Source organism: Gillisella vitis (assembly GCF_001541345.2).
Taxonomy (GTDB): Bacteria; Pseudomonadota; Alphaproteobacteria; order Rhizobiales; family Rhizobiaceae; genus Allorhizobium; species Allorhizobium vitis.
The window spans coordinates 399,994-457,664 of the sequence record NZ_LMVL02000004.1 but is presented as its reverse complement, the minus strand read 5'-3'; the positions used below and the strand labels follow the sequence as shown (position 1 = coordinate 457,664).

The following is a 57,671-nucleotide window of genomic DNA, read 5'->3' as shown; positions in this document are numbered from 1 at the left end:
GTTGACGGTGCTCGATCTGTCGGATGTTTATATGACGATCTATCTTCCGTCTGCGGACGCTGCGAAAACCGCAATCGGGGCCGAGGGCCGTATCCTGCTTGATATTCTGCCGGACCGGGCCATTCCCGGAACGGTGTCCTTCGTCTCGCCGCAAGCGCAATATACGCCGAAACAGGTGGAGATCCGCAGCGAGCGCGACAGGTTGATGTTCCGCGTCAAGATCAGCGCACCGAAGGAACTGGTGAAGCAATATCTGCCGCTGGTCAAAACCGGGATCACCGGTCTCGGCTATGTGAAGACCGATGCGTCCGCGGTTTGGCCGGATCGGCTGCAATCCGATCTGACGACAGCGCCTCTCGACCCCTCGGCTTCGAATACCCAACCTTCCGCCAGTAAGCCGTAAGCGGGGCAGCTATGGAAAACGCTGTCGAACTGGCAGGCCTGTCCCATTTCTATGGCAAGCGCCAGGCCTTGAGCGCCATCGACCTCACCATCGAGGCGGGATCGCGGGTCGCCCTGGTCGGGCCGGACGGAGTGGGAAAATCCACGCTTCTGGCACTGCTGGCCGGCGCAAAGAAAATCCAGCAAGGCCGGATCACGGCGCTTGGGGCGGATATGGCAAGCGCCGGTGCGCGCACGGATGTGCAGCCGCGCATTGCCTATATGCCGCAGGGCCTGGGCCGCAATCTATATCCCAACCTGACGGTCTGTGAGAACATCGATTTCTTCGGTCGGCTGTTCGGGCAGGGCGCGACGGAACGGGCCGGGCGTATCGACCGGCTGCTCAAGTCGACCGGGCTCGATCCGTTCGGTGACCGGCTGATGGGCAAGCTGTCGGGTGGCATGAAGCAGAAGCTTGGCCTGTGCTGCGCGCTGGTGCACGATCCCGATCTCCTGCTGCTCGATGAGCCGACAACCGGTGTCGATCCCTTGTCACGACGGCAATTCTGGGATCTGGTGGAGAGCATCCAGGCCTCGCGGCCCGGCCTGACCATTATCACCGCCACATCAGACATGGACGAGGCGAGCCGGTTCCAGCGCGTGGTTCTGCTCCATGAGGGCCGTATTCTGGCGGATGGCACCTGCGAGACCCTGCTGCAACAAACCGGGCGGAAAACCCTGGAACAGGCCTTCATTGCGCTTCTGCCGGATGCGGCAAAACAGGGCTATGGCGATCCGCCGCCCAGGCTTGCCTTCGTGGACCGGGGCGAGGTTGCCATCGAGGCCAAGGAACTGACCCGGTCATTCGGGGTTTTTACCGCCGTTGATCATGTCAGCTTCCGCATTCCCAAGGGCGAAATTTTCGGCTTCCTCGGTTCGAATGGCTGCGGAAAATCGACCACCATGAAAATGCTGACCGGGCTTTTGCCAGCCAGTAGCGGCGAGGCGCAGCTGTTCGGGCAGCCGGTTGATGCCCAAAAGGGTGCTGGCGATGCCCGCCGCCGTGTTGGTTATATGTCGCAGGGATTTTCCCTCTATGGCGAATTGACGGTGCAGCAGAATCTCAACCTGCATGCGGCGATTTTCGACCTGACCGAGGAGGCGGCCAAGGCGCGGATCGAGACCTTGGCACAGGAATTCGGCCTTCAGCCCTATTTGCAGTTCCTGTCGAGCGATCTGCTGCTAGGGGTGCGCCAGCGCCTGCAACTGGCCGTGGCGCTGATCCACCAGCCGGATATCCTGATCCTCGACGAGCCGACATCCGGCGTCGATCCGCTGGCGCGTGATGGGTTCTGGAATGATCTGGTGGAACAGTCGCGGCAAAACGGCGTGACAATTTTCGTGTCCACCCATTTTATGGCCGAAGCCGAGCGCTGCGACCGCATCGCCTTCATGCATGCGGGCAAGGTGATTGCCAGCGGTACGCCACAAGAGCTGAAAGAGCAGACCGGCAGTGCCAGTCTGGACGATGCCTTTATCGCCTACATGAAGGCGGGAGGGCGGCAGGAAAGCCTGACCGATGCAGCAACCCAGCCGCAGGCCGGTGCCGCGACGGCGGCCGAGAACTCTGCCGCCGCCCTGGTAAAAAAGGGGTTTTCGCCTGCCCGGCTGATGGCCTATGCGCGGCGCGAGGCGATGGAGCTGATGCGCGACAAGATTCGGCTCGGTTTCGCCCTGGCTGGCACGGCGCTGCTGATGCTGATTTTTGGCTACGGCCTGACGCTGGACGTCGATCACCTGCGGTTTGCCGTGCTCGACCGCGACCAGAGTGCCGAAAGCAGGGCCTATATCGATGCCTATGCGGCCTCCTCCGCCTTCACCTTGCAACCGTCCATCTCCGATGAAGCCGGGATGTTGTCGCGGCTGAAGGCCAATGACATCATGCTGGCGCTGGATATACCTGAGAAATTTGGCGCCGACCTGCGGGCTGGCAAGCGGCCAAATGTGCTGGCCATGCTGGATGGTGCCATGCCGTTTCGGGCGGAGACGGCGCTCGGCTATGTCTCGGGCGCTCACCAGCGGTTCTTGCAGGAGATTGTCCGTCAATCGGGCGGAACGATCCGGTCGGTGGCTGGCGTGGAAATGCGCTATCGCTACAACCAGGCTTTTCTCAGCCTGAATGCCATGGTGCCAGCGGTGATCGCCCTGCTGCTGGTGTTCATTCCGTCGATCCTGACGGCGCTTGGCGTCGTGTCGGAAAAGGAAATGGGATCGATCAGCAATCTCTACGTGACGCCGGTGACCAAGCTGGAATTTCTGCTGGGCAAGCAATTACCCTATGTGGCCATAGGCTTCATCAACTTCCTGATGATGTTCCTGCTGGCCGTCTGGCTGTTCGGTGTGCCGTTGAAAGGCTCTCTTGCCGGTCTATCGGTCGCCGCTTTCGTCTATGTGCTGGCGACGACCTCGATCGGTATTTTAAGTTCGACCTTCACCTCGACCCAGGTGGCGGCCCTGTTTGTCACCGCCATCGGCACGATGATGCCCGGCACGCAGTTTTCCGGCCTGTTGCAGCCGGTGTCGTCGCTGCAGGGGATGGGCCACGCCATCGGCCTGGTGTTTCCCACCACCTATTTCATGCGCGCCAGCGTCGGGGCTTTCACCAAGGGATTGGGCTTTGTCGAGCTGATGGGCTTTGTCTGGCCGTTGGCCCTGTTCTGGATTGGCGCTATCGGGCTCGGCTGGTCGCTGCTGCGCAAGCAGGAAAGGTAAGGGATATGGATCTTCGTACGGTATCTGCCCTGTTTCGCAAGGAACTGATCGGGCTTTTGCGCGACAAGGTGCTGATGGCCATGGTCATCTATGCCTTCAGCCTGGCGATCTATACCCAGGCGACTGGACTTTCCCACGATTTGCGCAATGCGACGCTGGCCGTGGTGGACCGCGATATGTCACAATTGTCGTCTTCCATTCTCGATGGTTTGATGCCGCCGCGCTTTCAAAAGCCGGTGGCAATCGCGCCCCAGGATGTCGACCGCGCCATGGATCAGGCGCGCTATACCTTTGTGCTGGATATTCCCGAACGCTTTGAGGCCGATGTTCTCTCGGGGCGCAGTCCCTCGGTGCAGTTACTGATCGACGCGACCGCGTTGATGCAGGCAGGTGTAGGCTCCAGCACCATCCAGCAGATCGTCAGCCAACAGGTCGGGCTTTATGCCCAGCGTGTGGGTGTGTCGAGCAGTCAGGCGGTGACGGTGGAAACACGGCTCGCCTTCAATCAATCGCTGAATTCGGATTGGTTTTCCGGCACGATGGCGCTGATCAACAATATTACCATGCTGGCCATCCTGCTGGCCGGTGCCGCTTTGGTGCGCGAACGCGAACACGGGACGCTGGAACATCTGTTGGTCATGCCGGTCAGGCCTGTCGAAATCATGGTCAGCAAGCTTGCGGCCAATGGTCTGGTCATTCTGGTCATGACGCTGTTTGCCATCGTCACCGTGTTGGTCAAGGTGCTCGGCATGCACATCACCGGTTCAATGACGCTCTACATGGCAGGCGTGGCGCTCTACCTGTTCTTCGTCACTTCTTTCGGGCTGTTTTTAGGGACGCTGGCCCGTAGCATGCCGCAACTGGCGCTGCTGTTCATTCTCACCGCTTTGCCGATGAATATCCTGTCGGGCGGGTTCACCCCGCTGGAAAGCCAGCCGCAATGGTTGCAAAACGCCATGCAGGTCTCACCCTCGACCCATTTCGTCGCCTTTTCGCAGGCCATTCTCTATCGCGGGGCTGGCTTCGAGGTGGTCTGGCCGCAGTTTGCCGCGACCTTCGGCATCGGCCTGGTGTTTTTCCTGTTCAGCCTTAGCCGGTTCAGGACGTTCATCGCCGCGCAGCAGTGAATGAACGTCCTGACCGGATAAAGATCAGCGCTTCATAGAGCGCGGATCGAGTGCATCACGGATGCCATCGCCGATATAGTTGACGCTGAGCACGGTCAGTGAAATCGCCAGCCCCGGCCAGATGGCGCGGGCAGGGGTGATTTGCAGGAAGTTTACACCGTCATACAGCAACCGGCCCCAGGTCGGAAAGTCGGAGGGGAAGCCGAGGCCGAGAAAGCTCAGGGCCGATTCCGTGATGATCGCCGAGGCGATGCCGAGTGTGGCCGAGACCATGACGGAGCTGAGCACATTGGGAACGATATGCTTGAGAATCACCCGGTATTCGCGCATGCCACTGGCTTTGGCGGCCAGCACGAATTCCTGGTTCTTCACCGTCAGCACATCGCCGCGCACGATGCGGGCGGTGTGCATCCAGCTGGTGATACCGATGACGAAGACGATCAGGATAAAAATCCCGGCTTCCGGGCCGAAGGCAGCGCGCAGCACATCACGAAACAGCATGGTGATGACGAGCAGCAGCGGCAGGATCGGCAGGGCCAGGAACAGGTCGGTGATGCGCATCAGCGGACCATCGATCCGCTTGAAATAGCCGGAGAGGACGCCGACCAGCGTGCCGACAAACAGCGAGATCAACATGGCGACCATGCCGACCGCCAGTGAGATCTGCCCGCCAGCCAGGACCTGTGCGAACAGATCATGGCCGAGATTGTCAGTGCCGAACGGGTGGACCCAGGACGGTCCCTGGTTCTTGTCGCGGATATTCAGCTTGTTGGGATCGACGCGGTGGATCATCGGCCCGACATAGACGGCCAGAACGATCAGCACGAAGACGACAAGACCGATCACCCCGCCGGTATGGCGGCGGAACTGGCCCCAAAGCTGGGCGCTGAAGGATTGCGAGCGGTCGGCTTTAGCCTGGGTGGCGAGGGTGGGCGCATCAGTCATAGCGGATCCTCGGATCGAGAATGCCGTACAACACGTCGGCAATAAGATTGAAGAGTACGATCAGCACGGCGAAGATGAAGGTCAGCGTCTGCACCAGCGGCAGGTCGCCGCTCTGGATGGCGGTGATCAGCAATTGGCCAAGACCGTTGACCCGGAAAATCTGCTCGGTGATGATCGCGCCGGAAAAGATTGTCGGCACGCCGAGCGCGATTACGGTCACTACAGGGATCAGGCTGTTGCGCAGCACATGCACCAGCAACACAGTCTTTTCCTTGACGCCCTTGGCACGCGCGGTGCGCACGTAGTCCTGATGCAGATTGTCGAGCATGGAAGCGCGCACGAAACGGCTGATCTGCGAGGTATTATAAAGCGTCAGCACCATGACCGGCAGAACCATCTGCTTGACCTGGGCGACGAAGCTTGTCCAATCGACGACCTGGAGATTGGTATCGTAGACCGAGGGAAACCAGTGCAGGGTCGAGGAGAAGATCACGATCAGCAGAACGCCGGTAAAGAAGGTCGGCACGGAATAGCCGACCATGGAAACGAAAGTGCCGATCTGGTCGAAGATCGAATATTGCTTGTAGGCGGAGATGACGCCAAGCGGAATGGCCAGCAGTACGCCGAACACATAGGACAGGCCGACAACCCAGAGTGTCTGCGGCATGCGCTGGACAATCAGGTCGACCACAGGGCTGCGTGTGGTCCAGGACAGGACCCGCAGGCGCTGGCCGGAGCCGACGGTGAGGCCGGTGATCTGCTCGAAAATATTCAGCGGCTCATTGATGAAGAACTGCTTCAGCCACAGGAAGAAGCGCACGATCATCGGCTGGTCGAGGCCAAGGGCGGCGCGCATCTGTTCGCGCACTTCCGGTGGGATCGTCAGCGGCAAATCGCCGAGCGGATTGTTCGGCGCCATCGCCAGCAGCGCGAAAATGATGAAGCTGATGATCAGCAGGGTCGGGATGGCAAACAGCAATCGCCGGATCGTATAGGTAAACATTATTTTTATATCTCCGGGCGCGCCAGGGAGGAGAGATGAAGCTGGAACGGGGCGTCGGCGCCCAGGGGGTGCCGACAACCGCCAGCTCACCGGACCCGCGTCATGCGGGTCCGGCAAGGCGCTTGTTACTTGGCGCGCGACCAGTCGGCGATGTTCCACAACTCGCTGTCCCAGCCGGTCATCTTGATGCCCTGGAGACTTGCGGCAAAGGCCGAAGGCTGACCGCGATAGACCAGCGGCAGATGCGCGCCGGCTTCCGTCAGCATGTCGTTGAGCTTCTTGACGATCTCGACGCGCTCTTCGATCTTGGCGGTCTGGGAAAGCTTGGTGACGAGTGCATCATAAGCTGGATCGCAATAGCGCGGCATGTTCTGACCCTGCCAGCCGTTTGCCGGGCTTGGGATCTTGTCGCACATCCATTCGGCCATATAGGCTTCCGGGTCGGTGCCGTCGAAATTGTTGGTGTACATTTCAACGTCGGCGTAGAATTTCTGGAACGTGTCCGGGCTGGACGGATCGCCGCCGAAGAACACCGAGGCTGAAACGTTGCGCAGTTCAGCGCCAACGCCGATCTGTGACCACATATCCTTGACCAGCGCCTGGGTGCCCTGACGGACGGAATTGGTCGAGGTCAGGTAGAGGAAGTTCAGCTTGACGCCGTTCTTGGCGCGAATACCGTCAGAGCCCTTTTTCCAGCCGGCATCGTCCAGCAGCTTGTTAGCACCGTCGATATCCTGCTTCAGGCACCAGTCATTGGTGTTGGACACATAGATATCCGGGCCGGGAACGATGTTGCAGGTCGGCTTGCCGGCGAGGCCGTAGCCAGCCTCGACAATCACGTCGCGGTCGATGGCCATGGAGAGCGCCTTGCGCACTGCCGGATCGGACAGGGACGGATGCGGGCCGCCTTCCTTGGTGGAGCGCTTGTCGCCCAGGGCCGGATCGGCATTGGTCAGGTTGATGTTGATACGCTCGACCTGACTGCCGAAAGCGGTGATGATCTTGCCCTTGCCAGCGGCTTCCATGGTTGCCAGCACTTCAGGCTCGACCTGCATGTTCCAGGCATAGTCGTATTCGCCGGTCTCCATCACGGCGCGGGCCGCCGACAGCGCATCGCCGCCGCCCTTCAGCGTTGCGGTTGCAAAGGCGGGCTTGGCCGGATCGCGGTAGTTTTCATTGGCGGTAAAGGTGATGACGTCGTTCGGCTTGAATTCCTTGACCTTGAAGGGGCCGGTGCCGATAGGGGCAAAGTTGGCAGCCGTGCATTCCGGCGCCTTAGGGCCGAGGCAATCATTGAACTGGGCCTTCTGGATGATCGGCGCCTGCGAGCCGACAAATGCGGAATAGGGATAGGGCTTTGGCGAGGTGAACGTCACCTTGATGGTCTGCGGATCAAGCGCTTCGACAGTCTTTACGCCGTCGTATTTCTGCTTCTGGGCGCAGCCGCCGCCGTCTGCCGTGCAATATTGCCAGGTGAAGATCACGTCATCGGCGGTAACAGGCGTGCCATCCGACCATTTGATGCCGTTCGACAGTTTCCAGGTGATGCTGGTCAGGTCCTTGGAGACGCCGCCGTTTTCCACGGTCGGGATGGTGTCGACCAGCTTGGGAACCAGTTCTCCCTTTTCGTCGAAGCCAGCCAGCGGCTCGATGACGATGGAGGATGCATATTGCTCCTTGGTGCCACCGGACAGATAGATGTTCATGGTGGACACGGCCTGCCAGAAAAGCATCTTCAGATCGCCGTCACTGCCGCGCTGGGCCATGGCTGGCGCGCCCGTCATCATCAATGACGCGACAGATGCCGCCAGAATCAACCGGATGTTACGCATGGTTTGCTGTTCCCTTGTTAATCTCGTGAACGAGAGTTTTCTTCTGGCAGCGCATGCAAGGACGCTGCCAATTTTCCCCATTGCCTTGATGGCATTGAATTTAAAGAGTGTATGGCCCTGTGATCCCCTCTGGGCCTAGTCGGATTGCCTGTCCTGATTTTTGGTTTGCCCAAATTTTGGGCTATAAAATCACAAGCTTATTTTTCATTCAAGATGGAAAATGCGTGACGATGCATCAACTGTGGATAGGGTACGGGCCAATACACCATTCAGCGGCAAGGCGCCCCAAGCATGCTGGCGTCAACGGTGCCAGCATGCTGCAATGCAATATGCGATCCTTGTCATGGATCTTACTTGCTACGGGTCCAATCTGCAACATTCCACAACTGCGAATCCCAGGGATTGAGCTTAGCACCCTTCAGCGTGTTCGAGATGGCCGAGGGTTCGCCGCGATTGACCAGCGGAATGACCAGGCCGTCATTGACGATCATGTCATTCAATGCGCGCACCAGTTCGGCGCGTTTTTCGGTGCCGGAGGTCTTGCGCAGCTCGCTCAGCAGCTTGTCATAGGCCGGATCGCAGTAGCGGGCGATGTTCTCACCCTGCCAGTTGTTGGTGGGTGAGGGGATCTTTTCGCAGGTGAAGCCGCCCATGAATTTTTCCGGATCGGTGCTTTCAAAGCCGCTGGCATACATTTGCACGTCGGCATAGAACTTCTGGTAGGTGTCGGGGCTGGCCGGGTCGCCGCCGAAGAACACCGAAGCGGAGACATTGCGCAATTCGGTTTCGACGCCGATCTGCGACCACATGTCCTTGACGAGAACCTGCGTGCCCTGGCGCACCGAATTGGTCGTGCTCAGGAATAACAAGGACAATTTCCGACCGTCCTTTACGCGGATACCGTCCGGGCCTTTTTTCCAGCCGGCCTCGTCCAGCAGCGTGTTGGCTCCGTCAAGATCCTGCTTTCCGCACCAGGTCTTGGCCTTGGAGGCGAAAATATCCGGGGCCGGGATGATGTTGCAGGTTGGCTGGCCGGCAGCGCCATAGCCTGCCTCAACGATCACGTCGCGGTCGATGGCGAGCGCCAGCGCCCGGCGGACCCTGGGGTCTGACAGGGCTGGATGGGGGCCGGCCTCCTTGGTGGAGCGCTTGGCGCCGAGGGCCGCATCGACGGCATAGGGGTTGAGTTGAATGCGCTCGACCGTGGAGCTGAAGGCCGATGTCATTGTGCCCTTGCCGGCTTTCAGCATGGATTCCGTCACTTCCGGCTCCACCACCGTATTCCAGGCAAAGTCATATTCGCCGGTTTCCAGCACGGCGCGGGCCGCCGACATCGCATCGCCGCCACCTTTCAGGGTAATGCTCGCAAAAGCTGGCTTGGCCGGATCGCGGTAGCGCGGATTGGCGTCAAACAGCACGACGTCATTGGCTTTGAAATCCCGGACGACGAAGGGGCCGGTGCCATGCGGCTTGAAATTGGCCTCGGTGCATTGCGGGGCTTTTTCGCCCAGGCAATCCTTGAACTGGGACTGCTGGATAATTGGCGAGAGCTGGCCGACAAAGGCGCTGTAGGGAAAGGGTTTGGGGGCGTCGAACGTCACCTTCACGGTCAGTGGATCGATGGCCTCCACTGATTTCACCCCGTCGAACTTGGCCGCCTGAGCGCAGCCGCCACCGGGCGCCATGCAATATTTCCAGGTGAACACCACGTCATCGGCGCTGACAGTGCCGCCGTCCGACCAGGTCAGGCCCGGCTTCAGTTTCCAGGTGATGGACGTCATGTCCTTGGCGATGCCGCCGTTGTCGACCGTGGGGATCTCGGCCGCTAGCCGGGTAAACAGATTGCCCTGCTCATCGAAACCGGCCAGCGGCTCGATCACCATCGAGGCGGCATAGACTTCCTTGCTGCCGCCCGACAAATAGGGGTTTAGGTTGGAAACGGCCTGCCAGAACAGGATCTTCACGTCGCCGTCCGTGCCGCGTGCGGCTATGGCAGGGGTGCTGACAAGTGCGCCCGTGGCTGCGAAAATGGCGGCTGCCGATAGCACCCTTAAGGGCCTGTTATATGTCATGGTTGCCGTGTCCTGCTTTGGTTGAGATGATTGCATTGCTTCGCAGCGCGGCGTCCAGAGTCAAGAACGCAGAGGTTTAATCTACCAACATAATAGATGGGATGATGGAGTGCCTTGGCATCTGAACGTGGCCCCAAGCAGTGGTCTGACTAAGTTTTGAGCCATTGCCATTTCAGGCTATTTTTTGTTCATTCATTGCATTTGCGACTTGCAAAACGCTGATGTTGATGAACAGTATGCCATCGAAAACCGGATGGGAACAGCAAAAAGAGGTCATTCATGCCCATTTTGAACCGTGCCAGCGCCTTGCAGGAAGAGGTCGCAGGCTGGCGGCGCCATTTGCACCAGACACCGGAACTGTTGTTCGATGTGCATCAGACAGCAGCGTTCGTCACGCAGAAGCTGAAGGAATTCGGTTGCGACGTGGTGGAAACAGGCATTGGCAGAACGGGTGTCGTCGGCATCATCAAGGGCAATCGCGGCGAGGGCACCACCATTGGCATGCGTGCTGACATGGACGCCTTGCCGATCACCGAAATAACAGGCGCCCCATGGGCCTCCACTGTGCCGGGCAAGATGCATGCCTGCGGCCATGACGGCCATACCGCCATGCTGCTGGGGGCCGCGAAGCACTTGGCCGAAACCCGTAATTTCGCGGGCTCGGTTGCGGTGATCTTCCAGCCAGCGGAAGAAGGCGGCGGCGGCGGCCTTGCCATGGTGCAGGACGGGATGATGGACAAGTTCGGCATTTCGCAGGTGTTCGGCATGCACAATGCGCCCGGCGTGCCGCTTGGCGATTTCGCCATTCGCAAGGGGTCGCTGATGGCGGCGTCCGATACGTTCGAGATTGTCATCAAGGGTAAGGGTAGCCATGCCGCCCAGCCGCATATGTCGGTCGATCCGGTGCTGGTTTCAGCGCATGTGATCATAGCCTTGCAATCGATCGTGTCGCGCGGCGTCGATCCGCTGGAATCGCTGGTCATCAGCGTCACCACCACCCATGGCGGCGATGCCTATAATGTCATTCCGATGGATGTGACCCTGACCGGCACCGTGCGCACTCTGCTGCCGCAGATTCGCGATTTTGCCGAAAAGCGCCTGCAGGAAGTGGCGAGCGCCACGGCCATGGCGCATGGCGCTATCGCCGAAGTGCATTATCATCGAGGCTATCCGGTCACCTTCAACCACGCACAAGAGACGGAGTTTGCCGCCTCGGTTGCCGCCAAAATCTCCGGGGAAAACCGCGTGAAGACCGACATGGCGCCGAAAATGGGCGCCGAGGATTTTTCCTATATGCTGGAAAGCCGTCCGGGCGCCTTCATTTTCCTAGGGGTCGGCGATACCGCCAACCTCCACCACCCGGCCTATGACTTCAATGACGAGGCCATTCCCTATGGCATCAGTTATTGGGTGGAATTGGCCGAAACCGGTTTGGCAGCCTGACAAGCTGTCCACGCTTTTATCGCTAGAATAATAAAGCACCCCGGTCCTGAGATCGGGGTCGAAAATCAGGGGAAGCACACCTATGGCTGACGATCACACCACCCAGAACGAGCTTGTTCAGCCGGTTCTGTCCGTGCGCAATCTGACCACTTCGTTTCGGATCGGCGATCGTTGGTCTTCGGTGGTGCGCAACATGAGCTTCGATGTCGCACCGCGCGAGACCGTCGCCATTGTCGGCGAATCCGGCTCGGGCAAAAGTGTGACATCCCTGTCGATCATGCAATTGCTGCCGAAGAATTTCAGCCGGATCGAGGGCAGCATCAAGCTGAACGGTCGCGAATTGCTGACGCTTGCGCCGGAAGAGATGCGCCGGGTGCGCGGCAATGATATTGCGATGATCTTCCAGGAGCCGATGACCAGCCTCAACCCGATTTTCCCGATCGGCAAGCAGATCGCCGAGGCCATCCTGTGCCACCGTGATATTTCCAGGGCCGAGGCGAAATCCGAAGTGATCCGGCTGTTGGAAAAGGTCCGGATTCCCAATGCCAAAAGCCGGTTTGACGAATTCCCCCATCAGTTTTCCGGTGGCATGCGCCAGCGCGTGATGATCGCCATGGCACTGGCCACCAAGCCGAAACTGCTGATCGCCGACGAGCCGACCACGGCGCTGGATGTGACCATCCAGGGCCAGATCCTCGACCTGATCAAGGTCTTGCAGGAAGAAGAGGGCATGTCGGTGCTGTTCATCACCCATGACATGGGGGTTGTGGCCGAGGTGTCCGACCGCACCATCGTGATGTTCCGGGGTGAAATGGTCGAAGGCGGCACGACGGACGATATTTTCAACCGTGGCCAGCATCCCTATACGCGGGCGCTTTTGTCGGCCGTGCCGAAGCTTGGTTCCATGCATGGCCATTCGCTGCCGATGCGGTTTCCGGTGATCGACATCAAGACGGGTGACACCCTGGTCGAGGAGGCGGAAGTCGGCGCCCTTGACATGGTGCCGCGCCCGATCCTCGAAGTGAAAAACCTGACGACCCGTTTTGCCATCCGCTCCGGCCTGCTGGGGCGTAGGTCTGGCGCCGTGCATGCGGTGGAAAATGTCAGCTTCGATCTCAGGCCCGGCGAGACCCTGTCGCTGGTCGGTGAATCCGGTTGCGGCAAGTCGACGACGGGCCGCTCGATCACCCGGCTGATCGAGCCGAGCAGCGGTACGATTGCGCTTGATGGTTATAATGTCATGTCGCTCGACAGCAGCACCCTGCGCAAGATGCGCCGCAGCATCCAGATGGTATTTCAGGACCCGTTTGCCAGCCTTGATCCGCGCATGTCGGTAGGCACTGCGGTGATGGAGCCGTTTCTGGAGCATAAACTTGGTACCAAGGAACAGGCGCGGGAAAAGGCTGCCGACCTGTTGCAGCGCGTCGGTCTCAGCGCCGATATGATGCGCCGCTACCCGCATGAATTTTCCGGCGGCCAGCGCCAGCGCGTCGCCATTGCCCGCTCGCTGATGCTCGATCCGAAAGTGATCGTTGCCGACGAGGCGGTCTCGGCGCTTGATGTCTCGATCAAGGCGCAGGTCTGCAATCTCCTGCTCGATTTGCAGGAAAGCTTCAATCTCGCCTATCTGTTCATTTCGCACGACATGGCGGTGGTGGAGCGCGTCAGCCACCGGGTGGCGGTGATGTATCTGGGTGAAATCGTCGAAATCGGGCCGCGTCAGGCAGTGTTCGACAATCCGCAACATCCCTATACCAAAAAGTTGATCGCCGCAGTGCCGGTACCCGATCCGGCGCGTCGCAATATCACCCGGCAAATGTCGACCGATGAAATCAAGAGCCCGGTCCGGCCCCTCGGCTATGAACCGCCAGCGCGCCATTACCGGGAAGTCTCGGCAGGTCATCTGGTACAGGAAACGGTGTAAGCGCCGCTCGCCCTTACGCCATCGTCTTGCCCTTGCGCTGGCGTCCGGGAGTTTCCATATGCCGTTCGCTGCGGAGCGCTTTTCGGGTTCCGTATCGACCTTTGAGGAGCGGCAATGGATCAGAGACTGGGCGGTGAAGCGGAGCAGACGGAGGCCCTGCCGCTTTCGCAGATCCTTTTTCGGATTGCCGAGGATGAAACACGGGCGCGGGTCTCTATTGGTGATATTTTCGAGGCGCTCGGCGACCGTGCTTTCGGCGCGTTGATCCTGATCTTCGCGCTTCCCAATATCGTGCCGACCCCACCGGGTACGTCGGCCATAACAGGCGCGCCGCTGGTCTTTCTGGCGGCGCAGTTGATGCTGGGCTGGCAGCCCTGGCTGCCGGGCTGGATCACCAAACGCTCGCTGGCGCGGGCCGATTTTTCCGCTATCGTCGCCAGGATCGTGCCCTGGCTTGCCCGGGGCGAGAGGCTGCTGAAGCCGCGCTTTGGCCTGCTGGTAAAGGGACCGGCGGAAAACCTTCTCGGGATCATGGCTTTTATTCTGGCCATCATTCTCGCATTGCCCATTCCGCTCGGTAATATCCTGCCTGCCATTGCCCTGTCGCTGTTTGCCTTCGCGCTTCTGGAGAAGGACGGGCTTTACGCGCTAGTGGGCAGTGTGGTGTTTCTTCTGTCGATTGTGGTTGTCGCGGGCGTGATTGTGGCGCTCGGCAAGGCGGCCTTATTGCTGTTCAGCATATCCTTTGGCTAAACCGAATTGCCTGGGAGTGAACCTGACGCTGCCGGAATGCTCGGAACGTTTACCGGGGCGTGTCTTACCATTCACTTGCGGTTCTTGGTTGCTAATCGACCATATGGCAAGTTTCGCGACAGCTTCGCTTCCTATCTTTCCCCATGATCGCCGGTCGAGCGTGTGTCGACCAAACGCTTTGTTGCTGACCTGCGTCGGCAATTACCACAATGGGGATTTGCCGTGGCAACGTCTACTACGACAACGACTGTAAGCAGTCTTGATGGTGTAACTGGAACGAGTGCAACGGATATCATTCTCCTGACCGCCCAGGTTTCGGGTGCTAACCTTGATCTTGGCGGTGGCAACGACAAGCTGATCCTTGGCAATTTCGATAACAACGTCACGCTGTCGAATGTCGAGTCTGTTTTGGGGGGCACCGGTGCAGACGAGATTTTCTACGATACCAAGGCTACCTCAGGTTACATCGACTTAGGCGCCGGCATCGACAGCCTGACCTTTTCTGACCTTGGCGTCACCGCAACCATCCTCAATGTGGAAACGATCGTCGCTGGCCAGGGCAATGACTATTTGACGATGAGCGCCCAGGCGCTCGGCACCTATATCGATCTCGGAACCGGTTCCGACCGGGTGATCCTCGGCAAATTCGATAATACTGTCACGCTGATTGATGTCGAGACGGTTACCGGCAGCACCAAGTCCGATATCGTGACGATGCAGAGTGAAAGCGGCGATCAGACGCGCCGTATAGATCTCGGTTCCGGCAACGACTATGTCAGCCTGGGCGATGGCGGCGGCACGGTCTATGTCTCCAATACCGAAACAATTGTGGCTGGCAGTGGCGACGACCGCATTCAGCTGAACAGTAAGGCTTCCAATTTCAATATTGATGCCGGTGAAGGCGATGATACTGTCGTTCTCAGCAATTATACCAATAAGCTGACAATCTCCAATGCCGAAAGCATCGTTGGGTCGAGTGGAAGCGATCACGTCACGATCGGGAGTGCGTTCACCGGCGGATATGTTTCCTTGAATGGCGGCAATGATACGCTCGTTCTGGGAAATTATACCAATTCCGTCAGTGTCTATGGCGTTGAAACGATCTATGGTGGCTCGGGCAGCGATTTTATCTACATGCAGGAGGCCAAGTCCGGCGGCTTGATCGATCTCGGAGCCGGCGAAGATACACTGGTCTTCAATGAAGACGGCGGCACGGTCACCTTGAAAAATGTCGAAAATATCGTCGGCAGTGAAACCAAGGACTACATCATTTTCAAAACGCAGGTAACCGGCGGCCTGATCGATCTGGACGACGATGGCGACCGTGTAACACTGGCCAAGTACAATAACACTGTCACCTTCGCCAATGTCGAAACCATTACCGGCGACAGTTCCAGCGACATCATTACGCTGACCACCGAACTGACCAAGGGCACGATCAATCTCAGCACCGGCATGGACAAGCTGACGCTGGCCGATGGTTCCAACACCATCAACATTTCCGGTGTCGAAACCCTGATCGGCGGCGATGGTGAAGACACGATCAGCTTTTCGGTCGCCTCGACGGGTGGCGAAATCGATCTCAAGGGCGGCGATGATACATTGACGCTTACCGGTTCCGGACGGACCTTGACCATTTCAAATGTCGAGACAATTCTGGGCAGTTCCGCCAGCGAGCAGATCCTTTACAAGACCCTGTTGACCGGCAATCTGATCTCGCTCGGCTCCGGTTCCGACAAGCTCACGATGGCTGATTTTGATAATACCGTATCCATCGCCGGGATTGAGACCATCGTCGGCGGCACCTTGACCGATCAAGTGTATATCACCAGCGCCATTACCGGCTCGCTGATCGATCTGGGTACCGGCGACGATACGCTGACCATCATGAAGGGCGGCACGGTCACGGCCCGCAATATCGAGAGCATCATCGGCGATGACGGCATCGATGTCGTCAAGTTCGATCGCGCCGCCCAAGGCGTCTATCTCGACCTGGGTGCGGGCAATGACAGCGTCACCTTCGGCAATTTCAACAATACTGCCGTGCTTCTGAATGTTGAGACCATCAATGCCGGCACGTCCAGCGACGTTATCACGCTCGGCACCGACATGTCGGCCGGTACGATTGACCTTGGCAAGGGTCTCGACCAACTGACGTTGAGCGATGAAGGCGGTACTCTGACGGCGACCAATATCGAAACGATCATCGGCGGTGCGGCAGACGACGTCATTACGGTTTCTGGAACCGTGACCACCGGCTTGATCGATCTCGGTGCTGGTGACGATACGCTGACGATCGGTGGAAATGCGACCGTGACGGTTCAGAATGTCGAAACGCTGGTTGGTGGAACCGGAACCCAGAAAATCATCCTGACCAATCTCTTTAATGGCAGTATCGACCTTTCCGACGGCGTTGATACCATCATCATGGCCAATGTTGCCGACGGCACGAAGAACCTCATCACGGTTTCCAATGTCGAAACCATCACCGGCGGTACCGGTTCGGATATGGTCGTCATCGGCACGGTCGGCGGCGCGACCATGATCGATCTGGGCGATGGTAACGATACTTTGAAATTCCAGGATAATGGCGGATCGGTGACGGCTGCCAATGTGGAGACGATCATCGGCGGGACCGGCGATGAAGTCATCCGGTTCAACGCGACGGTCACCGGTGTCAATATCGACCTTGGCGATGGCAACGACACTGTCATCTTCGGCAATTATGCCAATACCGCGACGCTTGCCAATGTGGAAAGCATTACCGGCGGCACCGGAAGCGACGTGTTTACGCTGGCCTCCGGTACGACTGGCATGACCCTCAATCTCGGCAACGGGCTTGACAGCCTGACGCTATCGGCTGAAGGCGGAACTCTGACGGTCTCCAGCATCGAAACGATTATCGGGTCCGGTGTTGACGACATCATTACCCTGTCCAGCTATATGACCGGCGGTACGATTTCGCTTGGTGCAGGCAATGACCAGTTCATCATCGGCGATGTCGGTGGCACAGCGACGGTGGACGGTGTCGAAACGGTGACCGGCGGGGCTGCCGCCGACCTTATCACCCTTGCCGATGGCGCATCGGGCTATATCAATCTGGGCGCAGGTCAGGACGGTGTCATCTTCTCGGCATCCGGCAACACGGTGACCCTGTCGGGCGTCGAAACGGTGACCGGGGGTGCGGGAGACGATACGGTCGAGTTTTCCGACGCGATAACGGCAACCACGATCAAGCTTGGAGCCGGCAACGATGTTCTGCAAATGTCAGAACTGGGTGGCACGGTCACCGTCACCGGGGCAGAATCCATCCTGGGCGATGTCGGCAGCGATGTCATCACCATCGGCGAGCAAGTGACGGGTGGTTTCATCAATCTCAATGCTGGCAGTGACCGCCTGATCCTGTCTTCCGCCAACAATACGGTGACGGTGGAAAATATCGAAACGGTGACCGGCGGCTCACTGATCGACAACATCACCCTGTCTGGCGTCTATACTGGTGGCACTCTGGATCTGGGTAGCGGCAATGACCTGCTGACGTTCGGCGATGCCGGGACCGTCACGGTCGCCAATGTCGAAACGGTGGCCGGTTCAACCGGCGACGATGTCCTGACTGTCAGCGGCTCGATCGGCGGGGCAACGATTGATCTGGGCGATGGCCAGGATACCCTGAGCTGGAGCGCCGGCCTGACGGCGACGGTTTCGAACGTCGAGACCATCAATGGCGGTTCCAATGCCGACATCATCACGCTGGCCACGCAATGGACCGGTGGATTTATCGATCTCGGCGATGGTTCCGACAAGCTGACCCTGGCCAACACAACCAATACGGTGACGGTGGCGAATGCGGAAACCATCATCGGTCAGTCCCTGGCTGACTATATCGCCATCAACAGCAGTACTTATAGTGGCTATATTTCACTGGGCGACGGCACGGACGAAGTCAAGCTGGCGTCCTCCTCGAGCACGGTGACAATCGTCGGCGTTGAAACGGTCACGGGTGGCTCCGGCGATGACAAGGTGACACTGGGTTCCCAGGTGACAGGCATAGAACTCAACCTGGCCGACGGCAATGACGTGGTCACGCTCGGCAATTATACCAACACGATCAGCCTTTATAATGTCGAATCCGTCACCGGCGGCAGCAACTCCGATGTGGTCTATATCAGGGACACGGAAATCTCCAACGGCCAGTATTTCATGGGTACAGGCGCGGATTACCTGAGCTTTGAGAAAGCCGTGACCGCGACCGTCTCCAGTGTCGAAACCCTGGTCGGCTCCGCCTATGATGATACGATCACAATTTCCGGCCAGTATACTGGCGTTGCGATCGATCTGGGCAGCGGTGAGGACAAGCTGACGCTCGGCTCCGCATCGACGCTGACCACGGTTAATATAGAGTATATCACCGGCAGTACGGGGGCCGATCTGATCGTGCTGTCGGGCAGCACCAATACGACAGTGGATCTGGGTGCCGGCAATGACACGATCTATATGGGAAGTGGTACTGATACGGTGACGGGCGGAGCCGGTTCCGATCTCTTCACCTTCACCTCCACAGACAAATCCAACACGTCGAGCCCGGACAAGATTACCGATTTCGTCAATGGTGAAGACAAGCTGGTGTTCAGCGGGTTGCTGAGCGGTACATTCTCTTACCTGGGGACATCGACGGCCTTGTCGGGTAGCGGCAATTCGGAAGCCTATTTCGTCAACGACACGGCAACACTCGTCGTCGATACCAATGGCGACGGGACGGCGGATATGCAGATGACCTTGTCCGGCAAGACCGCCGACAACATGTCGGCCAGCGACTTCCGCTGGAGCTCCTCCTAAGGTAGTGCTCCCCGGCCCTGGGTTTCTGACCTGGGCCGGGCAACTGTCTGTGTACGAGCATTGCACGGCATCGAAAACCGGTTCCCAGTGTTCGCTTCGCTGTTGTATCGTGGCATTTCCACGAATCGGAGACCTGCAATGATTGAAGTTCCGGTGTCCTGGGGTGAGTTGATCGACAAGATCACCATTCTCCAGATCAAGTCAGAGCGGATCACGGATGAGGCCAAGCGCGCCAATGTCGAACGCGAGCTGTCCCTGCTCAATGAACGGTTGAAGCCGGTGGCCGATCATCAAGGCGTCATCGCTATCAGCCGTGATCTTCTGTCGGTCAATACGGCGCTCTGGGAGATCGAGGACGATATCCGCGATTGCGAGCGCGACGGTGATTTTGGTCCTCGTTTCGTGTCTCTCGCTCGTTCGGTCTATGTCACCAATGACCGGCGCGCCGAGTTGAAGCGGCAGATCAATGTCGAGCTGGGCTCTGACATCATTGAGGAAAAGTCCTACAAGCCTTATGCTGCGGCCTGATTGATGGCGCATGGATCGTCCTCGGGCCATGCTTGGGATTTTTGACCTTTAGGCGAGGATGCATGAGCATCTTTGCGCCTGGATATGAAATGGCCGACGCGCCGATTTTGGGTAAACAGGGCCATGATGGTTCGGTGTTCCTGGCCTTGGATCAGGCCAATGGATGAAAGAAGAGCGCGTTATGACGACGCATGAGGTTTCGCAGTGCCGTTCGCTGCTGGCGCAGGGGCGCGTAGCTGAGGCCTTGCAGGGCTTGACGCGGCTTTTCGAGGCCCATCCAGATCATGCCGAGATCGCTCATTATTATGCGCTCGCCCTTCATCTTTCCGGCCGTTCCCCTGAGGCCGTTCCCGCTTTCGAACATGCTTTGCAACTTGCGCCAGACCAGCCCGGCCTGCTGCAAAATATGGTTCTTCCGCTGATTGCAGTGGGTGACCATCAGCGCGCTATCGATATGGGCGCTCGCGCTGTGGCGCTTGACGATAAGGCAGTTGGCACCTGGTCCAATCTGGTTTTGGCCCTGACATCGGCAGGGCGGTGGCAAGAGGCCCACACCGCAGCTCAACAGGGTCTGGTGCTTGAGGCTGACGAACCGTCACTGCTGGCTCAGATGGGCGTCATCCTGCTGGAGCTTGGCGACAGTGCGGGAGCCGAAACCCATCTACGCCGGGCGCTGGAGCTAAAGCCGGATGCCGAGGCTTTCTATAATCTCGGCGTGCTGTTGCATGGATTGCAACGCGAACCCGAGGCCTGTGACAGCTATACAAAGGCGCTGACGCTCGATCCCTCGCATCGACGCGCCGCCAATAATCTGGCGGCAAGCCTGCGCATTCTGGGCAATTTGAAGGGTGCGGACCGGATTCTCAAGCAATTGATCGGCAGCGGCGATGCCCCCGTTCACCGCTTTAACCGCGCCTGCCTGCAATTGTTGGACGGCCAATGGAGCGAGGCCTGGGCCGATTATGAGTTGCGCGATCAGGCCACCGGAAGTTCCGCCTCGCCCTTGCTGATGCAGGGGGCGCGCTGGCAGGGCGAAGTGCTGCAAGACCAGACGCTGCTGGTGTTTTATGAGCAGGGATTGGGCGATACCATCCAGTTTATCCGGTTTTTACCGCGTATTGCTGAGCGGGTTGGGCATGTGGTTTTCGTCTGCCAACCGCAACTCTACCGTCTGCTGAACCTTTCCGAACTGTTTGCCACTCCGTCCATCACGCTCTTGCCTGATGGTGCGGATCTGCCCGCTTACGCGGCCTGGGTGCCGCTATTGTCGCTGCCGGGTCTCATCAACCTCGTGCCGGAGGCGACAGGCCAGCGCGTTCCCTATCTCACGCTGGAAAAACCGCTTTTTGAGCGCTGGCGCGACTGGCTTGGCGGACTTTCTCCAAGGCAAGAGCAGGCAGCGAAACGGTTTCGCATCGGTCTGTCCTGGCAGGGCAATCCAAAGGCCTATGGGGAGCCGGGCCGCTCACTGCCGCTGGAACTCTTCCAGCCGCTTGCCGAATTCTCAGACGAAATTGACATCATTTCCCTGCAAAAGGGGGCAGGAGCCGATCAGTCGGCACCTGAGGGTTTGGTGCTGCACCCCGTTCCGGGTCTTGATGACGGAGCCGATGCCTTTGTCGATACAGCGGCCTTGATGGGGTCACTGGATCTGGTCATCACCTCAGATACCGCTCTTGCCCATCTTGCAGGCGCCTTGGGCAGGCCGGTCTGGCTGTTGCTGAAGAAAGCGCCGGATTGGCGCTGGGGTATGGATGGCATTCTGACCGATTGGTACCCGACCATGCGGCTGTTTCGCCAGGTGGAGGCGGGGCAATGGCAGCCGGTGCTTCAGGACGTGGCGCATGAGCTGAAAGTGTTGCTGTTTGCTGGCCGCGCCACGGAGGATGCGCCGGCTGAGGCCGGTGACGGATTGAACGAGGCGATCAAGCGCCATCAGGGCCGCGATTATGGCCGCGCCGTACAGCTTTACCGTCATGTGTTGACGCAGGATTTTCAAAGGGAACGGGTGCTCAACCTGCTTGGCATGGCGTGCCTGGAGGCCGGGGAACGCTCATCGGTGGCAGGGCGGCAGGCCATTCCCTTTTGCGCCCGCGCGGTGGCGATCCGCCCCTCAATGGCCGACCACTGGAGTAATTTCGCTATTGCGCTGGATGCTGCGGGGCTGGTGAACGATGGGATGCGGGCGCTGCGCCACGGGCTGCTCTACGATACCGGTCACGCACCGTGCCTTTTGGCACTGGCCCGGCGCGAAACTGCGTTGGGTGAGGCTGAAACAGCTTTGCGCCGCGCCGGCGACGTGCTGAAAGCCCAGCCACGCTCGGGCCATGCCCTGTCCGTTTATGCGGCGGCGGCGCTGGCACTTGGCCGGTTCAACGTGGCGGAGGAAGCTCTGCGACGCGCCTGCCGGATCGAGCCGGAACTGGCCTCGCATCACGTGCAACTGGGTGCGGTTCTGCTAAAAGCCAAGCAGCCGCAGGCAGCCGCCCGCGCCTGGGAAAAGGCTTTGACGCTTGACCCCGGCAATGCCGATGCCTGGAGCAATCTGGGTGTGGCGGAGCGCAATCACGGCTATGCCGATCTGGCCTGCTGGATCCAGAGACAGGGCGCGATTGCCAAGCCCGGCCATGCCGAATCCTGGAGCAATCTTGGCATCAGCCTGATGGATACCGGCCGCGAAGACGAGGCGATACTGGCCTTTGGCAAGGCCATTGAGGCTCGTCCCGGCTATGCCGATGCGGAAATGGCGCTGGGCATGTGTTTGCTGAACGAGGGCGATTATGCCCGTGGCCTGCCGCTTTACGAGCGTCGCTTCCTGGTGGAAATCCTCGGCATCGACCGTACCCGCGTTCGGCTGCCGGTCTGGCAGGGGGAGGATCTGGCGGGCAAGTCCATTCTGGTTCTCGCCGAACAGGGCTTTGGCGATGCGTTCCAGTTCGTCCGCTATGCCGCGCTTCTGAAGGCAAAAGGCGCTGCCAAGGTGATGATCGGCTGCCGCCGCAAGATTGCCACGCTGCTGCAAACCGTGCCTGGAGTGGATGGTGTCGTCTGCGAAAGCGACCCCGTCCCGCCGCTCGATTACCACGTGTTCATGATGAGCCTGCCGCTGCTCTGCAACACGGTCGTCGAGACGATCCCGGCTTTTCCCGCCTATCTGTTTGCCGATCCGCTTCGGGTGCGGCGTTGGGCAGGCTGGCTTGCGGCAAAGCCAGGCTTCCGCGTCGGCCTTGTCTGGCAGGGCAATCCCGATCCGCAGGTCGATAAGGGCCGCAGCTTTCCCTTGCAGGTGTTGGCGCCGCTTGCTGCCATCGACGGTGTGCGCCTGATCGCCTTGCAAAAGGGGGCAGGCGAAGAACAGTTGGATATGGTGGATTTTGCCGTCGAGCGACCGCCGGAGGATTTCGACAGCGGTGCCGATGCCTTTGCCGATACGGCAGCGATGATCATGAATCTCGATCTCGTCATCACCTCCGATACGGCGGTGGCGCATCTGGCTGGCGCGCTTGGCCGCCCAACCTGGGTGATCCTCAAATCCCATGCCGAATGGCGCTGGCTGCGTGGCCGCAGCGATAGCCCCTGGTATACGGCAAGCCGGGTGTTTCGCCGGGTGGCCAATGAAGTCGAGGCGGAGCCCTTTGCTGGTGTCGTCTCCCGTGTGGCTGAGGCGCTCGGCAGGTTGGTCGAGGGTGACAGGGCGCAGTTGTTCGAAACAGTCGAGCCGGTGGTTGCCGTTCCGGCCCAACCGGCTCCGCAGCAACGGCTGGCCGCCGCCATTCGCACCCATATGGCCGGAAATGTCACTGCCGCCGAGGCGACCTATGCGGCGCTGCTGCATGAGGACGAAACACGGGCCGAGGCGCTGCATATGCTGGGCGGGCTAGCGGTTGAGCGCCTGCATTATCATCGGGGCTATGTCCTGCTGCGGGCAGCGGCGGCCCTTGGTCTGTCCTCACCGATCTTCCAGACCAATTATGCTATCGCACTGCGCCATGTCGGCAAACAGGATGAGGCCGAGGCCTGCCTGCGCCAAAGCCTGGAGACCAGCCCCAGCGCCGAAGCCTATATGACGCTCGGTAATCTTTTGCGCGACACGGATCGCTATGGGCAAGCGCTGGAGGCTTACCGCGCCTCAATCCAGTTGCGCCCGGATCTGTCCAAGGCCCATCGTGGGCTTGGCAATGCATTGCGTGAAATGGGTCAGGTCGAGGAGGCAATCGCCAGTCTGGACACTGCACTGGATCTGCTGCCCGGCGATGTCGAAACCCTGATCGATAGGGCGCATGCGCATCTGATGGCGGGCAATCTGCCGCAGGGTTTTCGCGATTACGAGGCACGCTGGCAGGGCGCGGAAATGGTGGCGCGCTCGCTGCCCATGCCGCGCTGGACCGGCGAAGCGCTGCCGGACAAAGTGCTGCTGATTCACGGTGAACAGGGGTTGGGCGACCAGATCCAGTTTGCCCGTTTCGTGCGGCAGGCCGCTCTCAAGGTCGGTCATGTCATTCTGGAATTGCGTGAGCCGTTGATCGGCCTGTTTTCAACGCTGGTGGTGGAGAGGCACAACATCACCCTGCGCCGCCAGGGCGTCGATGCAATTGACGATGCCGATGTCGAAGCGCCGATCATGAGCCTGCCGCTGATTTTTGCAACCACACTGGAAACCTTGCCCGGACCGGCCAATTTCCGGCCCGATCCCCGCCGGGTGGCGGATTGGGAAGCGCGGTTTGCGCATCGTGACGCTCTTCGGGTCGGGCTGATCTGGCAGGGCAATCCGGTTGCGCGCGCCGACAAGGGGCGTTCGCCGCCCTTGAAAATGCTGGAGCCGCTGTTTGCTGTCGAAGGCGCGCATTTCATCAGCCTGCAATTCAAGGACGGGCTGGAACAGATGGCGGGTCTGGATTTTGCCAAGGCCATGCAGGCACCGGGGGCGGAGCTTGGCGATTTCGGTGAGACGGCGGCAGCGATTGGCGCGCTTGATCTGGTGATTTCCTCCTGCACCTCCACGCTGCATCTGGCGGCATCGCTCGGCGTGCCATGCTTTGCTTTGCTGAAATATGGTGCGGATTGGCGCTGGATGACCGGTCGAGACGATAGCCCCTGGTATCCGGGTCTGAAACTGTTTCGCCAACCGCAGCCGGGCGATTGGGCAAGTGTGGCCAAGGCGGTGGCAGAAGATTTCAAGCGGCTGGTGGAGCGTAAGTCATGACGAACCAATCCGCGTCGGGCGAAAGGTTGATCCAAGCCTTTCAGCTGCACAAGGCTGGCATGCTGGACGAAGCCATTGCCCATTACCGCGCCATTCTGGAGGAAGAGCCTGATCAGGTCGATGCGCTCAGATTGCTGGCCTCGGCGGAACGTTCGCGCGGCGATCTGGCGCAATCGCTGTCGCTTTATGCCCGGGCGCTCAGACTTGCGCCTGAGGAGAGCGATATCTGGTACAATCTCGGCAATGCGCTGGGTGAGGCCGGTCGTAAGCCGGACGCGCTGGAAGCCTATCAACGGGCCGCGCAATTGGCGCCTGACAATGCCGCCTGTTACGCCAATATCGGCGTAACCCATGCCGATCTCGATAATTATCCGGCGGCGGTTATCGCTTATCGTCAAGCTCTGGTGCTCGATCCGCAAAACCGCATAGCACTGCACAATCTTGGAAATGCGCTTGCCGAAGTGGGCGAGGCGGAGGCAGCGATAGCGCTGCTGTCCAAGGCGCTGGAGATCTATCCGACGTCCGCCGAGGCCCATTACAATCTCGGCATCAACCTGCTGCGGCTTTCCGATTATACCACCGGTTTTGCCGAGTACGAATGGCGCTGGCAGGCCGAAGGCTTTCCGGGAGAAGCACGTCATACTGAGATTGCCGATTGGAACGGGCGGCCGTTTCAAGGCAAACGGCTGCTGGTCCATGCGGAACAGGGGCTTGGTGACACGATCCAGTTCGTCAAGCTGTTACCCCTGGTCAAATCGCTTGGCGGCGAGGTGATCCTGCAAGTGCCAAACAAGCTGGTCGGGCTGCTGGCGGATGTGCCGGGCGCGGATCGGGTACAGGCAGAGAACCCGCCAGCAGGAACCATCGATTTTCAGGTGCCGCTGCTTGGCCTGCCGCATCGGCTGAAACTGACACTGGGCAGCGTACCGAAAGCCCGTGCCTATGTGCAGCCGCAGGTGGCGCGGGTTGGGCTGTGGCGTGAACGGCTGGATTTGAAGCAAGGCGAAAAGACTCTGGGCTTTGTCTGGCGCGGTAATCCCCTGTCTCCAGCGGAAAAAGGCCGCAGCCTTGCCGGTCCCGAACAGTTATCGCCCTTTGCGAGCCTTTGCGGTACGCGGCTGATTGCCCTGCAAAAGCTTGACGAGGCTGCATTGGAACCCGCCGATACGCCGTCGGGCTATAAAGTGGCGGGCCTGTCCTTCACGCTGGAACATCCCGGCCCGGATTTCGATGCCGGAGCGGATGCCTTTCTCGACACGGCTGCCATCCTCACCCAGTTTTCGGCCTTCGTTTCGGTCTGCACCGCGCCGCTGCATCTGGCCGGTAGCCTTGGCGTACCGACCATCGGCCTTTTGAAGAAAGTGCCGGATTGGCGCTGGGGTACTGACGGCAGAACGTCGCCTTGGTATCCGTCCATGCAGCTTTGCCGCCAAACCGAGGCGGGCGACTTCAGCGCCCCGATTGCGCAAGCGGTGTCGCTTGCCGAAGCGATTACGAATAAGTCCTGATGATCTTTTTCATCGCATCCGCCGTGCGCGACCAGGTATAGCCAGCAAGCTTGGCCGCGCCGCGCTCGCCACGGCGACGGGCTTCGTTGCGGTCTCGCCAGACCCGCTCCAGCGTCTCTTCGATCTCATCGACGCTGCTTTCTCCCCAGCCGGCCACGGAGCCGACACCAGCTCCTTCGCCAGCAACAGGGGTCTGGTGTTCCAGCGCATAGCAATTGCCGCCGTCGATCAAGTCGAGATGACCGGTATTGGCCGACAGAATCGTCGGCACGCCACAAGCCATGCATTCCATCGCCACCAGATTGGTGCCGCCTTCGGAACGGTTGGGGAAGACCGCCACGTCCATTTCCCGCAGGATTGGCGCCATCAGGGCGTTGGGGACAGAGCCGAGATCGAGGAACTGATGGGCCGCGATATCGTTGGCGGCAATCCAGGCGGATTGGTCGATGGCGCCCTTGTCATTGGTGGTGATGGCGGTTGCCTTGCCGGACCGGTTGAGCGTCAGGGCAAATTGTGGCCAGGGGCTGTGCCAAGCGGAAACCAGCAGGGCTTCGGGATGGCGTTTGGCAAACCGGGCAAACGCGGCAACCACCAGATCCTGCCCCTTGCGCAATTCCAGCTTGCCGCCTGAAAAAACCAGGAACCGGTCGGCCAGAACGCCTTGGCGCGGGCCGGGGTGAAACAGCGTCTGGTCGATGCCCTGGATGACGGTGGTGACGTTGTTGAGGCCATGGGCGCGCATGATCTCTTCGTTCCAGCTCGATCCGGCAATCACCAGCGGCATTGCTTTGGCTCTGGCTTTCGTGGCCTCCGACAGTTGTGGCAGTTCGAAGAACACCACGCCCAGTGTCGGGCTGCCGGAAAGCGCCACACCTTTGGGGCCGGGTGACATGGTGAAATCATTGCCGAGTCCGGCGAGAAGCGGGGTATTGACCGTCAGGGACTTTTCGCTTTGGGCGGCGATGCGGGTGGAAAGATCGGCGCTGGCCCGGAAAAACCCGCCAAGCGCCCGTTGCCGCAAAGGATCGACGACGATCTGGTCCGATTGCAACGGAAAGGACGTCACCGGCTCCAGCACCGGATCATTGGACCAGTTGAGCGCCAGGTTAAGGCCATAAATGCCCCAGCCGAAAAAGCTGGATATGCCCCAATGGATGATCACGGGCCGTCTGGGCGTCTGGGTCACGGGCAGCATATCTCCAAGCCTGGCGGTTTTCAGGGCGATTCGCCCCGGTTGCAAAAGCTTAACCTGATTTTCCGGGCGCTGGAACGGTGTGGGTCGCGTTATCAACGACGGTAAGGGAACTGTTTCTGTTTGCGACACGGATTCACGAAAATCCAGCATGGCGAAAGCTTCGGCTTCTACGGTCGGGTTGAATGGGTCCGTTCCCGGCTTGTGGGGCAGGGCGGATCCTCACGGAAAACTCGCCATGTGTGCTTTCGGCGATGGATGATGAGGTGTGTCGATGAATGCTGAAGACAGAGATCTGGCGGATGAGGGGCAGGCCAGATCCGCTCTTGCTGCATTGGCTCTTGCCACGCAAAAATTGGGCTTATCCCTCTCGGTCGAGCAATTATGCCGCGATTACGGCGATGAGGACTGCTTTTCGCTGCCGCAACTGGCCGAAATCATCCGCGATCATGGGGTAAAGGCCAAGCCGATCCGCATGAATTGGAAGCTGTTGAGCCAGATGGAAGGCGCTGTCGCCGCCGTCATTCAGCTCAATGACGGATCGCTTCTTGTCTTTGAAAATTTTGTCGATGATCCGCAGACGCCGCGCATGGTGTTTCGCGATCCCGCCGATTCGAAAGCCGCCCGGTTTGTGGTCGATGAATTGCGGCTGACGGAAAACTGGAGCGGCCATGTCCTGTTGATGAAGCGGGAGATTGCCGAGGCAAGTGCGCGTGAGGAGTTTGGCTTTCACTGGCTGCTGGCCCAGGTGATGCAGGACCGTCGCATGGTGCGTGACGTGTTCATTTCGGCCATTTCGCTTGGTGTTCTGGCGCTGGTGCCATCGCTGTTCTACATGGTGGTCATCGACAAGGTCATGGTGCATCACCGCTTGTCGACGCTGACATTGATGGCGGCTGCCATTCTGGTCGTGCTGCTGTTCGATATGCTGCTCGGCTATATGCGCCGAACTGTGACCGCCATCGTCACCGCCAAAATCGATGTGCGGCTGAACCTGATGATCTTCGACCGGCTGTCGCGTCTGCCCATCGAATTCTTCGAACAGAATGCCACCGGCGGCATCGTCCACCGGCTGGGAGAAGCCCGGCGGCTGCGGGCGTTCGTCACAGGCCAATTGTTCGGTTCGGTGCTGGACATGTTGTCGCTACTCGTGCTCATTCCTGTCATGTTTCTGCTCAGCCCCGGTCTGACCTTCTGGGTGTTGGGGCTTGGCGCGGTGATGAGCCTGGTGTTGTTTATCTATATGAAGCCGATTCGCCGCGCCTATGCGCAGGTGATGGGCAGCGAACACCGCCGCACCGCCATGCTGATCGAGATGATCAACGGCATCCGCACCGTGAAATCTCTGGCGCTCGAAGGCCGCAAGCGGCGCGAATGGGACCAGAAAGTCGCCGAAGCGGTCAATAACCAGACCAACCTGCTGTTTCTGGCCAACCAGCCGCAAACCTTGCTGGCGCCTTTGGAAAAGCTGATCTATGCCGGTTCGTTGCTGATCGGTGCTTATCTTGTCATCGTCAACGAGCATACAGTCATGACCGGCACGTTGGTGGCCTTCACCATGATTGCCATGCGTGCCACCCAGCCGCTGGTGCAGATGGCTGGTATGATGCAGCAGATGGAAGAGGCGCGCGGTGCGCTGCGCCAGGTTGCATCCGTCATCAATGCCGAACCCGAACCGCGCCGCGAACACGGGGTACGCCCGGAATTTTCCGGTCGGATCAGCTTCGAGGATGTGCGCTTTGCCTATGCGGGTACCTCTTTGCCAGCGCTCAACGCCATCAATTTTCACGTCAAGCCGGGCAATATCGTCGGGCTGATGGGCCGCAGCGGCTCGGGCAAGACCACGGTGACGCGGTTGTTGCAGGGCCTGCATCAGAGCTATTCCGGGCTGATCCGTCTCGATGGCGTCGAGTTGAAGGAAGTCGATCTCTATCACCTGCGCACCAATGTCGGCGTCGTGCTTCAGGAAAGCTTCCTGTTTCGTGGCACGATCCGCGACAATATTCTGATCGCCAAGCCGGATGCCTCGCCTGAGGAAATGATCGAGGCGGCGCAGCTGGCCGGGGCCGATGAATTCATCGAACGTCTGCCGCGCGGCTATGACACAATGCTGGAAGAACATGCCAGCAATCTCTCCGGCGGCCAGAAGCAGCGGCTGGCAATTGCCCGGGCGCTGATCGTCAACCCGCCGATTCTGATCTTCGACGAGGCCACCAGCGCGCTCGATCCGGAAAGCGAAGCGATCATCCTGCGCAACCTGAAGCGGATTGCTGAAGGCCGCACTGTGCTGATGATTTCGCACCGCCTGTCCTCGCTTGTCGATTGCGACCAGATCCTGGTTCTGGATCGTGGCCAGTTGAAGGACAGCGGCACCCATCACGACCTGCTGCGCCGCTCCGGCGACTATCGCCACCTTTGGAACCAGCAGAACCGCCACCTGACGACAGGAAAAGATCATGACGAAAACCTTGACGCTGTCGCCTGACGAGCATCGTTACGCGGTCCGTACGACAGCGGAATTCCTGTCCGAAAGCGCCAGCATCCTGCATCGCACCCCGCCTAAATCGGCGCGGATGACGATTGCCACGGTGGCAGCCCTTATTACCAGCGCCATCCTGTTGTCGGTGTTCATGCCGGTCGAGCGGGTGGTGACTGCGCGGGGCCGTGTTGCCTCGGAAGCGCCCAATACCGTGGTGCAGCCGCTGGAAACCTCGATCGTTCGGGAAATCCTGGTGCGCGAAGGCCAGGATGTGAAGGCGGGGCAATTGCTGGCCACGTTGGACCCGACCTTTTCGCGTGCCGACCAGACCACGGCCAGCCGGCAGATGGCCAGCCTTTCGGCCGAAGTCGAACGGCTCAAGGCAGAAATCGACGGGCGCGATTACCAGCCGCGTGATGGTGACAGTTTCGGCAAATTGCAGCGGCGGTTCTTTGAAGCCCGCCGGTCGCAATATGAAGCGTCGATGTCAACCTTCAAGGCCAAGATCTCTTCCCTGCAAACCACGCAAGCCCAATTGCAGCAGGAACTCACTGTCAATCGCCAGCGCCTGTCGCTCAGCGAGGAAAGCGAGGCAATGAAAAGCGCGCTGGTCGAGAAGAAGTATGCCTCCAGGGCCGATGGGCTGAAGGCCAAGGATTGGGTGCTGGAAGTCACCGGCACGATCCGCGAAGTCGAGGGCAAGCTGGAAAGCGGCGCCCATGACATTCAATCGGTGCAATCGCAGATGGAAGATCAGGCCCAGCAATGGCGCTCCGACGCCATGGGTCAGCTGGTCAAGCAGCAGGTGGCGTTGAATGCAGCCATCGAGGAGCTTAACAAGGCCGATAAGCGTTCCGACCTGATCGAATTGAAGGCGCCCGAAGACGCAACCGTGCTTCAGATCGGCGATATTTCCATTGGCTCGGTGGCGCAGACGGCACAGAAAATGTTCGTTCTGGTACCGAAGGCTGCGCGGCTTGAAGTGGAAACGGAAATCTCCACCCAGGATCAGGGCTTTATCAAGGTTGGCCAGCCGGTCGATATCAAGCTGGATGCCTGGCCGTTCGCCCGCTATGGCGGCTTGCGCGGTACGGTCCGGGCGGTCAGCCCCGACAGTCTGAAAGTCTCGCGCGGCGATGGCGCGGCAACGCAAGGCGCATCCGAGCGGACATTCTATATTGCCAAGATCACCATTGACGACCCGCATCTGAAAAGCAATCCGGCTGATTTCAGTCTGATTGCCGGGATGACGCTGGTGACCGATGTCGTCGTCGGCGACCAGACCGTGGCTGCCTATCTGTTTGACCGGGTTGTACCTGTTGTGAGCGAGGGAATGCGCGAACCATGAAGCAATTGCTGTCTTTTGTGCCCTTTCTTGTCCGAGGCGCGGCAATCCGGCAGGCTTATCGCCATGGCATGAAGAAGCTGGGAGCGGGCCGGATGCCGCTGGCCGCAAGCGCCCTGCGCAAGGCGGCCAAGGGCGGCCATGTCGGGGCATCCTATGAGCTGGCGCGGCTTTATGAAACGGGGCGCGGGGTGATTTCCGATCTGGCCGAGGCGCGTCGGTTGGCACGTTATGCCGCCGATGCGGGGCATGTCGGCGCCATGGCGCTGACGGCCCGGCTCTATCTGATTTCACCGCGTCTGGACATTCCCGCCTCTCCGGCGGCTGTCCGGCTCTATGGGGATGTCAGGCAACTGGTCTGCGAGCCTGAACTGGCCCGCGACTATGCGCTTCGCGCTCATGACCATGGTAATATCGATGGTTCGGCGCTGGCCGGTTATCTTCTGGCCTCCGGTATCGGCGGTGAGGTCGATCCGCATACGGCGCTGATCTGCTACGAGCCAGCGGTGACAGCGGGCAATGTGCGGGCGCATCTGGGCATGGGCACGCTGCTTGCCGGTGGGCATTTGGGCGAGGTGGATTATGCCCGAGCCCTGCCATACTTCAAATATGCGGCGGCGGCTGGCAATAGTACGGCGCGCCATTACCTCGCCATGCAATATCTGAACGGCCTCGGCACCGCACCGGACGAGGAGAAGGCGTTGCGCCTGCTCAGCGCCGCTGCCGCCAAGGGCTACCGCTCCTCTATCGAGGAACTGGCGAAATATTATCTCCACGAAGCCTTTCCCGAGCGGGATCGCGCCCGGGGCGTGCGCTGGCTGACGGCGCTTGGTCGTATGGGCGACAAGCGCGCCTGCCGTGACCTGGAGCGGCGCTATCGCCATGGCATCGACGTCAAGGCCAGTTCGGTGGAAGCGCTGATGTGGCTGGAAAAGGCGGCGTTGAAAGGCGATGTCGCCGCCCAGTTCCAGATGGCGGTGGTTGCTGCGACCGGTGCAGGCGAAGGCGAGGGCGATCTCAACCAGGCGCGGATATGGTTTGAAATGGCGGCTGAAAACGGCCATGCCCTTGCCATGGTCAATCTGGGACGGTTCCGCATGAAGGGCATTGGTGGCATCGTCGATCTCGATGGGGCGCGAAACATGCTGGAACTGGCTGTCGAGGCCGGTGAAATGGCGGCCTATGCGGTGCTGGGCGAATTCCACGCCTATTACGCCGATCCCTCGGATGTCGAGGCGGCCCGCGAGATCCTGATGCACGGCGTCGAAAAGGAAGATGCTGTCTGCAAGGACATTCTGGCGCGGCTGGAAGAAAAGCTGTTGGCCAAGGTTGCCTGAAGGCTAAGCTCGCCTGAAAGCCAAGGTCATTTGAAGGGTGTAGGCTTGCTCATCATACCCGAATTATGAAATGTCACAGTCGCGTTGATGCCGTCGTTGCGTGCGCATGCTACTCTCAGAAAGTGCATAGTGCCGGAGCGACGGCGTAACGGTAAGGAACAAACCGGCACTTCAAGCCTTTTGAGCCCAACTCTGACAGATCCGGATACGCATGACGACACAACAGATTTTGGCTTTCGCTGTCATCGGCCTGATGATGGTTGCCTTCATGTGGGACCGTATCCGCTATGATGTGGTGGCGGGACTGACGCTTCTCGCCGCGATCGTTCTTGGTCTGGTGCCAGCCGATAAGGCGTTTTCCGGGTTTAGCGATGATATCGTCATCATCGTCGGTAGTGCCCTGGTGGTCAGTGCAGGGGTGGCGCGATCCGGTCTGGTCGATGCAGCCATCAAACGCTTCTTCCCCAACCTGACATCGACCCGCGCCCAGATGTTGCTTCTGGTGCTGACGGTGACGGTGCTGTCGGCCTTCATCAAGAATATCGGCGCATTGGCCATCATGATGCCGGTCGCTTTCCAGTTCTCGAAAAAATCCGGGACGCCGGTCTCGGCCTTCCTGATGCCGATGGCGTTCGGCGCGCTTCTGGGCGGGTTGATGACCCAGATCGGCACCTCGCCCAATATCGTTGTGTCCAAATTGCGTGGTGAACTGACCGGCACGCCGTTCACCATGTTCGATTTCACCCCTGTCGGCGCGATCCTGGCGGTTGCGGGCGTGATTTTCTTGATGCTGTTCTATTGGCTGGTGCCCAAGCGCCAGAACCAGAACCCGACCTTGCAGGAAGCGCTGGGCAATTCCAATTTCTCCACTGAGGCGACCCTGCCCGAAGGCTCGGCGCTATCAGGCAAGCCGCTGCGCGATCTATTGAAAACCACCGCTGGCGAAGTGATCGCCACCGCCATCCTACGCGGTCATAGCCGAATTTCACCTTTTCCGGATATGGTGTTGAAGGAACAGGACACATTGCTGTTGGAAGGTCCATCCGATGCGCTTGACCGGCTGGTCAGCCAATCCGGGCTGAAACTGTCGGGTCGGGAAATCGGTTCGGGCGGTGAAATCACCGCCATCGAGGCGGTGGTCGGGCCGGGGTCGCCGCTGGAAGGCCTGACGGCCCGCGATGTTTCGTTGTTCAATACCTATGGCATCAATCTTCTGGCCGTCAGCCGCCGTGGCAAGCGGCTGAAGGAGCGGCTGGCGCATGTGGCGTTGCGCGCTGGCGATGTCGTCGTGCTTCAGGGCAGGCGCACAGCCCTGCCAGCCGTGTTGCAGACACTGGATTGCCTGCCGCTGGCCGAGCGCGAAATTCTGCTCGGCACCAGCCGCAGTGCGCTTATCCCTATTCTGATTCTGATTGCCGCGATGGGATCGACCGCAGTCGGTCTGGCACCGGTGCCAGTTGCCTTTTTCGCTGCGGCCCTGGCGATGGTGGTGTTCCGGGTCATTCCGCTCAACGATTTCTACCAGGCCGTCGATGGCCCGATCCTCGTCATGCTGGCGGCGCTGATCCCGGTCAGTGATACCCTGCGCAGCACCGGTGGAACGGATGTGATCGCTGGCTGGCTCGGCCATGTTGCCCATGGCCTGCCGCCTTATGGTGCGCTGGCGCTGATCCTTGTGACCGCCATGGCGGTCACGCCGTTTCTCAACAATGCCGCGACGGTTCTGGTCATGGCGCCGATTGCCGCCAGCTTTGCCCATAATCTCGGCTTCCGGCCCGACGCCTTCCTGATGGCGGTGGCAATTGGCGCCGGTTGTGATTTCCTCACCCCGATCGGTCATCAATGCAACACGTTGGTGATGGGGCCGGGCGGCTATAAATTCAGCGATTATCCACGCCTTGGCCTGCCGCTGTCGCTGTTGATCATTCTGGTTGCCATTCCGGCACTGATCGTCGTTTGGCCATTGAAATAATCAATGTCGAGGAGAGCCCGAAACGCCGAAAGCCTGCGTTGGCGGAACGCAGGCTTTCAAGCGGGGGACGGGGGTTTTAGGTTCGCGGGATTCACAACCGCTTTCCTGCACTCCTAACGGGCGATATCGGAAATGGTTCCGCCCAATCTGATATTTTTCAATTATTTTCGCGATCCTTTTTCAAGATCCCCTGTCACCGGACCATGCGTTCTCACCGGAGCTTGGGTTTTCCTTGACGCTTGGCCTTAGATATGGCCTAAGGCCAGCCAAAGGATTATCGCTGGAAGCCTGCCTTGAGCGTGGCTTTCACCGCGTCCAGATCATCAAAATGCGATGGCTTGGCTCTGCCCGATCCTCGCCTCCATGACCACGAGCAAAAATCATGACCACTTCCGGCGTCCGCGTCCGTATCGCTCCTTCACCCACCGGCGAACCCCATGTCGGCACAGCCTATATCGCGCTGTTCAACTATTTGTTCGCCAAGAAACACGGCGGCGAATTCATTCTGCGCATTGAAGACACCGATGCGACCCGCTCGACGGCGGAATTCGAGCAGAAGGTGCTGGACGCGCTGAAATGGACCGGCCTGACCTGGGCCGAAGGTCCTGATGTCGGTGGTCCCTACGGTCCTTACCGTCAGTCCGAGCGCAAGGACACTTACCGTCCCTTCGTCGACAAGATGGTGGCTGAAGGCAACGCCTTCCGTTGTTTCTGCACGCCCGCCCGGCTGGATCAGATGCGCGAGGCGCAGCGCGCGGCGGGCAAGCCGCCCGGCTATGACGGTCTCTGCCTGCATTTGAAGGCGGAAGAAGTCGATGCCCGCGTTGCTGCAGGCGAGCCGCATGTCGTGCGCCTGAAAATCCCGACCGAAGGCTCCTGCGATTTCCATGACGGCGTTTATGGCGACGTGTCGATCCCGTGGGAAAGCGTCGACATGCAGGTTCTCTTGAAGGCCGATGGCATGCCGACCTACCACATGGCCAATGTGGTCGATGACCATCTGATGAAGATCACCCATGTGGCGCGCGGCGAGGAATGGCTGGCCTCCGTGCCGAAGCATATCCTGATCTACACATATCTCGGCCTTGAGCCGCCGGTGTTTATGCATCTCAGCCTGATGCGCAATGCCGACAAATCCAAGCTGTCGAAGCGCAAGAACCCGACCTCGATTTCTTATTATTCGGCACTCGGCTACCTGCCCGAAGCGCTGATGAACTTCCTTGGCCTGTTCTTCATGCAGATCGCCGAAGGCGAAGAGCTGCTGACCATGGACGAGCTGATCGCCAAGTTTGACCCCGACAATCTCTCCAAGGCGGGCGCAATCTTCGATATCCAGAAGCTCGACTGGCTGAACGGACGCTGGCTGCGCGAAAAGCTGACGCCGGACGAATTCTTAGGCCGCGTTCTGACCTGGGCCAGCGAAAACGACCGGCTGACCGAAGGCCTGAAGCTCGCCCAGAGCCGGATCACCAAGCTTGGCGAATTGCCGCCGCTGGCAGGCTTCCTGCTGGCCAATGACGTTGGCTTGACGCCCGCCTCCTTCGGCGGGTTGAAGACCAGCCCGGCGGAAACGCTTGAGATCGTCACCACCGTTCAGGCTGATCTGGAAAAGATCCTCGAATGGAACGTGACAACCATCGAGGAAGAGCTGCGGGCCATTGCCGACCGGATGGCCAAGAAGCTGCGCGTCGTCACCCCACCGCTCTTCGTTGCCGTTTCCGGCAGCCAGCGGTCGCTGCCGCTGTTCGACAGCATGGCGCTGCTGGGCCGTTCCGTGGTGCGCCAGCGCCTCAAGGTGGCCATTCAGGTCTTGACCTCCATAACCGGTGCTGCCTGACAGCGAAAGCTCTCCCCCTTTATGAGGGAGGGCTTATCATAGCCGTTTTCAGCCGCTATGCTCCACAATTGATCCAAGAATTTCGTGCCCGATAGGCGAACCAATGACCGAAGCAAACACCGAAACCGCCCTTTCCTCCGACGCCACCGAGGTGCGCCGCCAGAAACTGGCGCTGCTGCGCCAGCAGATCGGCGATGTCTATCCTGCTCACTTCCATCGCACCGCCACCACGGCTGAACTGGCCGAAAAATATGCGGATCTGGCGCCGGATACGGAATCGGGCGATACGGTTACGGTTGCCGGGCGCATTTATTCCTCGCGCAATTCCGGCATGTTCATGGACCTGCGCGATGCCTCCGGCAAGATCCAAATCTTCAGCCACAAGGATATGACACCGGAAGCGGCCCGCGCCATGCTGCCGATGATCGATCTGGGTGACATTGTTGGCGTGACCGGTCAGGTGCGCCGCACCAAGCGTGGTGAGCTGACCATCAACGCTGAAACCATCACTATGCTGACCAAGACTTTGCTGCCGATGCCGGAGAAATATCACGGCGTCACGGATATCGAAGTGCGCTATCGCAAGCGCCATCTCGACATTCTGACCAATGACGAATCCAAGCTGCGCTTCCAGCAGCGCTCCAAGATCGTTTCCGGCATTCGCCGTTTCATGGAAAACGATGGCTTCATGGAGGTGGAAACCCCCATGCTGCAATCCGTCTATGGCGGCGCGTCTGCCGATCCGTTCAAGACCCATCACAACACGCTGAAGCAGGATATGTATCTGCGCATTGCGCCGGAGCTGTTTCTGAAGCGCACGCTTGTCTCTGGCCTTGCCGACAAGATTTTCGAAATCAACCGCAACTTCCGCAATGAAGGCGTGTCCACCCGGCACAATCCAGAATTCACCATGATGGAATGCTACTGGGCCTATGCAGACTATGAAGACGTGATGGATCTGGTCGAGCGACTGTTTGCCGACCTTGCCATGCGCATTCATGGCTCGACCGAATTTGCCTTTGGTGACAAGGAAATCTCCTTCAAAGGCCCGTTCAAGCGCGTTCCCATGCCGGATGCCGTCAAGGACGTCACGGGCATCGATTTCCTGGCCATCAAGACCGATGAGGAAGCCCGCGCGGCGGCCAAGGCTGCCGGGTTTGCGGTCGAAAAGGATTGGACCTGGGGCGAATGTCTGTCCTTCATCTTTGAAGAAAAGGTTGAGGGCACGCTAATCCAGCCGAGCCATGTGACGCATTTCCCCAAGGACATCTCGCCCTTCGCCAAGGAAGTGCCGGGCGAGCCGCGTCTGGTCGAACGGTTTGAGACCTATTGCAATGCCTGGGAAATCGGCAATGCGTTTTCCGAGTTGAACGACCCGGAAGAACAGCGCAAGCGTATGGTTGAACAGCTCGAACAGGCCCATGCGCGTGGCGAAAAAGACAAGCAGCTCGACGACGAATTCCTCGACGCCATCGATCAGGGCATGCCACCGGCAGGCGGACTTGGCATCGGCGTCGATCGCCTGATCATGCTGCTGACCAATGCGCCGTCGATCCGTGACATCATTCTCTTCCCGGCGCGGCGCGCCAAAGTCGATTGATCGCAGGGGTCAAGCAGCGAGGCTGAAAAGCTCTATAGCATCGTGCCGATTGGGTTTTCTGCGCGATGCTATTTTGCGCAATTTTGGTGTCTCTATCGCAGTGAAATACCGCGTGGGAGAACCGAGGGCGTGGAGCTGGACTCGGTCACGAGCGGTTTTGAATCGCTCTGCGCTTCGGGTTTCGCGGCGGTTTCTGCTGGCGGCTTATCTGCGCCTGTGACCATGGCTTTGATCGAACTCAGCCAGCCCTTGCTCTCGGCCTTACTTTCCACGGCCTGTGGCGTCGGATCGGCTGCGGCCACTGGCGATGTCGCCGCCACAGCAGATGCAGCGGCAGGGGCCGCGGTGACCGGAACGGGTTCTCCTGCCTTTTCGCTACCTGCGTGTTCAACACTTTGCTGTTGAGTGGACGCTTTGTCGGCGTTGGCCTGAGGAGCGGCTGCACTGTCGGAGTGGCTGCCCTTCTCAGCTTGGGCAAGAGGGGGGGCATGGGCAAGAGAGGCTGCATCGGCAGCCGGGGTTGCATCATGTGCTGGTGTTGCCGGTTTTTCTTCAGCGCCGAAAATCATGCCTTTAAGCGAGGCAATCAAGCCGGGCTTTTCCTCAGCTGGCGCTTCGCTGCCATGACCCTCGGCTGGAGCCGCGTCACCATGTGACGTCTCGCCATGCGCTGCCTCGCCATGCGAGCTCTGCCCGTCCTTGGGTTTTTCCTTGGCGTGTCCATCTTCTTTCGCGTGGCCGCCTTCCTTCTTGCTTTCGCCTTCGGGCGTGGCAAGGGCCGGCTTTTCGCAAGGGGCGGTGTCCGTCAGCTTGGCCATCATGGTGCTTGCGTCAGCCAGCGGCAGTTCCACGCGCTCGCCGTAAAAATCGCCATTGCCATTGGCCGGTTTGTCGACATAGCGCGCCGTCAGGCTCTGCATCTGCGCGGTTTCGGCCAGTTGGGCTGGATTGGGAATATAAATGACATCTGCGCCAATGGCGCGGCCACGAATGTCGGACTGGTCCTTTGGCCCCTTTTGATCGAGCACGACGACCTGGACGAGATCTGGTTTTTCCGTCTCTGCAACGGATTTGGCGATGCGCAGCGCGGTCTTGATGCGGGTTACGCCATCGGTTGCGTCCGTGGTGACATATTTGCGCACCCACAGCCGGTCCTTGCGCTTGATGGTGGCCGATTGCAGTTCCATACAGGTCAGGCCGTTGACCTCGCTATAGGATGGCCCGAGCAGGGCATCACGGCCGATATAGACGGCAGCCGAACCCGTGGCGCCGCACAGGACCGCGACGCCGCCGACGATCAGCAGGAGCTTGCGTGACAAATGGATTTTGCCTGGCAATAGCTTCACGACACACGATATCCCATGGCCCACTCCACAACGCATAACACCCCTCTGTTTTAGGAGTTTCCTGTTGCCGAACGCTTAATTGGGTATATTCGTTTTTCTTTATCGTCGTATATTCTCAACCACGGTTAATAAGGGCGTAATCAGTTCCCGTATGAAGTTTAGTTAAGAAGCAGGTTCTGCAATAGATTGAACCTCAAGGGCTTTTCGCCGTGCTACCACCTGTTCGCGCCACACGGTAAACAGACCCGCTCCCACCACGATGATCGAGCCCAGCACCATATTGTGGGTCAGGCTTTCGCCAAACACGGTGACTGCGATAATCGAGCCCAAGACCAGCTGGTAATAGGCAATCGGTTGCAGCACCACGGCATTCAAGTGCTCATAGGCCTTGATCAGCGAAAAATGCCCGGCAATGCCGGTGCAGCACAGCGCCAGCATCCAGAACCAATCCTGTCTGGCAATGGGGGCTAAGAAAAATGGTGCCATGCAATTGGCCCCGACAAAGCCGACCATGCACATATAGAAAAAGCTGGTGACTGGCGGGTCGTCGCGGCTGACCAGCCGTGTCAGAATGCCGTAAAAAGCTCCTGATAGCGCGCAGAACAGCGGTAGTACGACCATAAGGCTGAAACTGCCTGAGCCCGGCGAAAGGATCAGTACCACGCCGAGCATGCCGACCAGGATCGCCGTCCAGCGTCGCCAGCCGACCTGTTCGCCCAACAGCGGCACCGACAGCATCGCCACGAAAATCGGCCCAGCGGCAAAGATCGCCTGCGACTGGGCAAGCCCGACATAGTGAAAGGCAGCAATCGACACCAGGATCTGCGCGCCCAGCAACAGTCCCCGCAGGATTTGCAGGATAGGTCGTTTGGTTTTGACGGCTGCGACCAGGCCATTGCGGCTGCGGGCGGCCAGAATGAGTGCGAAGATCGCAAACGCCCAATAGCGCACGGTGGCGACCACGACCGGCGAATAGCTATCGCCCAGATGCTTGGAAATGCCATCCTGCATGGAAAACACCGTATAGGCGGCAAAAGCAAAGACATAGCCAAGCGAAGTCGATTTCATCATGTCAACAAACGGAAAAAAGGGCCATCGAAGAGAGGCGAGGCCATGAAAGCAAGGGAGGAACGCGAATACCGCGAGGACTGTATCTTGTCATCTTCGGGAACCGAAAACAACGCCCGAAGCTTATTTATAGTCGAAATCGATCATAAACCTCGTGACGTCGTGGGGCGCTCCCTCCAAAACGGAGTGTCCACCTGAATTTAACGGATCGTCGGGTAAGACTGCGTGACCGTGAAAATGTGGCGCATCACCACCGAAAGGCCAGTAGGCCTTTCCAGCAACAGGGAGAATGTCATGCCTAAAGCAGCCAGTCTCAGCCGCAGGCCTTCTCGCACAATCGCGGGGCGCAGCGTGCTGGCGGTTTTCCTGGCGCTTGCCGCCATGCCAGCATTCAGCCAGACGGTGATCCCGGCGCCCTCTATCAATGGCGAGGGGAATGGCACAGCAGGTGGAATGGATTTCCCCGATCCCTATCTCTGGCACGTCACCGGCCTTAAGCCCGGCCAGCAATTGCCGGTTCTGTCGGGTGCAGGTCCGAATTTCCGCATCATTCATGCGCTGACCGAAGGCACGCCTGTTGATATGCAGAACTGCATGGAAAGCCGGGGCGGCTATTGGTGCCGGATCGCCACCGTGGACCGTCCGCGCATCAGCGGATGGGTCGATGGACGCTATGTTCTCAAGACCGGTGGCGATCCGCCGGGAATGATTGGCGGCGTGCCGGTCGATCCGGTGATTGAACTACCAATTGGCAAGGGCAATGGCGGCCAAGGCAACGGGGGGAAGGGCAGGGGCCAGGGCGGACAAGGTTCCGGCTGGCAGAACAATGGCGGCGGCTATGCTAACCCTTTCGGTAATAGCGGCGGGGCGGGCGGCAACAGCGGCGAGTAAGGTTTCGCGGTCACGAAAAAGGGCGCAGCCTTTGCCGCGCCCTTTTTTTAGAGACGATCGAAATCAGGCTTCGAGTTTCTTTGCAATCATGCCGCGCAGGGTGGCGAGATCCTTGGCGAAGGAACGGATGCCTTCCGACAGCTTTTCGGTGGCCATCGGGTCTTCATTCAAAGCCCAACGGAACGCCTTTTCATCCAGCGACACCAGCGGATCAGGCGTGGTCTTTTCAGGTGACAGCACCCGCGGCAGATCGCCGGTTGCGGCATCCAGCTCGTCCAGCAGCGCCGGGCTGATCGTCAACCGGTCGCAACCGGCAAGCGCTTCGATCTCGCCCGCATTGCGGAAAGACGCGCCCATGACGATGGTTTCGATGCCGTTGACCTTGTAGAAATTATAGATCTGGCGCACCGACACCACACCGGGATCAGTCTCAGAGGTGTAGTTTTCACCGGTCGTTTTTTTGTACCAATCCAGAATGCGGCCAACGAAGGGCGAGATCAGGAACACCTTGGCTTCGGCGCAGGCAATCGCCTGAGCCTTGGAAAACAGCAGGGTCAGGTTGCAATCAATGCCTTCCTTTTGCAGCACTTCGGCGGCGCGAATGCCTTCCCAGGTGGAGGCGAGCTTGATCAGGATGCGATCCTTCTCGATGCCGCGCTCCTTGTACTGGGCAATGATGGCCCGCGCCTTGTTGAGCGAGGCCTGCGTATCGAAGGACAGATCGGCATCCACTTCGGTCGAGACCCGGCCCGGAACGATCTTGGCAAGCGCTGCACCAACCGAAATCGCCAGCCGGTCGGCGATAGCCTCGGTCACGGCATCAGAGGCGCCGCCCTTGGCCTTGCCCCATTTGATCGCTTCTTCGAAGGCATCGGCAAACATGTCGGTGCCCAAGGCCTTCAGCACGATGGTCGGGTTGGTGGTGCAATCCACCGGCTTCAGGCGGGTTACGGCCTCAATGTCACCGGTATCGGCGACAACCGTGGTCATGGCGCGAAGCTGTTCGAGTTTCGAAGTCATCAGGCAATTCCTTCATGTCACATATCAAATGAACACTGGACGGGCATTTGCGTTCCAACACGTCTTTGCGACTTGGGGACCATATCCTCTGTCCTTTGATCTGAATATCGTTATGGAGGGGCATTAAGTCAAGACATTTGTCTGTTGGATTTGACAAATGTTGCATGGCTTGCGATAGTCAGGAGACTAAAAACAGGGGACAATTCGCATCGTGGTCAAGCTTCGCCGGGAGACCCAGAGCAGCTATTCGGAAGCGGCATCGCTGCGGCTTCGGGCTGCCTGGCTCTATTATAATCAGGGCCTGACCCAGAAGGATGTGGCCGAACGCCTCGGCATCAGCCGCTCGACGGTGATCCGGCTGCTGGATGAGGCTTTGAAGCGCTCCGAAGTACAGATCTGGATTGCTGAGGGCATAGACGATTGCGTCGAACTGGCCGTGAAGCTGGAAAAAACCTTCGGCCTGGATGAGGCTGTGGTCGTGCCGTCCTCTGCCGGGCAGGACGCCGAAGGCATCGCCCGCGCCGTCGGTCTGGCGCTTGGCCAGTTTCTGACCGAGGTGGTGACTGATAATGCCACCATCGGCGTCGGCTGGGGCCGCACCATGACGGCGTCGCTGGCCGGTTTTCGCCCGCCGCGCCGGGAAAACTGCAAGGTTGTCTCGCTGCTGGGCGGCATTGTCGCCGTTCACCAGACCAATCCTATCGACTATACATGGCGGCTCGCCAGCCAGCTCGGGGCGGAATGCTATATGTTTTTGGCCCCGCTGCTGGTCGATAGCGTCGCCACCAAACGGGCGCTGATTGAGGATTGCGGGTTGAAAACCCTCTATGACCTCGCCGAAAATCTCGACCTCGCCGTGGTCTCCTGCGGCGATATCCGCCCGCAATCCACCTCGCTGTCGGAAGGCTTCATCAGCCGCGCCACGCTGAACGAACTGATCGAGGCAGGCTGTGTCTGCGATACCATGTTCAACTTCCTCGATGCCGAGGGACGCTCGGTCTCCCACCCGATCAATGAGCGGGTGATGTCGGTTGATCTCGACACGCTGAAAAAAGCCAGGCACATCGTCATCGCCTCCGGCGGCGCCCACCGCGCCATCGCCATCCGCGCCACCATGCGCCGCATCGGGTGCAACACGCTGATTACGGACGAGGCGGCGGCGCGGGAGTTGTTGGGGTTGGTTGGGTGAGGAGAGGATGGCTGCTTTGCGCCATGAGCGGTCATCGACGACCAATCAACGCGTATGATCTTCCGGCTCCAGAACGTCGTTCCAACTCCGATGGATGGCAAACGTTCTACTCCGCTTCACATATATCCATGGACGTGAACCCTCAGCAGTGGACGACCCGTCGAACACTGACGATGAAGGCCAAAGCGGCTTACGGATCCTGGAGAGAAGATCGTCGCCGCATCCGCTGACACACATAAGGATGGAACAGAAGTTAGCGTCGTCGAGATCAGGATCAACGGTGTTACGCGAACGGCCTACAGCAAAGAGCGTGACGTGAACAAACTCAACAGAGCGCTGGCCGGTCTGGATGAGGCCCGTCGCCTCTACTTCTGATGTCCGCCGACGTCTCCTAGACCGCGAAAATGTCCGCATCGGCCTCACAGGACTGCCGCCCTGCTCATTAGCTCGGCGGCGGATTGTTTCGTGCGCCGCCCCCACCCTCGGCCTCAATTTCTTTCAGAAACGCTTCAAGCGAGAACAGGTCCTTTTTCATTGATATCTCCTTCCACGAGGAATGGCAGCCGAGGTTTTCCAAGTGGCTTCGGACGTGAGGAGATAAGCGTGGATCTTTCGAAATCTGCTGTCGAACCTCGTTAAAGTAGCGCGTTCGATCGCCATGCAGTTTGAAGTGCATATCCATGATCGTCGCGTTCAAGTCGGGATCCGGATGCGCCTTCGGCCACGATATCGGTGAGATTGTGATTGTCGCGCTCTGACCGCAGTCAGATTTAGAACGCGTGCTTTTCAAGAGCGCTTCGAATTCGGCATGATAATCTTCGAAATGCTTACGAAGATTTGGATTCGCAGATAGCTCGTCTTCAAGGGCTATCGCCTTCCTGGCATTTTCCAATCCGGAGTCGATCACCATCTTCTCGGTATCGAAGGTCTGTCTTGATGGTCCCAAGGCCTCCTGAATGGCTTTTTCCCTGGTGACGTGAGCATCGACATCGTCCATGAACTTCCCGAACGCGCTCATCGAGTTGGTGAAGGTCTTGGCGACCGATATCGGCGCTACCTTCGCGGCCACCTTCTGTGCTGGCCTGCCATTGGCGATGGCCGCCCTTACACTGCTCACGGCTTCGGTTGGTTTCTGAAAGACGACCTTGGCCGGAATGCGCAGGACGGCAAAGCCCTTGGCTCTGAAGAATTCGTCCCTGATTCCATCGCGCTCAACGGCCTCTGGAGAAGAATGCCACTCTGCGCCATCGACCTCGACGACAAGCCATTTGTTCACGAGGAAATCGAGCCGGTAAGGCTTGTATTCGGTCTGCATGTCTAGCTCGATCCCCGCGCCGACAAGAATGCCTTTGTCGGGTTTCAGATCGTAGCCCTTGATCATCGCTTCGAGGAAAGCAGTCTCTGCAGGCGACTCACAGGCCGCCAAGAAATATTCGCGCCATTCGGGATCATCGGCGGTCATTGTCGACTGCCGGGTTCGGTACATGCTTTCGGGCGTTCCCGGCTCGAGATCCGGGAAAGCCTGGAAAGTGGTGTAGGCGAAAAACGCGGCCGCGATCCAGAGTAGCGGAAATACAAATCCCGCGAAGACCAGCACGGCAGTAACCGCGCCCCGAATGATGATCGCTTGTTTATGCGCGTCGTCCATGTCGCTCCCCGGAATTCCTCAGAGAGTTCTACCGTTACTTGTAACGGATGGCGAGATCCGTTCGTGGTTCTTTCTGACGGTCACTATTCGTTACGACAGCACCTGCCTCGCCGAATTCGCAAGTTGATTGATGCTCTGAAGGACTATGCACCCGAGAAGCGATTGAGCTTAGGGGGAGCCCTCGCCAGCAGCGATTAGTGCAAGCGCTGATAAGCACCCTCCCGCCTGCCCAGCTTGTTTTCGCAAGCTTGTGATGGCAGCTTCGGGCCGAAAGGCGACTTCTGACGGATCGCGCCAGGAGCGGTCATTGCGATAGCGACCTCTGCCATATAACGTTCAGATCGCGAACAAGAATGCAGGCGAGCGAGGGCATAATGTCGTTTCCCGAAGAGAAACTCTGGGACCACATCAATGACGGCTGGAGCCAAATGTCCTTCAGGCAGCGCAAGCTTTGGGAGATGATCAAGCGACTGCCTGAAGAATGGGAGGTGCCTGGCTACGGTCTCTGCTGGGTGGTCGCCTTGATGGGCAACAAGGTTATCTTCTACGACCATTTCGAAGAGGGGTTCGCCCGATCATCATGGTCTCAGTATGGTGTTGTTGACCAGTACCAGTCCGGAGACGATTTAGGGTTTGCGGTCCAGACGCTGCTCAACAACATCGCTGATTGATGCGAGTGACAACTTTATCCGGGGCCAGCAACTGACTTTGAAATAGCGGTCAGCTACTGCCCGAGTCCGCTTTGGGCCGACTGCCGTCCTCCGCTCCGCGCCAATTGGAGACACAGGCCTGAGATCGATTATTGCTTCTCAGGTCGTCCCGGCAAGAAGGCTGTCGTTATCTTTTTGGCCCTGATGAAGCCGTCCAATCCATAGCAGGGAAGCAATTCAATCTCGATGTCACCCTCCTCCTCCGGCAAAGCGTAATAACCGGCACGGCCCCTATCTCTCGCTCGTTGAAGCACAAGACCCGCGATGACGTTTTGGCGGCTGAAACCATCCAATTGGAGGTCCATGATGTCGGTGAACGTGAAGGTCACAACCGCGTGCTTGTCCAGCACGATGTAGCCTCGCGGATCAACTTCATCAGTCATGATCCAGCCATGAACCTTTAGTTCACTGATCCCGCTTCGGTTGAGCGATAGGCTGACAATCTCGGCATCATGAAAGGTCGGGGTCTGCCCGAACCATGTCAAAAGTTCATCACCCCCAACCACACTTGAGTAATTCATGTTACCTCCACGAACGTCGCATGCTGTCATGCTATCAATCCAGAGAGGCTTTGCAATCTATGTCCAGATGTCGCCTGATGACCGCAATGGGCCAGAAGCGGCTAACTAGGTCAAGCCAACCTATTCGGTGTTGGAATTGACCCAGCAGAAGCGAGGTTCTTCTCTTGTAATCACGTCAACGCAGTCACCTCCCGTAACAAACAGGCAGTGGGTAGATTCCGGGAGAACTACTTCAAAGACTTCGCGTTGCGCTGCCCAGAAGGGACTTCCCTGGACTTTGTAAGCAAAGTGGTTGGAGAGATGCCCCACTATTTCCATCCCTTGCTCTTCCAGCGTCCGGTGCATCTCATCGATGACTCGGAAAATGTCTACGTGCGGAAAGAACACTCTCAGATGCTTGTCCTGCCCGCTCACAGAAAAATACGCGCTCAGTTCCTTCGCACCTGAGTCAGGGTGGTAAGTCATCTCAAGACGAGCAAGGTCCGCCGCTGTCGCTCCCGCCCCGAGATCGAATTCCATGGGTTCGTACCTAATCACTGATTCGCCGACCTTTCGAAAGCATCTTCGCGTATGGTTTTATGTCGTTAGCTTCTGTGCACTATGACTGCAACGGGCCTATGGTGTCCGTTGGGTCTGAGTTCAAATCTGATCTCTGTGATTTCAGCTGCTTGACGGAAGAAGATTATGTAGAGGGAACCGTGGCGTTAGTGGATTACCAAAGCTGCCACGCAAATTTAAGCACGAAGACGGCGGAAACTGCCGAATGCCCAGCTTATTTTCCGCTGTTGGAAACAAAACTATAGAGGAGAGGACTGCAATGGCCGAAGACTATCACGCTCGTTTGGAAGAAAATGCTTGGGTGTTGGCCGATATGAAAGCAAATGGGGTCGATCTCTCTAAAGAGAGGATCATAGACTTTGCACATGTCTTCAACAACAAAGCCGCCGCACAATCCTTTGTTGATGCCGTTGTGGCGCGAGGGCTGGTAGCCGAGTTTGATCTCAAAGACAGCGGCGAGTATGACGTGATTGTCAGTCTACGGTTAAAGCCCAATCTCAACGAGATCACCGTGCATGAAAGTGACTTAGGCAAGCTCGCACGAAGCTTTCATGGTCACGCTGATGGCTGGGGATTTATAAACGATGATAACGTCGGTAGCCACTGAACCCAACGGCTTCCGCTTGACATATCCCTTATGAGCCAATTCCAGTAATATTAATATTTACTAATTTAGAATAAATTTGAGCGCGGATCGGGATATGCTCATCACCTTAATTGTCATTGGCAAGCATGCAAATATCTCAGACTCGTTGCGAGAAGTCGTACCCAGCCAATTGCCACCAGTAACAAAGCGATGGTGCGTTAGAGCCGGCAGCGATCATTAGTGAGGAAGTTTTCGTGCAACCTCCCGGAATTTCTCTTCTGTAAGCCCTGTAAGGGTAGGCATCTCCCAGTCAAAAAAGGACTTACTTTCGAGTGCATGAAGAATTAATGCTCTGACGCCATAAAACTCTTCGGGCGTGAGACTGGGTTGGGGAATTACCGATTTCAATGAAATGGCAATTTTCACCGCAGCGTTTCTTTGCGTTGGTCCGAATAATATAATTTCGTCATTCCGTTCCATCTCTTTTAACGCGCTTAGAATGGCTTCCATTATTGCCAGATCATACTGTTCGCCCAACGTGGCTACCTTTGAATTATTGACGCTGGACAAGTTGTATATTGGACGGTGTATTGAAGCAACCACAGTTCGCGATAGGACAACCGCGAACATCAAGACTCCACCTGCCCAGCCTCCCACCCCAGCATCGCCCGTTTCCGCGTCAAGCCCCAGTGATACCCCGTCAACGCGCCGCTCTTCCCCAGCGCCCTATGACACGGCACCACGAAGGAAATCGGATTGCGGCCCACGGCGGCTCCCACGGCGCGGCTGGCGGTGGGTTGGCCGATGTTCTGGTCGAAGTCCGCCGATTACGCTTCGACCTTGATGAACACGGTCGTCAAAAAATTCCAATATACCCTTCAACCCGGCAGCAGGTTTGGACGGGCTTCCAGATTGTGATGGTAAACTTTCTCGACTTCATGCTCAAGGGAAAAGTCTGCTCTAGGGCAATAGCGTTCAAGTCTGAATGTGAACAACAGTTCCTGGCGTGCTTGATTGAATTCATTGGTTGGTTTTGCTATCAATTAGATGTGTATCGGTTGCAGAATGGTAATGCCACGCAGCAACGTGAGGGGGGAACCCTTGCGGGTTCGACTCCCGCCCGATGCGCACTTTCACGATCCTATGACCTCTGCTCTTTCGACAAAGGGATCACTGCAATCGTGGTCATGTCGATATTCGCGAGATCGCCTTGGTTAAAAAATGCTCTTTGTTGAAGAAGTGTTCGAGGACTCCCAAACATGTTGGGGCTGAAGCATAATGTAAACCTTCTCGTTGACTATGACCCTGCTTGGGAAGGCGAATTTGTTCGTGAGCAACGGCGGATCTCAAATGCATTGGGAGCAATTGCCCGCAGCATCGAGCATTATGGGTCTACTGCCATTAGGGGCATGAAAGCCAAACCGATCCTGGACATCCTTATCGGCGTCATGCCGCTTGCAGATTGGGAAAAATGCCGGGAGTCGCTCTTGCAGCTTGGATATGACTACGCTGCAAATGCAGGCGTACCGGGGCATCATATTTTTGGTAGGGGAAAGGATCAAACGGAACGCACCCATCTCGTACATGTCGTGGAATACATGGGGGAGTCGTGGTGCTCAAATCTTGCTTTCAGGGACGCGCTTCGGCGGGATCCATTGCTTCGGGATGCTTATGTCGCCGAGAAACAACAGGCAATTGCCCGCAGCCCCGCGAGCCGGACAGAATATAATACCCTTAAGCAAACATTCATCGATTCTGTTAAAGCGAGCCTGTAGGAGTTTTAGGCCGCAGCGACAGTTCGTGACCTTTCCTCGTCACCCCACCTGCCCAGCCTCCCACCCCAGCATCGCCCGTTTCCGCGTCAAGCCCCAATGATACCCCGTCAACGCTCCGCTTTTGCCCAGCGCCCTATGACACGGCACCACGAAGGAAATCGGGTTCCGTCCCACTGCTGCCCCCACGGCGCGGCTGGCGGTGGGTTGGCCGATTTTCTGGGCGATGTCGGAATAGGTGACGGCGCGGCCAAGCGGGATTTGCAGCAGGCTTTGCCAGACCCGGACCTGGAAATCCGAGCCGATCAGCACGACGCGCAAGGGCTGTTCCGCCTGCCAACAGGCGGGGTCGAAGATCCTGGCCACATAGGGTTCGATGGCCAGCGGATCTTCGACAAAATTGGCCATTGGCCAGCGCCCAGCCATGTCGGCGTAGCAGGCGGCTTCTTCGCCCGGATCGCAAAAGCCGAGGCCCGCCAAGCCGCGATCCGTCACCATCACCAGCGCCTGGCCGAAGGGGGATGAGTGGAAGCTGTGGCGGATGGTCAGGCCCGCACCTTTGGCTTTCCATTCGCCCGGCGACATCGCTTCATGGCTGACGAACAGGTCATGCAAGCGGCCCGGCCCGGACAGGCCAAGCTCCAGCGCGGTTTCCAGCAAAGGCAGGCCTTCATGGCCCAGCAGCCGCTTGGCATGATCCAGCGTCACCGCTTGCAAGAACGCCTTGGGCGACAGGCCAGCCCAGCGGGTAAAGGTTTTCTGCAATTGCGTGGGGGATTGGCCAAGCCGCTCGGCAATGGTTTCCAGCGCCGGTTGCTCCCGATAGTCAAGCGTCAGCATCTCGATCACCCGGCGCACGGTCTGGTAATCGCTCCCTTCGGGGGTGATGTCGCTGGCACCTGTTTCAAAACTGCGGGCAAATGTGGTCATGGCACTCTTCCTTTGGCTCAACAGGTTTGACCATGACAGGCCGTGCCGTGCCACCCGTTTCTTGCCATGGGGTGACGGAAATCAGATCCGCTGCGTTACCGTTGCCAAGGCACCGCGAAAGGCCTTGGCAAAGCTTTCGCGATCATCGGGATTGAGGAAGGAGCCGACATCGGTGGCCCGGCCTTGCCCCTGCACCGACATCGAGATGATCCCGAATTCGTCATGGCGGCGGACGAAAAACCGCGCCCAGAACGGGTTCCAGCGAAATTCGGTCATCCGTCCCGAGGGGGTGAATTTGCGGATAGAGATGGCGGTGCGCGATACCGTCACTTCCTCGCGGGCTTTGGCGGCGCGGTAATTCAGCCGGAAGGCACCGTAGAGCAGCAGGAAATCCAACCCGAAGAAAAACCCGATTGGCCAGGCGCCCGTCGTCAGGAAAAACCCGCCATAGCCGACACAGACCAGGCCGGACAGCATCAGCATGATGCGAAACCCCTTTCGGCCCAGCGACCGATAGGGTACCAGTTCGGCAGCGAAAATCGGTTGATCGGCAACCTCGCCCATGGACGCTATCCTTCTTTCCCAACCTACCAGACCATGACAGACCCATGAAATCCAGCACGCAAACTTTGAAAAAGTCAATTTCTTCCAGCGCGCAACCCAAGCCAGCGGGACGAAAAGTCGCGGTTCGTAGCGCCTATTCCAAGGCCGAGCTGGAGGAAATCTTCCGGCGGTTTTCCGTGCAGCGCCCGGAACCGAAGGGCGAACTGGAGCATGTCAACCCGTTTACGCTTGTCGTCGCCGTAGCCCTTTCGGCGCAGGCGACCGATGCGGGCGTCAACAAGGCGACCCGCGCCCTGTTTGCCGTGGCCGATACGCCGGAAAAAATGCTGGCGCTGGGCGAAGAGAAGGTGCGCGACTATATCAAGACCATCGGGCTTTTTCGCAACAAGGCGAAGAATGTCATCGCGCTTAGCCAAAAGCTGATCGATGATTTCGGCAGCGAGGTGCCGAAAACCCGCGAAGAACTGGTGACATTGCCCGGCGTTGGCCGCAAGACCGCCAATGTGGTGATGTCCATGGCCTTCGGCATTCCGACCATGGCTGTTGATACGCATATTTTACGGATCGGCAATCGCGTCCGGCTGGCGCCCGGCAAGACGCCTGACGAGATCGAGGAGATCCTGATGCGGATCATCCCCAAGCACTATCTCTTCCATGCCCATCACTGGCTGATCCTGCATGGGCGCTACTGTTGCAAGGCCCGCAAGCCGGAATGCGAGCGCTGTGTGATTGCCGATCTGTGTAAATCGCCGGAAAAGACCTGCGACGTTCCCGCACCACTGGTGGAGCTACCGCCGCAGATCCTTTGAAAACTGTGGGTCTTTGACCGACAGCATCTTGTGCAGATGAACCATCAGCCCCGCGGCAAACAGCGGCGTCAACAGGTTGAGGATCGGGATTGCCAGAAACGCGGCAATCACCAGTCCGGCCAGGAAAATCGTGCCGGAATGCTTGGCGCGAAATTGCCGTGCCTCGATGGTGGGGCGCAGCCGCATGGCGGCGAATTCGAAAAATTCCCGGCCCAGCAAATAGCCGTTGACCAGGAAAAACGCGATCAGGTTGATGCCCGGCACGAAGAGCAGCATGAAGGCAATGAGATTGCCGAGGATGACGATGCCGAAAAATTGCAGCGATTGGACGATGGCGTCGCCAAGCCGCATGGCCGTGCCGGGCGTATCGGTCGGATAATCCCGCTTTTCCACCACTTCGGCGACATCATCGAGAAACAGGCCAGCAATGATGGCGGTAACCGGCGCCAACAGCAGCGCCAGTACCAATGCCAGTCCAATACTGGCGACAATGCCGAGGATCAGCACCAGCCAGCCAGCCCAATCGGGTGTTGCGGGGAAAAAGCCTGCAAACCACGGCCAGAGATAGAAGATAAACAGTTCGCGCAGCGCCAGCCACAGCCCGGCCAGGGCGGCAAGCGTCAAGCCTAGCACTTTCCAGAACACCGATCGGGTTTCCGGCGCAAAAAGATTGCGCAGCGACAGCATGGCGGCATCAAGGATCACAGGCAGCTCCCAGGGCAGGACCAGAATGACAGATCAGAATGGTGAGGATGTGGGAGGCGGAATGCCGCCGTGCAAGGGTTTAGAGAGCAAGGGAAGCCCCTTGCTCTCTCGATCACTGTCAATGCAGCTTCTTGCGAGCAGCTTCCGTGTCTTTGGCTGTCTTCTTCTTGCGACGCGCCATCATATTGAGGCCTTCGACAAGTGCCGAGAAAGCCATGGCGGCGTAGAGATAGCCCTTCGGCACATGGAAGCCCATGCCATCGGCAATCAGCGTCATGCCGATCATCATCAGGAAGCCCAGCGCCAGCATGACCACGGTCGGGTTTTTCTCGATAAAACGGCCCAGCGGGTTGGCGGCCAGCAGCATGACGGTGACGGCGAAGACCACGGCAATCACCATGATAACCACATGTTCGGTCATGCCGACGGCGGTGATGATGCTATCGACGGAAAACACCAGGTCGAGCAGCAGGATCTGGCCGATGGCGGCGCCCATGGTCGTCGTGGCCGTGCCGATGAAATCGCCTTCCTTGTCGACCGGGTCGACGCTGTGATGGATTTCCTTGGTGGCTTTCCAGACCAGGAACAGGCCCCCGGCGATCAGGATCATGTCCTTCCAGGAGAAGCCGTGGCCGAACAGGGTGAAGACCGGCGTGGTCAGCTGAACGATCCAGGCGACGGTGCCGAGCAGGCCGAGGCGCATGACGAGCGCCAGACCGATACCGATCTTGCGGGCCTTGTCTCTTTGCCCCTCCGGCAGCTTGTTGGTGAGAATGGAAATGAAGACCAGATTGTCTATTCCCAACACCACTTCCATGACGATCAGCGTCACAAGAGCGATCCAGGCCGCCGGATCGCTGAGCAAATAGGTAAAGTCCTGCATAAAATCGATATCCCCCGTGCAAAAAGCGCATTGCGACACAAATAGGGAGCCGATGCCGCATCAACAAGGGCGGCAAGCAAGGTGAGATGACCATCAACGCCGTGATGGTGATTGGGCAACAGGATGAGGTGGATTTACTCAGGTCGCCGGTTGCGCCTCAGGGCCGCTTTCGGCCTTGCGATCATAGGCGAGCATGAAAATATGCAGGGCGTTATCGATGATATAGTCGATTTCCGCCTGCGGCGGCGGCACTTCGATTTCACCGAACAGCCGCTTCTTGAAGTAGGCCCCGGTTGCCAGTTCGATGAACTGGCGGGCCGCAAGCTCGGTATCGACTATCACGAGACGTCCGGTCTTGACCTGGACCTCCAGATAGTCCTCCAGAACCGTGCGGACGTTTTCCGGTCCCGATTGCATGAAGCTCTTACACAGGTGAGGCATGCGGTCTTGCACGGCCAGCAACATGCGCATGGCCGGGATCATCTCGCTGGTAAGGATATAATCGGTAAAAGCCCTGGCGTAGCGGCGCAGTGCAGCGTGCAGGTCGATCTCGTCCGCCAGAATATCGCGCAGAGCGGCGGCAAATTTCTGTTTCTGGTTGTTGATCAGCGCGGCAAACAGATCTTCCTTGCTCTGGAAATAGACATAGATCGTTCCCTTGGACACGCCGGCTTCCCGGGTGACATCGTTCATGCTGGCCGCATCGAAGCCATGCTTCATGAAGGCGCGTTTGGCGCCATCCAGGATCTGGTCGCGCTTTGCCGGATCTTCACCAGCGGCGAAGCGTCCTGAAGCGGCCTGGGCGGGTTTTTCATCGTCGACGACTGTCATGCTCGGATGTTTTCGCTCGTATGGGGCATTTGCAACATAAAAATTAACTTTAGATGGCGGGCACTCATTTGTTCTCTTGATATGCGGTATGAATTGGCCTATGTCAAATCGAACCGAACGGTTCCGTTCGATTGTTTCCGCCTTTGTTGTATGGTGACGTTATGTCTGTTTCTCCCAGAAAGGGCGCGATCCGCGCCGTCGATACACAGGATCAATCGGTCGATCAGGAGCGTTCCGCCTTGGATGAAGGCGTGACCGGTGAGGCCGGCTCTGATCCGGTGACAGGCGACGCCACGGCACGCGATGCCAAGGCGCGGGCTGAAACCGCATCGCCCGCCGCCACGGTGGCACCTGCCGCAGGCCAGGCCCCGCCGAAGAAGCGCCGCAGCCCCGTGCTGCCGATCATCGCGCTGGCAGTTCTGGCGGGTGCGGGCTATTACGGCTACAACTACTGGACCGAGGGCCGGTTCATGATCTCCACCGACGACGCCTATATTGGCGGCGATATTGCGGTGATCACCCCGAAGGTGACCGGCTATGTCAAATCGGTCTCGGTGACCGACAACGATCATGTCAAGAAGGGTGACGTGATCGCCATTCTCGATGACGGCGATTATCGCATTGCGCTCGATCAGGCCAAAAGCCAACTCGCCACGCAGAAGCTGACAGTAGAGCGCATCGAGGCGCAGGTGCAGGGCGGCGAAGCGGCTCTTCAGCAGTCCAAGGCGCAGCAGGCCTCTGTCGAGGCGACGTTGCGTACGGCGCAATTGTCCTTCAAGCGCGTCACGGATTTGCGGGCTCAGTCCGTGATGTCTCAGTCCGAGCTGGACACGGCAACCTCGACCCTTGCCGTCGCCCAGGCCAATGTGGATGCTGCGATTGCCGCCGTTGCCTCCTCCGTTTCAAGCATTGCCGTCCTCAAGGCCCAGAAGGCCGAGGCGCAGGCTGGTGTGCTGACGGAAGAAACGGTCGTTGCAAAGGCCCAACGTGATCTGGATTTCACCGTGCTGCGCGCGCCTTATGACGGTGTGATCGGCAATCTGGCCGTTCAGGTCGGCGATCTCGTGTCGAGCAGCAAGCGGCTTGCCTCGCTGGTCCCCATTGGCCGTCTCTATATCGACGCCAACTTCAAGGAAACGCAGCTGTCCGGTATCGTGCCGGGTTCCAAGGTGCGGGTGCATGTCGATGCTTATGACGAGCATGACGTTGAAGGGACAGTTGTATCGATTGCCGCAGGTTCCGGTTCGATTTTCTCCATGCTGCCGGCGGAAAACGCCACGGGCAATTTCACCAAGGTTATCCAGCGGGTTCCGGTCCGGATCTCCATTCCGCAGGACGTGCTTGACAAGGGTTATCTGCGGGCAGGCCTGAGTGTTGTGGTCGATGTCGACACCCGCACCGCGCCCAAGGCACCTGACGCGAAGTAACACGCCGCTAAGTAAAAAGCACGGCAAGGCACGGATTTCGAGGCAGGATCATGACGGACAATGCAAGCACGGTCGGACCGGGCGCGGTTCCGCAAACGCTGAGCAGGCGCGATATCATCGGCTTTCTGGCGATGGTGTTCGGCATGTTCATGGCTATCCTCGACATCCAGATCGTCTCGGCATCGCTTTCCGAAATCCAGGCCGGTCTTGGGGCCGGTTCTGAGGAAGTCTCCTGGGTACAGACATCCTACCTGATTGCGGAGGTGATCATGATCCCGCTGTCGGGCATGCTAGCACGGATCATGTCGACCCGGGTGCTGTTTTCCTGTGCGGCGGCTGGTTTCACCATTGCCAGCGCCATGGCGGCGACCGCCACCAATATCGAGCAGATGATCATCTACCGCGCCATCCAGGGTTTTATTGGCGGCGGCATGATTCCCTCGGTTTTCGCGGCGGCGTTTACGATTTTTCCGCCCTCCAAACGCAGCATCGTCTCGCCGATCATCGGCTTGGTCGCGACGCTTGCGCCAACCATCGGTCCGACGGTTGGCGGCTATATCAGCCATGCCATGTCCTGGCATTGGCTTTTCCTGATCAACGTGTTCCCCGGCATTATCGTCACCCTCGTGGTCTGGACATTCGTGGATTTCGACAAGGCCGACAGATCGCTTCTGGCGAAGTTCGACTGGTGGGGCCTGTTCTCCATGGCGCTGTTCCTGGGGGCGATGGAATATGTTCTGGAAGAGGGCAATAACAAGGACTGGTTTAACGACGAGCGCATTGTTTGGGGCGCTCTGCTGATGACTTTGGGTGGGGTGGTGTTCTTCTACCGGGCCTTCACGTTCGAGCAGCCAGTGGTCGATCTCAGGGCTTTTTCCAATCGAAATTTTGCCTTCGGATCGCTGTTTTCCTTCGTCATGGGTATGGGCCTCTATGGCTTGACCTATCTCTATCCGCTCTATCTGTCACGGGTACGCGGCTATGACAGTCTGATGATCGGCGAAACAATGTTTGTTTCCGGCCTTGCGATGTTCCTGACAGCGCCACTTGCTGGCATATTGTCCACGAAAATGGACCCGCGACTAATGATGGCCTGCGGCTTTACCAGTTTTGCGCTCGGCACCTATATGGTCACGGGTATGACCGCTGACTGGGACTTTTACGATTTGCTGGTGCCGCAAATCTTGCGTGGCTGCGCATTGATGACGTGCATGGTTCCGATCAACAATATTGCCCTTGGCACTCTTCCTCCGGAGCGGATCAAAAATGCGTCCGGCCTCTACAATCTGACACGAAATCTCGGTGGTGCCGTCGGGCTGGCGATCATCAACACACTGTTGACCCGGCGCACGGACGAGCATTATGCACGCATGGTCGAACATGTGACCTGGAGCAAGCCAGCGGCGATGAACTGGCTCGAAACGCTTTCGTCCAATTACGCCTTTCATGGTCTTGATGGTGATAGTGCAGCCTTGAAAAAGCTGTCCGGCATGGTCAACCAGCAGGCCTGGATCATGGCTTTTATGGATGTATTTTTAGGAATCACAATCTTGTTTATTGCGCTAACGGCACTTTCAACGATGATAAAAAAACCTGAAGGCGCCGTGCCCGCCGATGCGGCGCACTAATTGATTTGACTTTCCGCTAGAGAGAGCAAGTCAAGGCTTCGTCGGGTAAAAGACCCCCGTCATTCTGGCCCGGTAGAGGTTTCTAACGAGCCATTAATTCCCGCGATCCACCGCAGAAAATTTGGCCGCCACTCATCTGGCGGCCTTTTTTTGCTCAAACTTGATGTACGTACATCAAAAAATCATTTACGGATGCGGGGTCATGCGATAAAGGTCAACTCCTGACAGAGAGATGTGTGGATGAAGCCGACGGTTCATGACATTGCGGCTCGGGCGGGCGTCAGCTTGGCGACCGTGGACCGGGTTTTGAACAATCGCACCGGCGTCAGCGCTGCGACCCGCGCCCGCGTGGAAAGCGCCGTCAGTGTGCTTGGCTATGTTCGGGATCTGGCGGCGGCCAATCTGGCCAAAGGCCGGATTTATCCTTTCATCTTCATCCTGCCTGCCAATGACAATTCCTTTATGCACGGTCTGCGCCTGCAAGTGCTCGACGCTG

At 58.6% G+C, this 57,671-nt stretch carries 42 protein-coding genes, 1 tRNA gene and 1 pseudogene (2 of these 44 only partly in view); 26 read left to right on the top strand and 18 right to left on the bottom strand.

The genetic code is table 11. The annotated features are described in order from the left end of the window. The 3 genes in view from ASB66_RS16820 to ASB66_RS16810 are tightly spaced (at most 11 nt apart) and all read left to right on the top strand, a layout consistent with a single transcriptional unit that may run on beyond the window. Nucleotides 1-403, top strand: the final stretch of a protein-coding gene (locus tag ASB66_RS16820; RefSeq protein WP_060718366.1) for an HlyD family secretion protein. 638 nt of this gene lie to the left of the window's left edge; 403 of the gene's 1,041 nt are visible here — the last part of the coding sequence; its start codon lies beyond the left edge, outside the window; its stop codon occupies nucleotides 401-403. A gap of 11 nt (nucleotides 404-414) precedes the next feature. Beyond that, nucleotides 415-3,153 (top strand): ribosome-associated ATPase/putative transporter RbbA, encoded by a 2,739-nt coding sequence (gene rbbA / locus ASB66_RS16815; RefSeq protein ID WP_060718365.1) that lies wholly within the window; start codon nucleotides 415-417, stop codon nucleotides 3,151-3,153. Between the two features lie 5 nt (nucleotides 3,154-3,158). Next, complete coding sequence (locus ASB66_RS16810; protein ID WP_060718364.1) at nucleotides 3,159-4,280, top strand: ABC transporter permease; 1,122 nt, start codon at nucleotides 3,159-3,161, stop codon at nucleotides 4,278-4,280. A 24-nt stretch (nucleotides 4,281-4,304) separates the two neighbouring features. On the opposite strand, the gene ASB66_RS16805 is transcribed toward ASB66_RS16810, so the two are convergent. The 4 genes from ASB66_RS16805 to ASB66_RS16790 form a co-directional block, all read right to left on the bottom strand. Beyond that, nucleotides 4,305-5,225, bottom strand: a complete 921-nt coding sequence (locus ASB66_RS16805; protein ID WP_114386745.1) for an ABC transporter permease — start codon at nucleotides 5,223-5,225, stop codon at nucleotides 4,305-4,307. Further along, on the bottom strand, nucleotides 5,218-6,228 hold the full coding sequence (locus ASB66_RS16800) for an ABC transporter permease (protein WP_015917205.1): 1,011 nt from the start codon (nucleotides 6,226-6,228) through the stop codon (nucleotides 5,218-5,220). Before ASB66_RS16800 ends, ASB66_RS16805 begins: the two co-directional genes overlap by 8 nt. A 125-nt stretch (nucleotides 6,229-6,353) precedes the next feature. Then, entirely contained in the window at nucleotides 6,354-8,060 is a 1,707-nt protein-coding gene (locus tag ASB66_RS16795) for a peptide ABC transporter substrate-binding protein (protein WP_060718362.1), read from the bottom strand. A 350-nt stretch (nucleotides 8,061-8,410) separates the two neighbouring features. After that, nucleotides 8,411-10,108: a peptide ABC transporter substrate-binding protein gene (locus ASB66_RS16790; RefSeq protein WP_114386743.1), complete on the bottom strand. Its 1,698-nt coding sequence runs from the start codon at nucleotides 10,106-10,108 to the stop codon at nucleotides 8,411-8,413. A 303-nt stretch (nucleotides 10,109-10,411) separates the two neighbouring features. Between ASB66_RS16790 and ASB66_RS16780 the strand changes: the two genes are divergently transcribed. From ASB66_RS16780 to ASB66_RS16750, 7 genes are all read left to right on the top strand, one after another. Then, nucleotides 10,412-11,575, top strand: a complete 1,164-nt coding sequence (locus tag ASB66_RS16780) for a M20 aminoacylase family protein (protein WP_060718361.1) — start codon at nucleotides 10,412-10,414, stop codon at nucleotides 11,573-11,575. Nucleotides 11,576-11,657: 82 nt separating this feature from the next. After that, complete coding sequence (locus ASB66_RS16775) at nucleotides 11,658-13,499, top strand: ABC transporter ATP-binding protein (RefSeq protein ID WP_060718360.1); 1,842 nt, start codon at nucleotides 11,658-11,660, stop codon at nucleotides 13,497-13,499. Nucleotides 13,500-13,613: 114 nt separating this feature from the next. Further along, nucleotides 13,614-14,252 carry an exopolysaccharide biosynthesis protein gene (locus tag ASB66_RS16770; RefSeq protein ID WP_060718359.1) on the top strand — a complete coding sequence of 213 codons (639 nt, stop codon included), beginning with the start codon at nucleotides 13,614-13,616 and terminating at the stop codon, nucleotides 14,250-14,252. Nucleotides 14,253-14,474: 222 nt separating this feature from the next. Continuing rightward, on the top strand, nucleotides 14,475-19,088 hold the full coding sequence (locus ASB66_RS16765) for a beta strand repeat-containing protein (protein WP_114386741.1): 4,614 nt from the start codon (nucleotides 14,475-14,477) through the stop codon (nucleotides 19,086-19,088). Between the two features lie 138 nt (nucleotides 19,089-19,226). After that, the gene (locus ASB66_RS16760) at nucleotides 19,227-19,616 is read left to right on the top strand and encodes a DUF6165 family protein (RefSeq protein WP_060718357.1); all 390 of its coding nucleotides are present in this window, start codon (nucleotides 19,227-19,229) and stop codon (nucleotides 19,614-19,616) included. Nucleotides 19,617-19,797: 181 nt separating this feature from the next. After that, nucleotides 19,798-24,819, top strand: a complete 5,022-nt coding sequence (locus ASB66_RS16755) for a tetratricopeptide repeat protein (protein ID WP_060718356.1) — start codon at nucleotides 19,798-19,800, stop codon at nucleotides 24,817-24,819. Further along, on the top strand, nucleotides 24,816-26,327 hold the full coding sequence (locus ASB66_RS16750; protein WP_114386739.1) for a tetratricopeptide repeat protein: 1,512 nt from the start codon (nucleotides 24,816-24,818) through the stop codon (nucleotides 26,325-26,327). Before ASB66_RS16755 ends, ASB66_RS16750 begins: the two co-directional genes overlap by 4 nt. Here ASB66_RS16750 and ASB66_RS16745 read toward each other — a convergent pair. Beyond that, nucleotides 26,311-27,513, bottom strand: a complete 1,203-nt coding sequence (locus ASB66_RS16745) for a glycosyltransferase family 4 protein (RefSeq protein WP_158544224.1) — start codon at nucleotides 27,511-27,513, stop codon at nucleotides 26,311-26,313. The genes ASB66_RS16750 and ASB66_RS16745 overlap by 17 nt on opposite strands. Nucleotides 27,514-27,793: 280 nt before the next feature. Between ASB66_RS16745 and ASB66_RS16740 the strand changes: the two genes are divergently transcribed. The 6 genes from ASB66_RS16740 to lysS all read left to right on the top strand — a co-directional run bounded on the left by ASB66_RS16740 (nucleotide 27,794) and on the right by lysS (nucleotide 38,089). Beyond that, nucleotides 27,794-30,004 carry a peptidase domain-containing ABC transporter gene (locus ASB66_RS16740; protein ID WP_060718353.1) on the top strand — a complete coding sequence of 737 codons (2,211 nt, stop codon included), beginning with the start codon at nucleotides 27,794-27,796 and terminating at the stop codon, nucleotides 30,002-30,004. Continuing rightward, entirely contained in the window at nucleotides 29,976-31,346 is a 1,371-nt protein-coding gene (locus ASB66_RS16735) for an HlyD family type I secretion periplasmic adaptor subunit (RefSeq protein WP_060718352.1), read from the top strand. The genes ASB66_RS16740 and ASB66_RS16735 overlap by 29 nt, the downstream gene beginning before the upstream one ends. Then, the gene (locus ASB66_RS16730) at nucleotides 31,343-32,680 is read left to right on the top strand and encodes a tetratricopeptide repeat protein (RefSeq protein ID WP_060718351.1); all 1,338 of its coding nucleotides are present in this window, start codon (nucleotides 31,343-31,345) and stop codon (nucleotides 32,678-32,680) included. The genes ASB66_RS16735 and ASB66_RS16730 overlap by 4 nt, the downstream gene beginning before the upstream one ends. A 211-nt stretch (nucleotides 32,681-32,891) precedes the next feature. Beyond that, nucleotides 32,892-34,652 (top strand): SLC13 family permease, encoded by a 1,761-nt coding sequence (locus tag ASB66_RS16725; RefSeq protein WP_060718350.1) that lies wholly within the window; start codon nucleotides 32,892-32,894, stop codon nucleotides 34,650-34,652. Between the two features lie 382 nt (nucleotides 34,653-35,034). After that, a complete protein-coding gene (gene gltX / locus ASB66_RS16720; RefSeq protein ID WP_060718349.1) occupies nucleotides 35,035-36,489 on the top strand; it encodes a glutamate--tRNA ligase in 1,455 nt (484 codons plus the stop codon). 103 nt (nucleotides 36,490-36,592) lie between these two features. Continuing rightward, on the top strand, nucleotides 36,593-38,089 hold the full coding sequence (gene lysS / locus ASB66_RS16715; protein ID WP_060718348.1) for a lysine--tRNA ligase: 1,497 nt from the start codon (nucleotides 36,593-36,595) through the stop codon (nucleotides 38,087-38,089). Nucleotides 38,090-38,181: 92 nt separating this feature from the next. Here the strand turns inward: lysS and ASB66_RS16710 are convergent, their stop codons facing one another. Both ASB66_RS16710 and ASB66_RS16705 read right to left on the bottom strand, forming a co-directional pair. Continuing rightward, entirely contained in the window at nucleotides 38,182-39,408 is a 1,227-nt protein-coding gene (locus ASB66_RS16710) for a hypothetical protein (protein ID WP_060718347.1), read from the bottom strand. Between the two features lie 189 nt (nucleotides 39,409-39,597). Then, the gene (locus ASB66_RS16705) at nucleotides 39,598-40,503 is read right to left on the bottom strand and encodes a DMT family transporter (RefSeq protein WP_060718501.1); all 906 of its coding nucleotides are present in this window, start codon (nucleotides 40,501-40,503) and stop codon (nucleotides 39,598-39,600) included. Between the two features lie 294 nt (nucleotides 40,504-40,797). Here ASB66_RS16705 and ASB66_RS26750 point away from each other — a divergent pair, with 294 nt between their 5' ends. Further along, the gene (locus ASB66_RS26750) at nucleotides 40,798-41,394 is read left to right on the top strand and encodes an SH3 domain-containing protein (RefSeq protein ID WP_234612999.1); all 597 of its coding nucleotides are present in this window, start codon (nucleotides 40,798-40,800) and stop codon (nucleotides 41,392-41,394) included. A 63-nt stretch (nucleotides 41,395-41,457) separates the two neighbouring features. On the opposite strand, the gene tal is transcribed toward ASB66_RS26750, so the two are convergent. Next, on the bottom strand, nucleotides 41,458-42,414 hold the full coding sequence (tal, locus tag ASB66_RS16695) for a transaldolase (RefSeq protein WP_060718345.1): 957 nt from the start codon (nucleotides 42,412-42,414) through the stop codon (nucleotides 41,458-41,460). 211 nt (nucleotides 42,415-42,625) lie between these two features. On the opposite strand from tal, the gene ASB66_RS16690 reads away from it, so the two are divergent. Then, on the top strand, nucleotides 42,626-43,603 hold the full coding sequence (locus tag ASB66_RS16690; protein ID WP_060718344.1) for a sugar-binding transcriptional regulator: 978 nt from the start codon (nucleotides 42,626-42,628) through the stop codon (nucleotides 43,601-43,603). Between the two features lie 442 nt (nucleotides 43,604-44,045). On the opposite strand, the gene ASB66_RS16685 is transcribed toward ASB66_RS16690, so the two are convergent. Then, the gene (locus ASB66_RS16685) at nucleotides 44,046-45,251 is read right to left on the bottom strand and encodes an endonuclease domain-containing protein (protein WP_060718343.1); all 1,206 of its coding nucleotides are present in this window, start codon (nucleotides 45,249-45,251) and stop codon (nucleotides 44,046-44,048) included. A 374-nt stretch (nucleotides 45,252-45,625) separates the two neighbouring features. On the opposite strand from ASB66_RS16685, the gene ASB66_RS16680 reads away from it, so the two are divergent. After that, nucleotides 45,626-45,922 carry a hypothetical protein gene (locus tag ASB66_RS16680; RefSeq protein WP_147274051.1) on the top strand — a complete coding sequence of 99 codons (297 nt, stop codon included), beginning with the start codon at nucleotides 45,626-45,628 and terminating at the stop codon, nucleotides 45,920-45,922. Between the two features lie 128 nt (nucleotides 45,923-46,050). Here the strand turns inward: ASB66_RS16680 and ASB66_RS16675 are convergent, their stop codons facing one another. Then, entirely contained in the window at nucleotides 46,051-46,482 is a 432-nt protein-coding gene (locus tag ASB66_RS16675; protein ID WP_060718341.1) for an Imm50 family immunity protein, read from the bottom strand. Nucleotides 46,483-46,602: 120 nt separating this feature from the next. Continuing rightward, the gene (locus ASB66_RS16670) at nucleotides 46,603-47,001 is read right to left on the bottom strand and encodes a hypothetical protein (RefSeq protein ID WP_060718340.1); all 399 of its coding nucleotides are present in this window, start codon (nucleotides 46,999-47,001) and stop codon (nucleotides 46,603-46,605) included. 298 nt (nucleotides 47,002-47,299) lie between these two features. On the opposite strand from ASB66_RS16670, the gene ASB66_RS16665 reads away from it, so the two are divergent. Further along, a complete protein-coding gene (locus tag ASB66_RS16665; RefSeq protein WP_158544223.1) occupies nucleotides 47,300-47,647 on the top strand; it encodes a ribonuclease E inhibitor RraB in 348 nt (115 codons plus the stop codon). A gap of 216 nt (nucleotides 47,648-47,863) precedes the next feature. Here the strand turns inward: ASB66_RS16665 and ASB66_RS16660 are convergent, their stop codons facing one another. Together ASB66_RS16660 and ASB66_RS16655 are read right to left on the bottom strand one after the other, a co-directional pair. Beyond that, on the bottom strand, nucleotides 47,864-48,256 hold the full coding sequence (locus ASB66_RS16660) for a hypothetical protein (protein ID WP_060718338.1): 393 nt from the start codon (nucleotides 48,254-48,256) through the stop codon (nucleotides 47,864-47,866). Further along, a pseudogene (locus ASB66_RS16655) lies at nucleotides 48,256-48,438 on the bottom strand (methylated-DNA--[protein]-cysteine S-methyltransferase); the annotation flags it as partial. The pseudogene ASB66_RS16655 and the gene ASB66_RS16660, both read right to left, overlap by 1 nt. A 239-nt stretch (nucleotides 48,439-48,677) precedes the next feature. Here ASB66_RS16655 and ASB66_RS26265 point away from each other — a divergent pair. After that, nucleotides 48,678-48,754 (top strand) — tRNA-OTHER (locus ASB66_RS26265). 131 nt (nucleotides 48,755-48,885) lie between these two features. Further along, the gene (locus ASB66_RS16650; protein WP_060718336.1) at nucleotides 48,886-49,401 is read left to right on the top strand and encodes a GrpB family protein; all 516 of its coding nucleotides are present in this window, start codon (nucleotides 48,886-48,888) and stop codon (nucleotides 49,399-49,401) included. A gap of 39 nt (nucleotides 49,402-49,440) precedes the next feature. Here ASB66_RS16650 and ASB66_RS16645 read toward each other — a convergent pair whose 3' ends face one another. Together ASB66_RS16645 and ASB66_RS16640 are read right to left on the bottom strand one after the other, a co-directional pair. Then, the gene (locus ASB66_RS16645) at nucleotides 49,441-50,328 is read right to left on the bottom strand and encodes a methylated-DNA--[protein]-cysteine S-methyltransferase (RefSeq protein ID WP_114386737.1); all 888 of its coding nucleotides are present in this window, start codon (nucleotides 50,326-50,328) and stop codon (nucleotides 49,441-49,443) included. A gap of 81 nt (nucleotides 50,329-50,409) precedes the next feature. Further along, nucleotides 50,410-50,892, bottom strand: coding sequence for a DUF2244 domain-containing protein (locus ASB66_RS16640; RefSeq protein ID WP_060718335.1), 483 nt, complete (start codon nucleotides 50,890-50,892; stop codon nucleotides 50,410-50,412). Between the two features lie 44 nt (nucleotides 50,893-50,936). Between ASB66_RS16640 and nth the strand changes: the two genes are divergently transcribed. Further along, entirely contained in the window at nucleotides 50,937-51,701 is a 765-nt protein-coding gene (gene nth, locus ASB66_RS16635) for an endonuclease III (RefSeq protein WP_060718334.1), read from the top strand. On the opposite strand, the gene ASB66_RS16630 is transcribed toward nth, so the two are convergent. The 3 genes from ASB66_RS16630 to ASB66_RS16620 all read right to left on the bottom strand — a co-directional run bounded on the left by ASB66_RS16630 (nucleotide 51,681) and on the right by ASB66_RS16620 (nucleotide 54,120). Beyond that, the gene (locus tag ASB66_RS16630; protein WP_060718333.1) at nucleotides 51,681-52,406 is read right to left on the bottom strand and encodes a sulfate transporter family protein; all 726 of its coding nucleotides are present in this window, start codon (nucleotides 52,404-52,406) and stop codon (nucleotides 51,681-51,683) included. The genes nth and ASB66_RS16630 overlap by 21 nt on opposite strands. A 118-nt stretch (nucleotides 52,407-52,524) precedes the next feature. Next, nucleotides 52,525-53,289, bottom strand: coding sequence for a TerC family protein (locus ASB66_RS16625; RefSeq protein WP_060718332.1), 765 nt, complete (start codon nucleotides 53,287-53,289; stop codon nucleotides 52,525-52,527). A 138-nt stretch (nucleotides 53,290-53,427) separates the two neighbouring features. Next, on the bottom strand, nucleotides 53,428-54,120 hold the full coding sequence (locus tag ASB66_RS16620) for a TetR/AcrR family transcriptional regulator (protein WP_060718331.1): 693 nt from the start codon (nucleotides 54,118-54,120) through the stop codon (nucleotides 53,428-53,430). Between the two features lie 161 nt (nucleotides 54,121-54,281). Between ASB66_RS16620 and ASB66_RS16615 the strand changes: the two genes are divergently transcribed. From ASB66_RS16615 to ASB66_RS16605, 3 genes are all read left to right on the top strand, one after another. After that, complete coding sequence (locus ASB66_RS16615; protein WP_234890660.1) at nucleotides 54,282-55,547, top strand: HlyD family secretion protein; 1,266 nt, start codon at nucleotides 54,282-54,284, stop codon at nucleotides 55,545-55,547. Nucleotides 55,548-55,597: 50 nt separating this feature from the next. Beyond that, entirely contained in the window at nucleotides 55,598-57,175 is a 1,578-nt protein-coding gene (locus ASB66_RS16610) for a DHA2 family efflux MFS transporter permease subunit (protein WP_060718330.1), read from the top strand. 240 nt (nucleotides 57,176-57,415) lie between these two features. Next, nucleotides 57,416-57,671, top strand: partial view of a LacI family DNA-binding transcriptional regulator gene (locus tag ASB66_RS16605; protein WP_060718329.1) — the start only. 785 nt of this gene lie beyond the right edge of the window; the window shows 256 of its 1,041 coding nt (coding positions 1-256); the start codon lies at nucleotides 57,416-57,418; its stop codon lies off the right edge, out of view.

Excerpts from the sequence above, each read along its gene's own strand:
- ASB66_RS16735 (WP_060718352.1), top strand. The coding sequence starts at position 29,976 with ATGACGAAAACCTTGACGCTGTCGCCTGACGAGCATCGTTACGCGGTC.
- rbbA (WP_060718365.1), top strand. The coding sequence starts at position 415 with ATGGAAAACGCTGTCGAACTGGCAGGCCTGTCCCATTTCTATGGCAAG.
- ASB66_RS16705 (WP_060718501.1), bottom strand. The coding sequence starts at position 40,503 with ATGAAATCGACTTCGCTTGGCTATGTCTTTGCTTTTGCCGCCTATACG.
- ASB66_RS16770 (WP_060718359.1), top strand. The coding sequence starts at position 13,614 with ATGGATCAGAGACTGGGCGGTGAAGCGGAGCAGACGGAGGCCCTGCCG.
- ASB66_RS16645 (WP_114386737.1), bottom strand. The coding sequence starts at position 50,328 with ATGACCACATTTGCCCGCAGTTTTGAAACAGGTGCCAGCGACATCACC.
- ASB66_RS16660 (WP_060718338.1), bottom strand. The coding sequence starts at position 48,256 with ATGTTCGCGGTTGTCCTATCGCGAACTGTGGTTGCTTCAATACACCGT.
- ASB66_RS16650 (WP_060718336.1), top strand. The coding sequence starts at position 48,886 with ATGTTGGGGCTGAAGCATAATGTAAACCTTCTCGTTGACTATGACCCT.
- ASB66_RS16620 (WP_060718331.1), bottom strand. The coding sequence starts at position 54,120 with ATGACAGTCGTCGACGATGAAAAACCCGCCCAGGCCGCTTCAGGACGC.
- ASB66_RS16675 (WP_060718341.1), bottom strand. The coding sequence starts at position 46,482 with ATGAATTACTCAAGTGTGGTTGGGGGTGATGAACTTTTGACATGGTTC.
- ASB66_RS16615 (WP_234890660.1), top strand. The coding sequence starts at position 54,282 with ATGTCTGTTTCTCCCAGAAAGGGCGCGATCCGCGCCGTCGATACACAG.
- ASB66_RS16725 (WP_060718350.1), top strand. The coding sequence starts at position 32,892 with ATGACGACACAACAGATTTTGGCTTTCGCTGTCATCGGCCTGATGATG.
- ASB66_RS16680 (WP_147274051.1), top strand. The coding sequence starts at position 45,626 with ATGTCGTTTCCCGAAGAGAAACTCTGGGACCACATCAATGACGGCTGG.
- lysS (WP_060718348.1), top strand. The coding sequence starts at position 36,593 with ATGACCGAAGCAAACACCGAAACCGCCCTTTCCTCCGACGCCACCGAG.
- ASB66_RS16760 (WP_060718357.1), top strand. The coding sequence starts at position 19,227 with ATGATTGAAGTTCCGGTGTCCTGGGGTGAGTTGATCGACAAGATCACC.
- ASB66_RS16775 (WP_060718360.1), top strand. The coding sequence starts at position 11,658 with ATGGCTGACGATCACACCACCCAGAACGAGCTTGTTCAGCCGGTTCTG.
- nth (WP_060718334.1), top strand. The coding sequence starts at position 50,937 with ATGAAATCCAGCACGCAAACTTTGAAAAAGTCAATTTCTTCCAGCGCG.
- gltX (WP_060718349.1), top strand. The coding sequence starts at position 35,035 with ATGACCACTTCCGGCGTCCGCGTCCGTATCGCTCCTTCACCCACCGGC.
- ASB66_RS16810 (WP_060718364.1), top strand. The coding sequence starts at position 3,159 with ATGGATCTTCGTACGGTATCTGCCCTGTTTCGCAAGGAACTGATCGGG.
- ASB66_RS16665 (WP_158544223.1), top strand. The coding sequence starts at position 47,300 with ATGGCCGAAGACTATCACGCTCGTTTGGAAGAAAATGCTTGGGTGTTG.
- ASB66_RS16780 (WP_060718361.1), top strand. The coding sequence starts at position 10,412 with ATGCCCATTTTGAACCGTGCCAGCGCCTTGCAGGAAGAGGTCGCAGGC.
- ASB66_RS16610 (WP_060718330.1), top strand. The coding sequence starts at position 55,598 with ATGACGGACAATGCAAGCACGGTCGGACCGGGCGCGGTTCCGCAAACG.
- ASB66_RS16795 (WP_060718362.1), bottom strand. The coding sequence starts at position 8,060 with ATGCGTAACATCCGGTTGATTCTGGCGGCATCTGTCGCGTCATTGATG.
- ASB66_RS16740 (WP_060718353.1), top strand. The coding sequence starts at position 27,794 with ATGAATGCTGAAGACAGAGATCTGGCGGATGAGGGGCAGGCCAGATCC.
- ASB66_RS16750 (WP_114386739.1), top strand. The coding sequence starts at position 24,816 with ATGACGAACCAATCCGCGTCGGGCGAAAGGTTGATCCAAGCCTTTCAG.
- ASB66_RS16805 (WP_114386745.1), bottom strand. The coding sequence starts at position 5,225 with ATGACTGATGCGCCCACCCTCGCCACCCAGGCTAAAGCCGACCGCTCG.
- ASB66_RS16670 (WP_060718340.1), bottom strand. The coding sequence starts at position 47,001 with ATGGAATTCGATCTCGGGGCGGGAGCGACAGCGGCGGACCTTGCTCGT.
- ASB66_RS16730 (WP_060718351.1), top strand. The coding sequence starts at position 31,343 with ATGAAGCAATTGCTGTCTTTTGTGCCCTTTCTTGTCCGAGGCGCGGCA.
- ASB66_RS26750 (WP_234612999.1), top strand. The coding sequence starts at position 40,798 with ATGCCTAAAGCAGCCAGTCTCAGCCGCAGGCCTTCTCGCACAATCGCG.
- ASB66_RS16800 (WP_015917205.1), bottom strand. The coding sequence starts at position 6,228 with ATGTTTACCTATACGATCCGGCGATTGCTGTTTGCCATCCCGACCCTG.
- ASB66_RS16755 (WP_060718356.1), top strand. The coding sequence starts at position 19,798 with ATGACGACGCATGAGGTTTCGCAGTGCCGTTCGCTGCTGGCGCAGGGG.
- ASB66_RS16625 (WP_060718332.1), bottom strand. The coding sequence starts at position 53,289 with ATGCAGGACTTTACCTATTTGCTCAGCGATCCGGCGGCCTGGATCGCT.
- ASB66_RS16640 (WP_060718335.1), bottom strand. The coding sequence starts at position 50,892 with ATGGGCGAGGTTGCCGATCAACCGATTTTCGCTGCCGAACTGGTACCC.
- tal (WP_060718345.1), bottom strand. The coding sequence starts at position 42,414 with ATGACTTCGAAACTCGAACAGCTTCGCGCCATGACCACGGTTGTCGCC.
- ASB66_RS16685 (WP_060718343.1), bottom strand. The coding sequence starts at position 45,251 with ATGGACGACGCGCATAAACAAGCGATCATCATTCGGGGCGCGGTTACT.